The organism is Pseudomonas sp. (genome assembly GCF_036404235.1).
GTDB lineage: Bacteria > Pseudomonadota > Gammaproteobacteria > Pseudomonadales > Pseudomonadaceae > Aquipseudomonas.
Map to the genome: position 1 here is coordinate 1 of NZ_DASWOT010000064.1, position 56,149 is coordinate 56,149.

Sequence of the window (56,149 nt, forward strand, 5' to 3'; positions counted from 1 at the left end):
ATGCCATCAACAATGGCGTCTGGTGGCCGACCAACTGCGAGAGAAGTATCCAAAGATCGCCGTACTGATGGACGGCTGCGAGGATGAAGTACTGGCCCACATGGCCTTCCCCAAAGCCCATCGTCAGCAGCTACACAGCACCAACCCGCTTGAGCGGCTGAACGCGGAAATCAAACGACGAACCGATGTCGTGGGTATCTTTCCTAACGATCCGGCGATCACCAGGCTGGTCGGAGCGATGTTGCTGGAACAGAACGACGAATGGTGCCTGCAAAGGCGCTACATGCAGTTGGAGGCCTTCGAGGCGGTCAGCGATAATCCGCAGGCCAAGCTGTCGGCCGTGATCAACTAAACGGCAAACTCAGTGGCCAGAGCCGTGATGAGTTACACCACTTCCTGGGACACGATCGTCGCCTTTTTGCAGCTTGCCGATATCGATCAGTGCTCCATAGGCCGTTACGAACTGCATCCAGGTAACCTGTGCATCACGGGGCTGATAAAATGACGGGATGTTGGTGTTCAAGGACGGTTTGATGTCTCCCTTATCTCGCTGGATGCCCGCCCAATGCCTATCGTAGCCGCCGTATTCGACGCCTTCGGCACCATTGTTCAGATCGAACGCAAGCACCATCCGTTCCGCCAGCTTCTGCGCGACGGCATTGAGCAGGTGAGTAATTGCACGGACTTGACCACCCATTTGCATTCGACTTGACCAGTCGTTTGCATTGGATTTGACCAGTCCGCTGGCCGACCCTGACCGTCGGAAATCGGCCAGAAGCGGACGGGCACATTAAGAGGTGCTCGGGCGGGAGTATCCGACTGGACATAACCATGTCGGTTGTATGACCCCTTGCGACATTTCTAAAAGGAAACTGGCGGCCATTATGACTTCAACATCCCGCTGTTGACTTGCAAAAGCTCTTGGATGATAAGTTACTTTTTTACGCGGAGTGGCAAGCACGCATGCGATGAGCTTGGCCGGAGGCCGATGGCGACTAGGCGCAGTGGAGTACTGCAATGGAATCGTGTGACGCCAGCTAGCAACGCCCCTATAATCGCGTGATGCATACCTACCTTCGTACATCCCATCCCGTCCTGGTGCTCCACACTCAGAAGCCTGATGGTGCCAGTGCTTTCGTGGCGGGCCCAAAACAAGGGATATCGCCATTGAGCTCAAGCGGCCAAGGCCAGAATCAGAGAGTTCCAAGTGTCTGAGCTGCCCATAACCCGATACGCTAAAGGTGAACTTCGCAAGAAGGAGATTTTGGCAGCAACCGTGGATGTTATTTGTGATGAGGGAATCTCTGCCGTAACACACCGAGCCGTTGCACGCCGAGCGAACGTCGCCCTCTCTGCTCCTAGTTATTTCTTCCCGTCGATTGATGACCTGATCGTCCAAGCATTTGAGACGATCATGAAAAGTATGATAGGCGAGCTGGAAGCGCTATCCACCCGCATCCAGGACGAAGACATGGATCGCGAAACGGCCGTCGACGCTTACATCCAGCTGGTACGGGATGGCGCCGTGAAATACGACAAACTTCAGTACGAGGCTTATCTTTTTGCCGCCAATCGCCCGCAGCTGCGTCCTTCCGTAGAAGCGGCGATGACGTCGATCCACCGACAGGACAATACGCTGGTGGTCGCCTCTCGGCGGAGTGATCTTGGTTGGGCGTCGACGATCCTCACAGCACTTGTTGACGGCTCCGGCCTTTATCGTGTGGCTGCTCCTGAGAAAGCCAACTTTCAGGGGCTACGAGAAGGATTGCTTGCTCTCATGGAAGCTCTGCCCGGACGTCCCTCCGAAGATATAGGTTTCATAGGTTAACCTTTAACTCTCAGGCCATTGGTTCCAATCGCCTCAATGCCCCATGGTCGGCTCTGAGCCGATCACAAGGCATTTTTTTCCCTTGGGGTGCAAAAGGCGAAACCGCTACGCCAGCTCCTTGAGGGCCTCGTAACGTACTGGCGCCATGCGCTTGAGGGCGGTCGCGGCTAAACATCCAAAGCCGAACGCTGCAACGATAACGCCGCACATTGCCACCGCGACCATCTCTGCACCATCTCCTCCAACGAGGGTAGGCAGGTTGGCGATGGAGATTCCCAAGCACGACACCACACCTACCAATCCGCACAGTGGCGCAATCCGAGTGCGCCAAATATTGCTTGGTTGAGATGTGCTTGAGAAAAACGCGATGATCGAAACACAGGTTAGCGAAAGAATCAGCATATAGCCTATCGTCCCTGCGGTGCCGCCCCATGCAAATATTTGGCTGACCGGGTTCAAGCCTGAAATTACTATAACTACAAGTGCCACAATTGAAGTCAATGTTTGAACGATTGAAGAAACGTGTGGGGAGCCATGCTGGGGATGGACAACTCCAACCTTATGGCTCAAAACACCGTATTTGCCAAGAACATACTGATACCTCACCACGATGTTGTGGAGGGAAAGCACGCAGGCAAACAGGCTGGTGACCACTAGGATCTGGCTAATATCTTCGAATGCGGTACCAAGATAGTTGCGAATCAAAATCTGGTAGAGATCACCCGGATGAGCATTGGCCGCCGCAACAACATTTTCCACGCCGAACCCGACCACCTCGCACCACATCGAAACGATGTAAAACAATCCAATAGTGACGACCGCGACATAGGTAGCCAAGGGAATGGTTCGGTCAGGATCTTTGGCTTCTTCTCGAAAGATGACAGTCGCTTCGAAGCCGATGAAACTGAAGATCGCCCACATGACGCCCAGCCCTGGCGAACCCGATAATGCAGTCGATGGGGACATCGGACTCAACACCATACCGCTCAGACCATGCCTAAACAGGACGGCAGCGTCGACGGCCAGTACGACAGCAATCTCAAGCACCAGCGCCACCGTGAGGAATTTCGAGCTCAATGCGATATCACGGTAGCCGAAAAATCCGACCACCATAATGACTGCAAGGGAGAGAACCCACCACGGAAGGCTTATATCAAAGAAAGTAGATATCATAGTGCTGATGGCGTAACCAAGATAGGCTTCAAGTGCAACCAGAATGAATGAATATGACAGGAGCGCCGTAGTTGCGGAGCCCAATCCAACCGTTCGTCCTAGACCCTTCTGAATATATGAGTAAAAGGCCCCAGCATTTTTAATATACTTGGACATCGCCGTGAAACCAGCGGCAAATAGGAACATGATTATCATTGCAACCAACGCGTGAAAAGGCGCCGCTGCACTATTACCCATTGAGATCAGAAGTGGGGAGTTTGCCACCATCACCGACAAGGGCGCAGCCGTTGCCACTACGGAGAGCACAATCGACGTAACCCCCAGTGACCCTTTGAGGGTGCCCGCCGTGGAGGCAGCCTGATCTAAACTCATTGGTGCTGTCATTTCTCTCATGTCTTCCACCCTAGGGGCGCTGCATCAGGTGCAGCGCCATGCGAACCCGAATATTACTTCTGCGATGTATCGCCGAAGTGCAGATGAACGAAAATACGTCCACACAAAGTTGAAAACTGGGTTACGGGCGAGATTGTTTGGAGAAATTCTCCAAGTACCTCGCCCGGGCAGAAGCGGCTCAGGGAGCCAAATATATTCCGGCTGTCGTCAAGCATACAGTCGGCACGCGTCACTATGGAAGGCGCCATTGCCTGCTCCGTGTCTAGCACGTGGGCAATTGTTTAATAGTGTTGAAGCGTTACTGGAATCAGATCCGGCTAGCGAGATGCCGGAAAGCACAATCCGTCGCAGACAAAACAAAGTCGATATCTTCTTTCGTATGCGCGGTCGACAGAAACCAGTTATGCCAAGGGTGGACATAGGCGCCTCGTCGCAGAGCTTCCTCACACCAGATAAACGCGTGTTCCATCTCCTTGCCATCTTCGAAGCGAACAAATGGCATGGTCGGCGGGCCGCTGACGACTACATTGATTCCATAGCTGGCGGCTTGCTCGCGTATGCCTTTGACGAGCTGGTTACCCCTCTCGGTCATAGTCTGAATACCGTTGCTTTCTTCCAGGATACGCAGAGTGGTCAAGCCTGCTGCCATCGCTCCGGACGCATACCAGAACGAGCCCACGGCGTAGATTGAACTTGCAGCTTCGCGCAGCGAATCGATACCTGTGAGCGCTGAAAGCGCATGGCCATTGGCAATGCATTTCGAGAAGGTGCTCATGTCGGGACGAATACCGATGGGCGCCCAGCTTCCTGCCAATGAGGTACGAAAGCCGGCACGGACGTCGTCTAAAATGAGCACTGCTTTGCGCGCGTCACATACATGTCTGACATGCTGTGCAAATGCCAAATCAACAGGAATCTGATCAGTATAAGTGTCATGACGATGGGGGGTAATAATGATCCCAGCGAAATCGTCACCCGCTGCTACCACCGCCTGATTGAAGCTCTCTTTATCGTTGTATTCAAACTCGACAATATTCGCGCGATCTTCCGGAGTTATCCCAGACATGACCGGGGTAAACCAGGGTGTGGCACCATGGTACGACGGCCCCGCTTTGAGAATTATCTTCTTGCCAGTTGCCGCGCGAGCAATCGTCAGTGCGAGTGTCGTAGCGTCACCGCCATTTTTGCCAAAGATAGCCCAATCGGCGCCATCGTTCAGCTCCACAAAGCGTTCGGCCAACTCAACCACGCGGGGAGATGCTCCGTAGGCCAAGTCGCGGTTTTTGAGCTCCTGCTGGTAGGTGGCCTCTACCTCCTCGTTACCGTATCCAAGAATCATCGGCCCCCATGCACATAACATGTCGACGTATTCGTTGCCGTCCACGTCCCACACCCGGGCGCCTGCACTGCGTCCGAAGAACTGTGGGTAGTTTGCCGGCGTATGATGCGGCTGAATATGACCGTACATACCGTTGGGTAAAACCCGGCCAGCACGCAATCTCCAGTGCTCGTCTTGGATTCTGTTCACGTCGGTAGGCTTGGGGATAATGATCTCTGATGCTGACATAAAGCTACTCCATCGGGTGTTGCACGCAATGTTGGACAAGAATTACGGTGGGCATGACAAAATAGGACGACCGCCCTAGATTCCACGAAACAAATCTAGGGCAGTTGTCCTACTTTTGCAAGCGCGCTCGCTCAGTTGCGTTATCAACGGCAAGCAACTATCAAAACCCAGCGTTGCTTGCGGACGGAAACCTGCGCAGCAATGAGCAGAGCCAGCGGCGACGGCCCTCGCAATCCAGATGAACCTGAGGGCCGGTGATGGGCTCTCCCGGCGTCGAGGATAGCCACGGCACATTCCTGCGAACAAACGGCAATTGCCTAAGACACCGCTGCCACTCCCATGTACAACCTCGCAAACCGGTGGAGCCCGGCGAGAGGAATTGATCCTGCGGGTGATTAGACTAGAGAACCTGATCTCCGACCAACCGCTCTCAGCCCAGAGCTGCCCATCGCGACTGTCCGGTCAAGGACACGAAGTACGCTGGTCAAATCCAATGCAAACGGCTGGTCAGGTCGAATGCAAATGATTGGTCAGTGGCAATGCAAACGGGTGGTCAAGTGGACTGCAATTCTCCAAGCAGGGACGTAGACCAACCGCTGCTGACCTTCATACGTTGATGACGTCCAGTCTCTCGCTGGAGGAAGCTGCCGAGCATTTCGGCATTACCGTCAGTCCTAAGCGAATGAACTGGTTGCAGGATGCTCTGGACGATGAGTTGGCATCGATTACGGTCTATCCGGCCGCCATTGAAGCTATGCGTCTGCTCAGATCTGAAGGAATGGCGATCGGTATTTGTTCAAACTTGGCCCAGCCCTTTGGGCCAGTGCTCAGAGACCTTTTTCGGGAGGTGGACGGCTTTGCGCTGAGCTACGAGCTTGGGGTGATGAAGCCCCATGCTGGTATCTACCGCGAAATCTGTCACCTGTTGAGCGTACGGCCGAGCTGGGATATGAAGGCTTCAAGTGAGCAGGTCGTGATGATCGGTGACTCGTTGCGATGTGATCAAGATGGGCCCAGAACCATTGGGATTTTCGGGTATCACTTGGATAGAACAGGGGCAGGGCGGATCAGTAGCCTTACCCAGTTTGCTGAACTGCTGTTGGAGCAGCAGTGCAGGCTAAAGAGGGGCGAGTGAAATCATCCGGCATTCCTGGCCAACCTGTGAAGACAAGTGGGCTGGGAATCACCGAGCTGTTCAGTAAAGCGCGGGCTATAGGGATCAGCTTCTCCTGGCAGTCACACCGAATAAGGCGCCGCGCTATTGGCTGGAATCACCATAGCAGAAGATGCTGCTGCGCCATCAGGCTTGAGTATTTGGTTCGCAGATGCTGCGAAGATTGCTAAATGTCTGCAAGCGGAGCGTTGTCTGCTCGTCCTCAATCGCGGGCGTAGGGCCGATGTCAGCTATTCGCCTTTCAGAGCGATCTCATCGTCGACCAAAGCCACGAGAGACACTTCAGTGGTCACCCCGAGGAACTCGTAGATCGCCCGCACCTTGCTTACAAACGCCTCATCTGCGCTCAACAGGCAATTGGCATAGGAAGCAATCGAGGCATGGGCAGCATCGCTGATAGCTGCGATATGTCGATTTTCACGATCCAGCTTGCTGTCGGTCTTGTAGCCAATGACGTTGAGCACGTTGTAAATCGCCGTGACCTTTTCGTGGCGGTGCATTTCTCGGCGGTAAATAGGATTGGTAGCGATGCCCAGAAAATTCTCGATCGTGTACCCCTGATCTTTGTAACCATCAAGTTGCTGATAGGCCTGCCATATTTTCTCGATGACCCGGGGCGGCTTTAGGTTGTTGAGCTCCTTGGGCCCCATTCCCACAGAAGCCCGGTAGCTGTTCACTCCTGACCGCCCTGTCTCGCCGATGTGCTTTTTCATCTCGGCGGCAGCTATTGCAGAGATTTGCTCGTACTGGGACTGCAGGCTCTCCAGGTATTGCTCGATCGGCGCTCGTAAACCCGGGTGCGTCTGATCAAGCTGGTCAAGTGGAGCGGATAGGCTCTGGATGAGGCTATCAAATGCTTCTACCTGCTCTGAGGCTATGTCGGTAAAAGCAGAGTCGGCTCGCCCCCCGTAGAGCTTGAGCGTGATCTGATGAGCCGCCGCAAGCATGAGGTCGTAGACCGGCTCTGCCTGAAGATAATTGGCATAGGCGTGGGAGGAAGATAGGTCGTGAAGGATCATTTCGCCCGTAGGCTCAAAGCGCTCGTTAAACTGGTGCCTGAAGTGCATGGAATTCAGGGCATCGAGGGCCGCCAGGAATTTCTCAGGCTGGCCGCTGCGCTTTATCTCACGCAAAGTTTCGTCCGAGTAGATGATTTGGAGCTTGTCGGTTATCGATTTGAAAAACGCGGGGTCGTGGCCTTTGACAGCCATGTCCAGTACGTTTTGGTCGATGTACACGGTTGCACGGCCGGAGTACCGTTGTGGGCTAGGGGTATCAGTCATATTTATGGCCTGGGATGTTGCTCAGGATGGTGAGTCTCGCGCAGCATTTCAATCTCACCATAGACAGTCATTAGGTTAATCTGTTGACCTAGGTCTAGCTATCTGAAGCAGACGTTGCGAGGCATATCGTGAAAGTCCCCATGTATCCTGAAGATCTAATCTCCGACGGCCCGTTTAACCGTATGGCTCTCAAGCTTCAGCGGCGATTTTTCGGGCGGAGCACTAAGATCCAGTACGTCCGTAACGTTCTTGCTAAAGGCCTAGGCTACTGGGAATACGAGGATATGGTTTTGGCTTCAAAAAATTGCCGGTGGTGGGATGATGCTCCACCCCGGTCTGAAGTGAGAGCCAGCATCATGAGGGCCGTAAATGAGGCTATCTTCCATGACGATGGTGGAAGACAGGTTAATCAGTTTCGGCTGGAGATGTTCGTGGGTGAGCTCCCATTAGCGGACATGACTTCCCTCAAACGTCTGTCCTTCAGCGAGCCTCGCTGATGCCTTGTGCTGAGACCGGCGCCCTCTGGCTGGCTCCAGATACTCGACGGTTTGCTTCCATGGGCATAGGAGCGATGCACAGCGCTGCAAGCGCTCCTTTTCCTGGCGTGCCGGCGTGCGCAGCCTATATGGACTTCGTTAGCCGCCTTGCACGTTGTCAGGCTTGGTGCACCATAGTCATGGTGCGAACTCAATTGCCGGGCGGCGCGGCTGTCCGACCCATTGTGCTATCTCAAGCTCAATAGGACGCTCCTTCAGTTGCTCGTTCGCAGATTGATATTGCGCCCAGTTCCTGACTTCGTCAGCCCAATCAGGGGCAAGGAAGTCAGCGTTTGGCCAATAGTTCTGAATGTCATCGTAATTTAGGTTCGATGCCAAATCTCGCTCAGCGCCTCCGATGACACACCATGCGGCGTACATACGAATCTTCCAGTCTGGAGCGCAAAGTATATGCACAGGGGCATACTCGTCGTAGCCCAATTTATTAACGTCGAATCCGAACTGGATTACGACACTTGGCCCTAGAAAGTCGTCGTAAGCTACCGACGCATCTGCCTGCCGAAGCAAATACCCTAGATATTGAAATTTACTTATCAAACGACTTTCTGTCTTATCGATGCTGTGCGTGACTTTCAGAGTCTCTCGGCCACGAGATTTAACAGGGGTGAATGCAAAGGTAACTTCGGACATTACGGTCTCTCTTATTATTATGGGTGTTTCAATTATCATAATGATGAGCTTGTTTGGGCACAACACCGCTATCTAAAAAAATGGCATGCGACATGCTGAAATTTGGCGCCTACCTGACTGTGACTGCTGCTCGGAGGGTTGGTAGATGCTGGCTGGCCGGTTAGCATTGCATTTTTGCGTTCGTAGCCAACCACTGGATAAATGGCGCTGATGCTCCAACGTGGCTTAGTCAAAGGAAAGGGTATGCAGTCTGAGCAGCGGGCAATGGGGTCTGAGGAACAGGCCGGGCAGGAACATTATGACCCTCACGGGCAAGGCTTCGGGGGGCTGCCGACCAAGGCGGTGAAGCGCAAGGCCAAGCCCCGCACGATGCAGGGAGAGTCGATTCACTGCAAGCGATTTATTCGCGGTCTACAGACAGACAACGTTCTGACTGCACTGATGTTCGACATTGAGCGTGACACTCATGCAGATTATCTGGTCTGGGATCTTGCGTCCGAGGTCTATAGCCCCAATAAGCTCAAGCAGATTTTCGATGAGCTGGTTCAGTCCGGGCTCTACCCCTTAGGGATATTGGCTGAGGAGCTGATCGGGTCATTCAACAGGCTGCGAGATCCGGCCCCGGACATGGACTTTCCCTCAGTCGCGGCTGCGTGCGCGGCTGTGAAACAGGAAGCCAAGACACGCTTGGCCAAGGGCGATTATCTATGGGCAAGCCTTGATCCAGGCACAGGGCGATCGCCGGATCGCGACGGAAAAGGGTGGGCTGCAATGACTGATGCGTTGCTTGAGCACATGTTGAGTGATCGGATACCCAGAGCCTTGGATATGAGATTCGGGCGTGATTTAGGGCTTTAAGCCGAGAAAATTACCTAGTAACGACTTCGACTGGCGGTCGACGAGCGCCGCTCTCCCATATGTCTGCCCGGCAGTCTTGCCGAATCAGTGCTTGCATACGCTTCGTGTGTTGAGTGCCTGCAGGGTGTAGATGGTCTGGACAGCAATGCGCCTCTAGGCGGCACGACCACCCGGGAACGCCCATATACACCCTATGACTGAACGTATAGGGTGAAGCCTCAACTCCCGCCCATAGAGGAACGGCATGTATCAAGTCATAGGTATCACCAAGACCCTCGGGTACTTTGCTACCACATGCATGGTCGTTTTCCTTCTACTGCATTATCACGACATGTCGACGCTGTTGGCTGGGCCGTTGACGGATTTGCGTCGACCTGTGTCCTCAGCGGTCGGCATAGGCGCTGCGGCTTTTTACGCGTTGGGCCAGACCTTTTTCTTCGTATGGCTGTGCAAGCTGCCGTTTGTTTGCAAGCTTTTCCCGCCGATCGATGGGGAATGGGACATGAAGCTGCAATCCAATTGGGGAGTCATGCAGAAATGGCTTGGCCAAGGCGATGGGTCTTCACTCTACATTGTTGAAGGAAAGGTCAAGATCAAGGCCCGCCTGTTCAGCGTCAAAATGGAATTCGTTGGGGCTGACGGCTACTCGGAATCAAAGACCATCAGCGTGTCCGTTCGGCCCAGCGACCAGACTGGCTTGCTTGAGCTCAACTACATGTTCGTCAACTACACGCGGGTTCCTGTTGCCACTGACACGAACCAGCACACTGGGGCGGCGAGGGTGTTCGTCAAGGAGTCCCCCGATGGGCTTATCATGGAAGGTACCTATTTTACCGACCGCAAGTGGACAGAAGGGCTAAATACGGCTGGTCAGGTCACATTCACCAGGCCCAGAACTATGTAGTTACAACGTGCAATAACACTATATGTTGTGTTTTTATCTTATGCTTGATCTACATGTGGTATTGATGGCAGTATGTCATCTCACACGTGTCATCGAGCATGGTAGCTGACATACTGGAAAGAACTGCACCCTTTGGATTGCGTGGTTGGCGTAGGGTGGCAGTGACGAGATTCATGAGTGCAGACGCGCTCGGTAGTCTTGATGTGAAGGTCAGCAATTGCTGGAGGCACCGTTCATTCAGCGTTTGAGCGGAGGCTTCATGCCGAATTTCAGTCCCTTACTATTCACGACTACCGAGGACGCCTGCTTCCTTAATGAACTCAACTTGAAGCCCCAGGAGTTGGCCGAAATTGACGGGGCGCGTCAAGATATCCGAGCAGCCCTGAAAGCTGACCTGCCTCGCGTTCTCAGCGAGAAAGGCCTTGAGGGTGAAATTTGTCAGCCACGGTTTTACATCCAGGGGTCGCGTGCCTACAAAACCCTCAACAGCCCATGCACAACCCCCCCGCAGCAGTCCGATATCGACGATGGTGTCTACCTCCCGCTGAGTGTCATGCGCGAGGAGAACAGCCCGAAGCTCGCGATCAGTTTGTTCTTTGACGCGGTCATTGATGTGCTCGGGCCAATGTGTACCGAAAGAGGGTGGTATACCGAGAGTAAAGACACCTGTGTCCGGGTCACCATCTCAGCCTATGCTCACATCGACCTTCCCCTGTACGTCATTCCAGATACCCTGTTCAAACTTATCAAAGCCAGCATGGAAAGCCATGGCCACGCTGTGTTTGACAGTGCGATCAACTCTGAGCGCGATAGCTGGAAAACCCTGCCTTCCGACAAAATTCTGCTGGCCGATCGCAAGCAGGGTTGGCGTAAGTCTGACCCTATGGCTATGAAAAACTGGTTCAAGCGCGAATGCCAGGAAAAGGGTGATCAACTCATTCGGGTGGTGCGTTACCTCAAGGCTTTTCGTGACAAGAAATGGGAAGACAAAGGCCCCAGTTCGATCTTGCTGATGGCGGCAGCCTGTCCTCTGTTCGAGTACTTCGACAAGCGCGATGATCGCGCTCTGCTCAACGTGGTCAAGGGAATTCCGGATGCGCTTCGTAATGGCGTCCATAGTCCCATCGATCCCGAAGCATCGCTCACGGCTCACATGCCTAAGGAGGCGATTGCGGATGCTGTGGAGCTATTCCAGGAATTTGCGAAATACCTGCAAGGTGCCATCGATGCGGCGGATGCACATACCGCTCACAACTGGGTGCACAGCATGCTAGGCGACCGATTCCCCTACGCGCCTCACCGCATGAAGCCAAATCCCGAGAGCCTGCCAGCGTCCATGGCTGCGATAGCCCCTCTGGCAGGCCCCGCAGAGCCTGTGAAGCGTACCAAGGCAGGCTGACGCCATGGAAGCTATGCCTGAAGTGCTGCGCCACATGATCGGATGGGGGTTTACCAAGGTAGATCCCCAGCCGCACCCAAGTTGGCTGGTAATGGCCGGAGAATTGACTACGGCTACTCAGGGGACTGTCCAATGCGACGTTTGGATAGACCGCTCTTTTGAGCGCCCGCTTCAGCTCTGGCTGACCGGGGCGCCCAAGGCACTGCCCCTGCTGGTGCCCCACCTTAGCCCGGATGGCTACCTCTGCTACGCGGCTCCAGGCACCGAGGTCATAGACATCTACGATCCAGTAGGACAAACCCGAACGTCCCTGCTTCAGGCCACGGATGTGCTTGAGCAGATTCTGGCCGGGAGAATGAAGGAAGACCTGCAGGAAGAGTTCTTCGTTTATTGGAACGGCAAATACTGTTTTCATGACATCGAGCGTCGTTCTTCCGGCCCCCTAGAAGTCCTTCAGCTGTCCGACAACAAGTTTTATGTGCTGACGGACGATGTCGAGCGAAGCCGACTAAAGTTTGCCCGGACGGGCAGGACGATTATGGGGTTCCGTACGCGTGTGGAGATGATCACTTCCAGCGTGGCGCCCAGGCCGCTGCAAAAGAATTGGCCACCCGAGACGGTTGGCCACATTCTCGACTGGCAAGCTGAATTGGACGATGCGTGCAGGCGCAAAATTCGCGATAAGATCACTGCTGCCTACCGCGATGATCAGCCGAATGTGCTGATAGTCATCGAGTCTCAAAAGACCGGCTATAGCTACGGTTTTCTCGTGTACGACCTTCAGGCCAATCGGCCCAAGGATCAGCGTTCAACTGATCAGAGTCTGCCCATTTTTGGTTGCCCTGTTGAGCTTCTGAGTATGGTGCGCCTTGATGACAAATACTTGAGCGAACGCAACATCCCTGGGCAGACGACATTTTCAGGTAAGCGCATCGGGATGATTGGGTGCGGCACCATCGGCGGATTTCTTGCTGAAATGCTAGTCAAAGCCGGAGCTGGAACGGGCAGTGGTGAACTGCTGCTGATTGATAACGACACGCTGATGCCCCAGAACCTCGGGCGACATCGACTGGGCTTTAATCACCTGTTCCAAGACAAGGCAGTTGCACTGGCCAAGGAGCTCGGGAGTGCCATGCCGACGGTCAAGGCGACGCCCTTTTCCAGCAACGCCAAAGATGTGAATTTGGCCGACCTTGATTTGATCATCGATGCCACAGGGGAAGAGGCGTTCGGACACTGGCTCGCCAATGCTGCGTCCTGTCCAACCTTGCACGTTTGGATCGAAGGCGCGGGCGTCGCTGTGCGTACCCTGATCAAGCAACGTGCTGAACAAGGTTGCTATCGCTGTATCAGTGAGGCCAACCGCCGAGGCGACCTATTGCCGGTCATTGGGGGGGTGCCGCCAATATTTGCAGGGCAGGGATGTGAAGGGCTCTATGTGCCGTTTCCTGCATCTGTATCGATTCAGGCCGCTGCCTTGGCACTGGACACTGCTTTGGCTTGGGTTGCTGGCAAACCATGGCCTGCGCTTTCTACGCGGTTAACCGACTACCGCTATGAGTTGGCAACCCCGGATTGCTCACCACTGCCTTTTGCGGACTGTCCAGCATGCCGTTTGTAACGACCTGGGCAGTGCCCGGAACGGAGCAGTTGGTGTACCTAAATCAGCAGCCTCTGGAAGTCTTCAGTCGCTATATTCAGGAAGGCATCGACTCAAAGGAGGCCGGGGGAATTTTGCTCGGCCACGTTCGGGGTGAGCATCTGGAAATTACCGAAGCGACTGAACCCTCTTTCTGGGACAGGCGCTTCAGATTTCTCTTCGAGCGCATGCCTTATTTCCATCACCGGCTCGCCATGAAGCGGTGGAAAGAAAGCAATGGCCGGGTGCGGTATATCGGGGAATGGCACACCCATCCTCAGGATCATCCGACGCCGTCCTCGATAGATCTCCGGGAATGGCAGATTCTGGCGGCTGACCGAGTGGATGGCCGGCCATTGCTCGCGCTGATCGTTGGTTGCCAGGATTTACACGTCGAGTACATGTCTGGCACCGGCAAGAGGCATATGCTCAGGCACGCAGAGGGTATATAGCTGATGTGGCGAGGTCGATCAGGATGAGTGAGGCGCTCCTGCGTGAGACATCCCCATGCATCCCTTGCTACTCGTAAAGCTTGGTACTGTTATAGAATGGATGATCGTCGTCATGGAAGTTTGTATAGAAAGGTATACCGTCACAGCTTAGGCTGCCGCGTACGGTGAAGTACGTGGCATTAACCCGAAACTCGATGGCCAATGCCTGTGCAACCCTCTTGCAATAATGCTCCTCAAAACCTTCCGGAAACGAGTCGAAGTCGGCGATGTCCAGTAGATAGCGGCCCTCAGTACTGACAATTACCCTATCACTGGCCAGCATCGCTCTGACCAGCTCCGAGCCGTTGTCTGGAATCCATACCCAAGATTTTCCGAACCCGTCGTCTCCATTCGCTTCTAGGTGGCCTGCTGACGCAAAAATCGTCTCGATGATGGTATCGACCCCCGCGTTGATCTCGTTGGCGCGCCACTCGGAAATAGAGAAATACGGCGCCAAGTCGATTGAGTGCTCGTTGATCAGATCCGACACTCGATTCGGGTCTTGGATGTCTGCGTGCTGTTCGACAGCGCATAGCGGTATTACAAAACGGAACATCGACCTATGGATGATCTCGGCGTCTACCATCGTCAAAATGTCATGCACGATTCTCGGCACATCTTCGTAATCCTGTACCAATACGCCCATCCCGCTGATGGTTGTGTTTCCAAAGTTGAGTCCCGGTATTTCCTCTAGGGTTTCGACCAAGAAGTCATGGTTTTCTGGATCAAAGTGAGACTGGTTGCCTCGATAAGGCCAACGCCACTCGCGCTCATGCGTCCAGTCGATGGTTCGGTCGTCCGCGATGCTATAGGCCACGTAGCGATACTGTTCTGCTAAAGCGAGGTGGTCGGTTTCAATGATCCTGAACGGTGCGGTGTCTTGGCGTTCCCTGGCGTCCTGGCTCAAACCATAGATCACCGGACGAGCACCTAGGCCGAACATCGCAGACTTGGGAATCATAAAGGCGTATCGACCGACGTTTTCTCCGCGCGCTAGGCGTTCGTTGCTCGATTGAATAAAAGCGGCTAGCGGCATATCGGTGAAGCAGACTGCAGGGGAGCGGCCGTAAATCGTTGGGCGACCATTTCGGTACGACCAGGTTGCGAAGATCTTCTGGTGACGTAGTGCGCAGCGCATGAGGAACAAGGAATCCAGTACATCAGACTCGACAATGTTGTTAAATCGAGCGTGTTCTGGAAAAAGGATGCCTTCGGGGCTTGTTTGGTCGACGTCTCTGAAGAAATGGATAAGGTAGTCAGAAAGATCAAATCTGATGTTATTCAGCATGGTGCATCCTAAGGGCCTGCTTCGGTGAAACTAGCCTAGCAGAGCGGTTGGTCACTGCAGTAGATCCTTTGCCGGCTTCTGACTCCGACCAAAGTGCGGTGGCATCCGCCCACCACAACCACTCCTGCTTTCAAAGCTACCGTCAAAGTATGTAGACTATTCAGCGATTCCGAACGGCTGTATTTGACGAGGCTGTGCGGTCTTTTATCGCGCATGTGGGTTAGGCGGGGTGGAGAAACGGAATTTCGAAGGTCGTTTCAACGTTGGGGATTTCGGCAGCGTAGCGGAACGCTTGGCGGCGGATTAAGCGCTCATCGCTTCGCCATTCCGTCACTTCGGATCTTCACGGCATTGACGTAGTGACTTACCACGTTTACCATTGGTTTACGGTTTTCTGACCATCGCGATGGTTCAGAAAGGGCTACTGAGAGATCGAACACAGATGCCATGACGCATCTCAAACGCTTCTCAAGGGCTGTAGCAACGCCCAAGCGCTGATTGTGTATGTGGTTCTACCCTTCGGACGACGTTGCGAACAGTTTGGAACCAGGCAGCATTATGATGCATTCAAAGATACCCGCCACACTCTGTGGCGGGATATTTCTTTTCGCCTGGGATTTTCAATGGACGATCTGCAAATCACCTTGGAGCTCATTTGCGAGCTTCTCTCAAAGGTTTCTTTCGAGCTGAGTGCGCGCCTTAAGCAGCGACTCAACCTAGCCCTCATCCAGCGTGGGCTGGCACCCCTCGACGAGCGACGGTACAACTGTCGTAAATTTTCCGATTTTCTCCAGACCCAACTAGCAGACAAAATCATCTTGCAGAGGCCAGATTCGTCTGGAGACATCCGCGTGTCCATCAAACGCGAGACTACGCCGCCACGCACTTGGTCTTCCCCTGGCGAGCAGCGTTCGGAACAGGATCGGGCGATAATCTTTCGCAGCGATGTCTGGCAGGCTTTCATCAATCCTGACGGCACGAGGAAGCGTTACTTCAACCGCCTCACTCATCAGGTTCTGCATTTTGTGGAAGGGTGTGGCGACTCTTATCAGCAGAAGCTCGAAGATCGGCCGGGCGACTACCTAGGTATCGAGTGGGTTCCAGTAGCTACCCACAAGCAGTGGATGGCAGGGTTCCTTGACTTGATCCAGCTCTCGGACGCTGAGCGAGGGCCATTGCAGGTTCTGATTGATTCGGACTACTCCAGTAATCTAAACGCGGCCTTTACCAAGGCTTTGGGCGCTCGCGAACAAGAGTGGCGCAAAATGCGGACACTTAAAATCAACCAGTGGATTCAGGCCTGGACGGTCAAGAACAACGTAAGCATGGATGATCTGATCATGCGATCTTTTGATCGCGAGCAAGCCTCAACTCCGTCGATCCCAGCGACGCGAGAGCCGGATCAAGTGATGACCCCGCGAGATCAAGCTACACGCCTGTTGGGGCTCATGAGTGATGATGAGATCATCAAGATAGCGATTCCGGCATTGCTCGGTAGCGTCCTCAGCCGATCGCAGCTCTGACGTATGTAATAGGCGCCGATGATCCAGGTCTTCCTCTTAGGCTTGCCCAGAGCACTACGCAGGCGCATTGAAAGTGCACTCGAAGGTCGAGGAGTTGTGCCGTCCTCCGTCATCGCCGATATCGACAGTCGAGGCGGCAGGCTTCAACTTATGCCCAAGCCACATTTGGCGGTGAATGAGTTGCGGGCTTACTGCGAGGCGGTCGAAGGCGGCTACCAAAATGCTGAGATCTATGTGCTGCCCTATGCACCGATACCTGACGATGTGCAGGGGGAGTTGGACGCGCTGCGAGACATGGGGGCTCAAGTCATTGAGTTTGAAATGGAGTGCGATGATTGGCCGTACCTCCATGCTCCCCGGCCAAGGATTGAGCAGGCTTTTCTGGATAAGGTGTTTGAGCTTCTAATCCTGGAAATCGTGGGTGAGGATGAGGAGCAGGATCCGGTACCCCTGACCCCATCGCAGTACATTCTGCAGGCTGTGCAGGGCTGTCCAAACCTTGTCATCGTCGGTGATGCCATAGATCTGTGCGATCAAATCGCCAACCACCGCCACCCCTTCATTTTCAGCGCTATAGATGCATTCGTCGTTCTTATCGAGCGTCTCGGGGACGTAGGTGTCCTGCGGCAATATTTTCAGGATCGAGGGCTGAATCATGCCCAAACAGGCGGCATAGGTGTGGAGCTCGACATCAAGCTTAATGGTGCGACAGTCCGTCGGGAGACGCATCATACTCACTTGAAGAGCGGTGATGGCACGACTGTGCAAGCAGCCGTGAGGATTTACTACCAATGCCTGTTACGAGATGGCATATACCGGGTTTTCATCCTATATGTCGGCCCGCATCCTGACACCGATTTTTCCCGCACAATCGATCTCGCCAACTGCGGCTGAACTCAAGCTAAGCGCCGTTTGGCAGCATGCGACGCGTATCATAATTTTCTTGGTATACGTCTGCCTAGAAAAGCCCTCATCCATCGATTGGCGGGCAATGAGCGTTTTATTTGACCTCTCTAGGTGTGTGGGAGGCATGCACACTCAGGCTGCATGTCCCGAGTTATCAGCCATGGGGTTGAGCCTTTTTTCGCCGAACTACTTTCCCAGACGAGCATGCAGCCAATACCGTCTTAGAGTTGAGAGGGATTTCGGGTAGGATCTGTGCGCCGCCACGTGCCAGAGACAGGATCAGCACTCCACATGACTTCCATGGAAGAAAACACAACGTCCTCAACTTCTGATTTAGCCCCAAGCGTTGACGAAGCCCCAGTTACAGATGAAGCCTCAGGCGTGGATGAGGCCGGCTCCGGTGCACGTTCACTGGCGGGTTATGACTACCAGACTGACGTATCTATTTGGCTTGCGCTCGATGTCATGCTTAGCTCTGGCTTCACTACGATGATAGAGCTTGAGCCCGGGAGTGAGGAGGATATTGAAGCTCAATTGGCCGATGTTGACGGGCCTGACGGCGTTCCAACACTTGCCCGCGTGGGTGACTACACTCTTGTCGTTCAAGCAAAGCTGCGAGGCGGCGATGCCTGGACGGTGAAGGGGATCGAGCGTCTCCTAGAGCATGGCAGCTCATCTAGGCTTTCTGCTGCCACCAGACTAGCCAATCCAAAGATACGATACCTTCTAGTCACTAGCGCTGGTCTGAATGGACAGACCCGGGGGTTGGAAGTAAAGCACGCTGGAACTTGGCCAAAGAAGGAGAAGATGCCGGCATCAATGGTTCGCCAACTCCCCGAGCATTCAGCAGGTCGGGTGGCCGTCATTGGCAACTTGGACGAGCAGCGATTAACTCAAGAGATTGAGCGCTTGCTGGTAGTGCGGTTTGGCGTTCCGAATTCACGTTGGCTTGATTGTCTCAAGGCTCTTAGATCGGAAGCCAATTTACGAATCAGGAGAGCAGGGGAAGGGCTTTGGCGTCGTGAGGAGCTTGCCCACGTAATTAAAAAACATGACGGTTATCTGGCAGGCTCGCCCAAGCTTGATAGCTACGTGCTGCCCAAAAATTGGAATGCTATTCGCGATGCCGTAGCTACGCCGAGATATGGCGCCATCATCGTCGGTCAGTCCGGGACGGGTAAGACACTCGCCACTGAGAAGCTCTATGAGGATCTGCGTCGCGAAATCCCTGGGTTGGCGCGGGTTCGCATACGCAAGGGGCCTCATGAGTTTTGGGATGACCAGACTACCCCACCCGTGTTGTATGACATTGAGGATCCATGGGGGCGATACAATTTCGATGCTTCCAATCGACCTTGGAATGATGAGCTTTCCAGAGTACTCAGTTCTGCGCGTCCGGATCGGCTCATTATTGCTACCAGCCGCCGAGATGTGGCTATTGCTTCTGGCGGACTGAAGTCAGTCGAGCCGTGGGTTGTCCGGCTCGAAGCAGAGCATTACGGCAAAGCCGAGCGAAGCCAGCTTTATCGCGCGAGGGTAGAAAGCCTCCCTCGGAATGTGCAGTTGCCTGCAATTGACGCAGAAGGGCGAGTGCTTGAAAGCCTTGCGACGCCTCTCGAAATCGAGAAATTCTTCGATGCGCTGCGTATCGCAGTGCCCCCAAACTCTTACTCATGGCACTCCTTCATTTCGGCGGCCATTGCTCAAGCCCATGAGCAGTCAATTGAATCCACAGTCGTACAGCAAATTGAGGAGCGAAAGGAGGTAAGCGCCGCTGCGATCATTTGGGGATTTCTCAAGGCTACTGATCAGTTATCCCTGCAGGAGCTCAGGGAGTTAGATCTAGACCTAGCCTCCAGCTCGCCTGCTTTGGCGAGAGGTGTTACCCCGCTAGTGGATTTTTTTGTGGCGGCCCGCAACCTTCGATCTTCTTCCGGACAGGTGCGCTATTACCACCCCCGTGTAGAGGCAGGTATTGAGCAGGCGCTGAAGCGGGATTCCGTCCCTGCGCGGTTGGCGCTACGATCCCTGTTCGACCTCCTCAGCGATCTTGGTGCGCTAGGTGAAGAGCAGGGATGCGAGTTTGCCGCGCGCATCATGATGGCTTGTCACGCGATACCAGAATTGAAGCTTAAGCCAAGTCCTAAGGCTGCAAAAAAAATCGATGCCTGGATCAGCTCACGACTTGCAGATCATTCTTGCAGGCTGAGCGAGTATCTGGCCATCGCTGCCGCAGCGGGGTCACCTACATCTAATGTTGCCGAGTTCGCGCGCTACCTGCTCAACCGGCCTGAATCAGAATTAAGAGGGTTTGATATTTGGGAGGCTCCTGACCACCCGGAAACTTGGTACGCACAGCTCAAGAAAGATCCCACTGTGAGCGCGCTCGTCACCCGTTTTATCAAAGAGCTTCTCCCAACTGACAATAGTTACTACCACATTTCCTTAGTCGATGATTTGGATCGTTTGGCAACCAATCTCACCGGCGCCTATCTAAGCGCTGCAGCCAAGATGGTTGACCATGGAGTGTGCTCGTCGTGTGATGTGGTTGCTGCAGGTGCTCTGCGAGACCTTGAGGGCTTCGAAACAATTGTTGATGCCGGCGTTCAGGTGCTTATCCCCACTGAAGCGCAGCAGCAGGAAGCGTACGCAAATCGGTTGGCCATCATCAATGAGGTCTACAACAGCGATTATGCCGACTACCTTTCAGAGAGCGAAGATGGTTACACGGCCTGGGAGTTTCTCAAAAGATACGCGGATTGTGTTCGGACACAGAATGGATGGCAGTTTTTGGCAAGGCACCGCCATTTAGAGGCCCTTCTCCCGCACTGGCTGACGTCACTGAGTCACGACGCCAAATCAAACCCTCCTTCGGATGACGAGATCTCTGGCGCATTTTCAGGGGCTTGGGATACTGAGAGTGAGGCAACGGTGTGGGATGTTCTTCATATCCATTGGAGTGATGAATATCTTGGTAAGTTGACACGTCGGATTCTGAAGGGCTCAGGATCCAAAACGGTACGGCATGCGGCACTCGGCTGTCTCATCAAGCACATTCCTGACGCCCTTTCAGAGATTACCGATCTCCTTCGCAGAGATGAACGCCATGAACGCATTGTCGAGTTGATGATCGATCTTGCTGCAATCAGGGATGAGGAGGTGGGCGGTCAGGCTTTAGACGATGCGTGCAAAACCCTCGACGATCGCGACCCTGTATACGCTGAACTGCGCGAGGCTGCCGGTCATGGGACGAATGGGGCAACTGCGCCATTGGGACAGTCTGCTGTCAAATTTATAAACGTTTCATCCCTTACAAGCGTCAGCGTGCGTACCTTCCGAATCAGGCACTATCGAGATCTTCGGGATAGTGTTCGCCCGGATATCGAATGGGTGCTCGGACAATGGGATGACAGTGATCTGTGTGTCGAAGCAATTGATGCGGCCATAGAGCTTGGGATGACGGAGGTTGTCGATGCAGCCATTGACCATCGCTTTGCTCACGTCGTCGCAAGGGCGTTGAAGGCAATTGTTGAAAGAGCGGGCGCTCCGTTGCCTGAGAGCATCCTGGAATTCGCGAATGACAAAAGAAGCCCCGTGCTTAAAGCCTTGGCTTCTTCACTAGTCACCCATTCGCATATCAGCCACTTAAATGCCTTGTTCAGGCTAGTTGAGAATCAGTGGTCTTCATCGTCGCAACGCTATGGTAAGGACGATACGTTTCCGATTGCACGTATGGCCGTTGATGCGCTCGAAAACATCGAGCCGCTCGGAACAGAAGATGTCGGAAAATTGCTGATGGTTGCATTAGAAACCAGTGACTCGACAGTGAGCCAAGGCTTGCTAAGAATCATCGGTGAAAAGGGTGGAAAAGAGTTCCAAAACCGCATTTTTGAGCTAGCTGTCAATCCGGGAAGGTCATCCGTTAGGCGGTCATGTGCGTTTGCGCTTCTTGTTAATTGGGAGGTTCTGGATACAGCCGTGGTGGATGCCGTAACATTACATGTTATTCAAACAGCCCCCGCCGCGGTTGCTGCATTCTTTACCACTCTCGCGGCCCTTCGGAAAGCCGAGGATGAGCGCCTGGCGTTAGCTCGGGGATTAGCAACAAATCCAAAGCGACGAGCACTTCTACTGCTAATGCTTTGGCCCTATCTTGAAATTAATGATGAAGCGGTCGTAACAATCGCGAGTCTGTTGCCCGAAAATCACGCCTCGATTTCATGGGTGAGACAAGGCCCCGTTGCTAAAGCCGATGACGATTTGATAGCCGACTTAGGCGACGCGCGCATCTGTCGAGAGGTTCTCAATCTGTTGAATCATGGGCTGGTGGCTTAGATAAGTCTCAGACAGCTCAGTTGTCATGGGTGGTTAGAATCAGTCATCGGATCGATGTTGGAGAAATCGGTCAGATAGATGAGGCGGCTGGGGTAAGCGTCCTTGCTCACGGCAGGAGGAGTCAGAAACGGAAATCCAGCTTCTTCTGCACTGCGAATTCTTCCGGAGCCTTGCCCTGTTCAAAGGCAATCAGGTAAGTCATCTGGACAGTCATGGGTTTCGCATCTGGCTGACTGCCCGTTGCCTTCAGGTGAATTTCACGCGTTGCGCACTGAATACACACCTGCAGGGTGAGCAGGTCATCGATGAGCTCTTGCATCTCGTCATACACCGCAAATTTCGAGGTTTCCGAGTAATCGCTGGCGCAATCCCGATATTCGCGGAAATAGTCGACGAGGGCCGCAAAGACCTCATGAGCCTCACGCTTGATTTCAAAACCAGGCTGGCAGATATCGACCGTTGAGTCTTCGGCGAGTTTGGCGAGCTGGTGACCTGTCGCCAAGGGGAAAGCCGGCAGCGCAATGTGGTCGCGGTCAAAGCGGGCCTTTTCCTCTCTGAGATCTTCCTCAGTAGGAATGATGTAGGGCATATTGAACGCGTCGACGTCCTCGGTCTCGAATGCTCGTGCGAGTGCGCGACGGGTGTCGAGACTCGCCGACTTAGCGTTCTCGACGCGCTGCACAGTCCGCACGTTCAAACCCGCGAGCTCGGCTAGGGTCTCTTGTGACCACTGATATACCTCGCGCATTCTGCGGATGAGGGCAGCGAATTCCGCAAGGCTCAACAGGCGAGGTTGACCAGATGTGGTGCTGTTCATTGTTTCGCTCCATCAGAAGATTTGGTAGGGCCATGATGAAGAGGCTGCCGATGACGCAACACGACAGGAACCCGACAGGGCAACACTAGCCCCGTGCGTGATTGCCAAATTATCAATCTCGCGCCGAGATAATGATGGAAGGCGCCGTAGGTGCGTTGGCGTTTGGAGCGGGAGCACGTGAGGAGACGGATCTGCAATTAGTATGGTTTAGAAAGTATGCATACTAATGAGGGAGGCAGAGAATCCGGGAGTGAGAGTGAAAATAGTATGGGAAGTGAACCGACTGGAAAAAGTTTTTGAACGACTCGGACATCAGACGCCAGGTCGGTATCGAGACGATGGTCTTGTCGAAGTTCTGCACCTTCACGGTGTGCAGGGTGATGTCCACCACGTCGCCGTCGGCGCCGACTTGTGGCATCTCGATCCAATCACCGACGCGCAGCATGTCGTTGCTGGTGAGCTGCACGCTAGCGACGAATGACAGCAGCGTGTCTTTGTAGACCAGCAAAATCACCGCAGACATGGCGCCCAGACCAGACAGCAGCAGCAGCGGTGAACGGTCGATCAGCGTGGCAACGATGATGATCGACGCGAAGATATACAAAATCATCTTCGCCAGTTGCACGTAACCCTTGATTGAGCGGGTGCGGGCGTGATCGGTGCGGGCGTAGATGTCCAGCAGGGCATTGAGCAGCGCGCCAAGGGTCAGCATGAAAAACAGGATGGTAAAGGCGAGGGCAATGTTGCCCAGAACATGTTCGGTCGTCGCACTGAGGTTCGGCACAAGGTTCAGGCCGAACTGAATGACCAGCGAAGGCACTGTTTGCGCCAGGCGATGAAACACCTTGTTGTGCAGGAAATCATTGAGCCAGAACAGCGCGGGCTGACGGCCTAGTATTTTCACTGCGTGAATAATGCCAAAGCGCGCCATGCGGCCGAGCGTTAGTGCGGCGACCAACAATAGCGCCAAGCCAATGCTGGCTCGCAGCAAGGGTTGATGTTCGAGCAAGGCCCAGGATTCCTGGACGCGGAGCCAGAGCGATTGCGTGTCCATACGAGACAATTCTCCTGCTGAAATAAAGGGACGCGATTAGAACATTGTTGCTTAGGGTTGGCGTGTGGACGGTAAATCCGGTAACAAAATAGGCCGCTTGAGGTAAAGAAACTCGGCCTCGACGTCTGAAACCGGTACCCTATGCGACTGTTTTTTGTATTTCGCCGAGGTAACACCCGTGTTCTCCCAATTCGCCCTGCACGAACGCCTGCTCAAAGCCGTGGCCGAACTCAATTTCGTCGAGCCTACGCCTGTGCAAACAGCGGCTATTCCGCTGGCGCTGGAAGGGCGTGATCTGCGGGTGACGGCGCAAACCGGCAGCGGCAAGACTGCCGCGTTCGTATTACCGATGCTCAATCGCCTGATGGGTCCGTCCAGGGTTCGGACTGAGATTCGTGCCGTGATCCTGCTGCCGACCCGGGAGCTTGCACAACAGACGCTCAAAGAAGTCGAGCGTTTCTCCAAATTCACTTTCATCAAGGCCGGTCTGATCACAGGTGGTGAGGACTTCAAGGTCCAGGCGGCGATGTTGCGCAAGGTGCCGGACATCCTGATTGGCACGCCGGGCCGTTTGCTTGAGCAATTGAACGCCGGCAACCTGGACCTCAAGCAGGTTGAGTTGCTGGTCCTGGACGAAGCTGACCGCATGCTAGACATGGGCTTTGCCGAGGACGTCGAACGTCTGGCTGGGGAATGCGCCAATCGTCAGCAAACCATGCTGTTCTCGGCCACGACCGGTGGATCTGGCCTGCGCGAGATGATCGGCAAGGTGCTCAAGGATCCGCAGCACTTGCAGGTCAACAGCGTTAGCGAACTGGCGGCCGGTACGCGCCAGCAGATCGTGACTGCCGACCACAACGTCCACAAAGAGCAAATCCTCAATTGGTTGTTGGCTAACGAGAAATACCAGAAGGCAATCATCTTCACCAATACCCGTGCCATGGCCGACCGCCTTTATGGTCGTCTGGTTGCGCTTGAGTACAAGGCGTTTGTGCTGCACGGCGACAAAGATCAAAAAGACCGCAAGCTGGCGATCGATCGTTTGAAGCAGGGCGGCGTGAAGATTCTGGTCGCGACCGATGTCGCAGCCCGGGGCTTGGATGTCGATGGCCTGGATATGGTCATCAATTTCGACATGCCGCGCAGTGGCGACGATTACGTACACCGCATCGGCCGTACTGGCCGTGCGGGTGGCGAAGGTCTGGCGATTTCGCTGATTTGCCACGGCGACTGGAACTTGATGTCGAGTATCGAGCGCTACTTGAAGCAAAGCTTCGAGCGTCGAGTGATCAAGGAAGTAAAAGGCACGTACGGCGGCCCGAAAAAGGTCAAGGCCTCAGGTAAAGCTGTCGGTGTGAAGAAGAAAAAGACTGACGCCAAAGGCGACAAGAAGAAGGTGGCCGCCAAAGGACCGACCAAACGCAAGTCGGTGAATCGTCCCAAGCCTGATTCGCTGGTCAGCAGTGACGGCATGGCGCCCTTGAAGAAGCGCAAAACCGAAACGCCTGCGGCTGAGTAAATAAGCCGATCCCTTGCAGGAGCTGCCGAAGGCTGTGACAAGCCCAAGGCCGCTCCGCAAGGCGATAAATTTCTATCGGTTCACCACCGCATCGCTACCTTCGGCAGTTTCACGAAAGGCGGCAATCGGTAGATCACGTGTTAGCCCTCTGCTTTCTTCGCTGCTGCATCCATCTCTTTCAAGCGCTGATCAATCAACTGGCACTTATCCGGCATATCTTTGCTGGAAGTTTCTAGCTGCATATCCTTGATCTCTTGATTCAACTCCTTGGCTTTCGTCGGGTTCTGTTGCGTCAGCCTTTGTACCTCCTGGGCCAGCTGTTCACGTTTAGCCTCGGCTTCTTCGGGCGTACACGCCCAGACTGGCACTGCGACCATTAACGCCAGTGCTGCGGTCAAACTCATCAAGGTTTTCATGACTGCCTCTGCGTCCGTTACGGGCTTAATAAAATGGAGCCGAACGAGAGGCGGAAAGTTCAGGGGTGCCGCTCGGCGCTCATGCTGAACGGCAGACGCAACGCCCGGTCACACTCTAGAGTGACAGAGCCCGATGCCTGGACGTCACGGGCTATTTATCCCTGCTGGAGGTTGGAAAATGTCTAAGAAATACGACTGGGACCTTATCGAGCGCCTGTTGCATGAAGTACAAAACAGCGCCGATGACAGCTTTAAACCGCGTAAATATGCCGAAGAGTTCGCTGCTGAGAAGGCCGCAGCAGGCGAGGCCTCGGGCAATCTCGACACGCTGAAGATGGAAGCGGCGAACTACGAGGCGTTATTGTTCAAAAACGGATTTATCGAGTCCCGACCCGAGGATGAGGGTGGCAATGGCGAAAACTTTGTCCTCACTCCTCGGGGCGCGAGTTTGCTGGCCTTGATCGACAGCAGCATCCCAGGTGACGGCCATCCGCGTCAGGTGTTGGATGAACAGGAAGATGCACTTGAGCCAGCGACATTCGATGAGGTGTCTTCGCGAGCGCAGATAGCTGGCGGGTCGATTTGAATGCGCAGCGCATGGCAGATCTTTGCTCGCTCGGCGCTTGGTACAGCGCCGACGCTGTCATGCCTGTGTTGCACCTCTGATTGAGCCCATCAGTAAAACGGGCGCACGACCTTCAGCGTGACTGTACTTTCGCACTCAGTGTTGTGCCCGCTGTAGGCGCTGCAGTTGGCGCCGGAGAGATTTGATCCGCTGTAGATGAGGTTCATGTCTATGCCCAGCAACGGGCGCGACACGTTGAACGACCAATCGTTATACGCGCTGACCATGCCGCCACCTGTGATCACTGCGGGCGTGTCAAGTTGATGGTTGCCGTACTGCATGCGCAAGTCCAGGCCCAGGGCCGCGATGCCACCAAAATCGAGGAACAATGTGCTGTCTTGGCGTCCGGCGTCGTTGCTGAATGCGGTGCCGATGCGGCTATCGAAAATCCGGAAGCCGGCATACAGCTCATGGCTGTCGATCTGGTTGGTATTTGGGTAGCTGTAACGAATGACGCCAAGCTCGTATCCCAGGGTTTTGTCGAATGGCTTTTTAAAGCCCATGTACGTATCGACTTCCAGCGCGCTGCCCTGCGTAAGCCCAGCACTGGGTGACCACTGACCGAAGTAGAAGCCGCTCTCGTGAGCCAGATCCAGACCACCCTGAAAGGTTGAGTTGCCACCACTAGGCGTGACCAGGCCTTGGGCCATGGTACGGCTGGGTGTCGTCCCAAGCTTAAGGTTGAAATCACCGAGTTCTCGTTCTATGACCTGGGCGGCCGCGGTCTGGCAAACAAGCAATGTACTGGCGATCAGCGCGAAATAGCGAGCATAAGACATGCTTCACTCCTTGGGTTGCGCAGAGGAGTGGGGTCGATGGTGTCGAACCGATATGTCACAAAAATCGATAAGAACCGCGAGCTAGAGCCTCGCCAGCATACCGGCGAATGAAGGGATGAATCGACCGCTGGTCGATTCACTACAAAAAAATCGAACTTTGCGATCACTCACCCGCTGAAACCAGCCTGTTAACCACAATCAGCGCCTGGGGAAACGAAGGGTATCCGCTCTTGGCGACATCCAGTCCGTCATACTGCGCGCGGTACGCTCGGGCTTTTTCCTGATCGCGCATTGCGCTTAGCTGAGCCAGCAGTGCAATGGCCAGCGGGTAGTTATGAGCAGCGGAATCCTGCAGCAGTTCGGTCGTTTGAGACTCATTGCTGTGCTGGCGAATCATCAATACGGCTTGGTAAAACTCGGCTTCGCCGGATTTATCGTCTTTGGCCGCTCGCTGCAAAAGCGCGTTGGCCAATTCGTAGTTTTCCTGGCGCCGTTCGCCGATCAGCAGTTTGGCTTGAATCATGTCGTTTTGGTAAAGCAGGTGCTCTGCGCGGCAGGGGCTGCTTTGGACCGAGGTGTCACAGCCATGCGTTGCACAACCGCCCAGGCAGAGTAATGCGCCGAAAAATATCCATTTCTTCATGTCGGATTCCGCAGAGATATATGGTTTCAGGGCATTGTCTTGTCAATCGACACGACCAGTCAGTCATTACCGCCAGCCAGTGGCGTATGAAAAGGACAGTAAAGCAGGCTTTTTAAGCGAGGATCAATCGCCCTGGCGCCTTGCAATCAAAGCGCCTAGAGATCGACAGCTGGAGCGGGGAAAAATTACTTCTTGCCGAGCGAGATCTGCTTCGATGGGCCGAAGGTCTGGCCGCTGACGCCTTTCGCAATCTGCTGGATTTCGCCACCGGATTTAAGGAAAGCCGCAATTTGCGCGTTGATCGAATCGCTGGTTTCAACGGCTGGAGCTGGTTTGGCTTTCGAGTTGGATGCTTTTACACGCATGGCTGCTATTAACCTATATAAAATTAATACGGCCGGCCATTCTATCTGAACTGATCGGCAATTGCTTGGTAAATATGCTCCGGGATAAAGCGTCTGTTTAGCCATCAAAGCGCCGCTCATCGCTCGGTAAGAGAGGCTAAATCACTGTTTTAATTACCCGGCTTCAAATGGCGGGAGGGCTGAATATTTCAGAACTCAGCGAAATACGGGTGGGCTCATCTGACGAGTGGGCCGGGTGTGTCTATTTCAAGGCTGATCGCCATCAGAAGGGCCTTGATTTCTTGAGCGTCAATGCCTTAGGCAGCAGGCACCACCGACGGCCATCAACCTTCTACAAAACTCGGGTAGAATGTCGCCCACGTAACGAGGGTATTCGAACATGGCTCTAGTCGGGCGCTACAACAGTTTGCAAGTGGTTAAACATACTAACTTCGGTTTGTATCTGGATGGCGCGCAAGACGGCGAAATATTGCTGCCTAATCGCTATATTCCGAAAGATATTCCCAGCGAAGATGAAGATTGGCTTAACGTCTTTATTTACCTGGACAGCGATGACAAGTTAATTGCAACGACTGAAAAACCAAAAGTTCAGGTGGGTGAGTTCGCCAGTCTTAAAGTCGTTGAAGTCAACAGCATCGGTATTTTTCTCGATTGGGGTTTGCCAAAGGATTTGTTGTTGCCTTACTCCGAAGAACGGCAGCCGCTCAAGGCCGGTGATTACTGTGTGGTGCATGTCTACCTGGACAAGCACACCCGCCGCATCACGGCTACCAGCCGCTTGGACCGTTATCTGGACAAGGTTCCTGCCAGCTATAAACTCGGTCAGGAAGTCGATCTGCTGGTGGCCGAGGCCACCGATATGGGCTTCAAGGCGATCATCAATAACAAGCACTGGGGTTTGATTCACAAGAACGAAGTGTTCAAGTTCCTGCGTCCGGGTAAAGAAGAGAAAGGCTATATCAAGGAAATCCGTGCCGACGGGAACATCAGCCTTAGCCTGCAACCAGTCGGGGAGCAAGCGGCCAGCAGCCTGAACGCAAAGATCCTTGCCAAGTTACGCGACAACAACGGTGTGTTGCCGGTCAGCGACAAAAGCGATCCGCAAGTTATCAGCGGTTTGTTCGGCGTGAGCAAAGGCAATTTCAAGAAAGCCATCGGCGCGTTGTACAAGCAAGGCCACATCGTCATTCATGCCGATCGTATCGAACTGGTTTGAATCTCCCGACCCGATGAGGCTCTATCGTTGATAGTGGCCGGTCATTTTCGACCGGCCAACGCCTCGCTCAGGGATGTCTCAGTGAAAAAATTATTGACGGCTTATGTCGCAACATTGCTGGCGTTTCTGGTGTTGGACGGTATTTGGCTAGGGCTGCTGATGGGGCCGACGTATCGCTTCTGGCTCGGTGGATTGATGCTGCCGATCCCCGTGCTCGGGCCTGCGGTGGCGTTTTATTTGGTGTATGTCTTGGGGATTGTGTTTTTTGGCGTGCTGCCAGGGTTGCGACGCAATCGGCTCGGGCGGGCGGCAGGGCACAGCGCACTGCTGGGCGTCATGGCTTATGGCACCTACGACCTGACCAATTGGGCGACATTGCAGGGCTGGCCGGCGCAATTGTCGTTGGTGGACTGGGCATGGGGGGCGTTCGCATCGGGGGTGGCCGGCGCCGTGGGCTACCTGGCGGCGCGGCGGGCGAACTAAGCGCGCAATCGCGGGCAAGCGATCTCCTGCAGGTCCGTGCGTCTACTTTTGCAAGAACGTTGCAAAGCTCACATTTGCCCCGGCCGGGCGTACATCCTTCAAAAATGCATCCTTGTCAGCACTCAACTCCAGGCTGACGGTGGATTTGCGTTTGCCCTCGTTGCGTACCACCAGGCCTTCCATGTGCTCGCGCATGAAGGCCGTGGTTACTTTCAAATGCAGCAACTGGTCCGTGTCTGGCGTATGCAGCAGCAGGTGCAGCCATTCGTATTGCCCGACTTGCAAGCGCGTCACCGGAATGTCGAACCACCAAATGTTCTTGTTGGTGTTCAAGACCGCGAAATGAGTGTTGTTGGTGCCAAGCACGGCGCCACCCAGATCCTTATTCCTGCGTGCGATGGCCTGCGTTTTGTCGAGTTTCATAAGGTTCCCGTGGATATGCGTTTCAGGCGCGCATTCTCGGGGGTTGCCGGACAAACATAAAGTCAAAGTTGTCGGAACCGTTGAAAAGCGTCGGTTTTACTGCGTGATTCCAACGCCAGACCGTTTGGGAAAATAATTGAAACCTTCCCAGAAGCATGAGAGTCAACCTTTACGTCGAGGTTATGACACCTGATTCTTACCAGGAGACATCTCATGAGTAGCACCAGCGATAAAGTTAAAGGCGCAGCCAATGAAGCCGTTGGTAACGTCAAGCAAGGCGTCGGTAAAGTCACCAACAACGACAAGTTGCGCGCGGAAGGTAAAGCCCAGGAACTCAAAGGCGAGGTGCAGCAAGCTGTTGGCAAAGCCAAGGATGCCGTGAAAAAAGGCGTAGACAAGGCTTAATGGTCACAGCGCCGAATGTGTTGAAGCATGGCGTGAACGTTAAGAAATACCATAACGGCTGTCTTCGGATGGCCGTTATGCTGTCTGCACCGCTGACGTTCGAAACGTTTGTGCGGTCGCAACGGTGCTTTACTTAAGGTAAAAAGCCCGCCTACCGCGGCTGGCAACGGAATTTCACAGTGTTTGCCCGCTCGTATAGGTAATGTGCTTAGCGACGTTGCGAAAGGAGACGCCATGATTTTCCCGGATTTGCGCCAATTGCCATTCACAAAGGTAATGGTCAGGACGGTCAAAGAGTTTATCGACGACGAGATGTCGACCTATGCGTCGGCGCTTGCTTATCAAATGTTGTTTTCGTTATTCCCGTTCCTGTTGTTCCTGATTGCCTTGGTCGGTTTTCTGCACTTGCCGGATTTTTTCTCCTGGTTGCGCCTGCAGTCTGAACTCGTCCTTCCACCGCAGGCGCTGGAGCAGGTCAACCCGGTGATCGATCAATTGCAGCAGTCCAAAGGCGGGCTGTTGTCGATTGGTATCGTCATTGCGTTGTGGACCGCCTCGTCGGGGGTGCGGCTGATGATGAGCGCGATGAACGCGGCCTATGACGTGGTCGAGGCCCGACCCGTGTGGAAGCGCGTCCCGCTGTCAGTGCTCTATACCGTTGGTGTCGCCGGGATGCTACTGGCTGCTGCTGCCCTGATGGTGACCGGGCCGCAGGTCATGAACTGGCTGGCCGCGCAGATCGGCATGGAAGACTTCATCGTTACGCTGTGGACCATCCTTCGCTGGCCCTTGATCATCATTTTGCTGATGGTGGCTGTGGCGTTGATGTATTACGTGATGCCGGATGTCGAACAGAAATTTCGCTTCATCACCCCAGGTTCAGTGCTCGCGGTGGTGGTGTGGATCGTCGCCTCGCTGGGCTTTGCGTACTACGTCAAAACCTTCGCCGATTACAATGCCATGTACGGCAGCATCGGCGCGATCATCGTGTTGCTGTTGTACTTCTATATTTCAGCGGCGGTGTTACTGCTTGGCGCGGAGATGAATGCGGTCATCGAGCACATGTCCGCTGAAGGTAAAAACAAAGGCGAGAAGGTCGAAGGCGGCGGTGTCGATACCACGTACAAGCAACATGTTTCTGGCTTGGGGCGCGATCACAGTCACGATCATGACCCCGAGTTGCATCCAGCACTCAAGGTCGACAAATTCTGAAGACGTTTGTGGCAGGATGCGTTTTTGTTCGCCGTGGCGACACCGCCCAGCACATCCAGTCAACAGGTAAGGGCCACTATGATTCATGAAATTCTGAAGATGGGCGATGAGCGTCTGTTGCGTATCGCACCTGCTGTGCCTGAATCGATGTTCGGTTCCAGGGAGCTGAAAACGCTGATTGCCGACATGTTTGAAACCATGGAGAGCGTTGGTGGCGTTGGTCTAGCGGCGCCGCAGATCGGGGTCGATCTACAATTGGTGATCTTCGGTTTCGAGCGCAGCGAGCGCTATCCTGAAGCCGAAGCCGTGCCTCAGACCGTTTTGCTCAATCCGCTGATTACGCCGTTGGAACCCACCCTCGAAGAGGGCTGGGAAGGTTGCCTGTCGGTGCCCGGCCTGCGGGGTGTGGTCGAGCGCTATGAGCACATTCGCTACGAAGGTTTTGACCCTGACGGTAATCCTGTCCAGCGCATCGCCCGAGGCTTCCATGCGCGAGTGGTGCAGCACGAGTGCGATCATTTGATCGGTCGCCTGTACCCCTCGCGGATCACCGATTTCAGCCGTTTTGGCTACATCGACGTGCTGTTTCCGGGTATGGACCCTAACGCTGACGAGTAAGCCCGCCGGTCATTTTTTGGCCGGTTTGACGAATCGAAGGGTCATCCGGTCGGACTCGCCGATGGCTTGATACTTCGCCCGATCCTGATCGCCCAGCACATAGGAAGGGGGGAGCGTCCAGACGCCTTCGGGATAGTCCTTGGTGTCCTTGGGATTGGCGTTGACCTCGCTTTCGCCCACCAGTTTGAACCCCGCATCGGTCGCCAGCTTCACCACATAATCAGTCGGCAGATAGCCATTGTTCTGGTTGTCCTGGGCCGTCGTGCCAGCTTTGGCGCGGTGGTCGACCACGCCCAGCGTGCCACCCGGTTTCAGCACATCATAGACGGCCTTGAACGTTGCAACTTCGTTCTTGGAGTCGGTCCAGTTATGCACATTGCGAAAGGTCAGCACCACGTCTGCAGACGCCGGTTTGCCAAATGATGGCAGTTTCGGGTTGTACTCGATGATCTGCGCCTTGCCGTAATGCTCAGGGTCGGCCGCGAATTTCTGCTTCAGGCCATCGGCGCCACGTTTGGCGTAATCGTTGAGTGCTGGGTCTACCACGGCGGCGATGTAATGACCTTTGTCCTTGAGCAGCGGCGCGAGGATTTCGCTGTACCAGCCGTTGCCTGGCGTGATCTCGATCAGCGTCTGGTTGGCACGCAGGCCAAAAAATTGAAGCGTCGGTTCTGGGTGGCGGTATTGATCGCGGGCGCTATTTTGCGGCAATCGCCAGTCACCCGCCAAAACCTTGGCGAACTGCTCGTGGGTGATGTTAGAGGCGGGCGGTGTTTCAGCGGCCATGGCAAGTGTCGAGCCGAACAACGCGGTGAGAGAACAAGCGATAAGCGTCTTTTTCATGGGCGTCCCGTTGGTCTGGGTGAAGGCGATGGGCGAGGCTAGCACGCGGGTTTGCGGTTTGGATCAGGCTTTTGGTTTGGTCGTATGCAGATAAAGATCTAAGCACAGTTTTGAGATTGTCATCGTTCAAATCGGACCTCTTTTCGGGCAAGCCTTGCTCAAGCGGGTTCCCTATCGCAGGTTAGTCAACGATGCGTTTGATGTTCAATGAAGCTCAAACGTGTACGGCGAAGTGCCAGCGCGCTGCGCTATTAATCTTCACGGCACAACGCAATCAACGATTTGGTCCTGCTGTAACGCGCCAATCGCGCCGCCACCCCTTCAGGCAAAGCCACTACTGGCTTAAACCCTGATCGCCCATAAAACTCAGTCAGCTCAGGGTGGCAGAACAACCAGACTTTGCCCGTGACTTCAGCCAGGGCTGCCTCGATCAAATGCCGTGCAATCCCTTGCCCACGGCGTTCGGGCGCGACAAAAAGCCCGGTTAACCATTGCCCGCTGTCCACCGGTGTCAGGCACAACGCCCCAATAATCTCGGGATTTTTGACCACCCATACCTGCGCTTCACCCTTGCCGCGCATGGGCGATTGATGGGCGCGGTAGAATTTGTCGAGCAAGGGTCGGGAAACGTCGGGCAGTACACAGATTTGCATGGGCAACATCGGGCGCAGGTGGCTTTCGGGCTTTCGTTCTACCGCCATAACCAATCGGTCTACAAGATTTTCCTGCGTCAGGGCACAACCCGGTATCAGCCCGGATGCAGGAACCTGCGATGCCCCATTACCTCGACGACCGCCAACGCCAAGACATTCAGCGGCTGCGCGTAAGCTTTACCGGGCGCAGCGAATGGCCGACCTGGCTGTTGCTGGTGGGCGTGTATGGCGGGTGGTTCGGCTTGATGCTGTTGAGTCCGCGACTGGGCGTGTGGCCAACCACGTTGTTGATGATCCCGTTGCTGGTGCTGTGGATGTCACTGCAACATGAACTGTTACACGGCCATCCGACGCGCTTGTTATGGCTCAACAAGGCGCTGGGCTACGCGCCGTTTGCGGTCTGGTACCCGTACACGCTGTATCGCGACACCCACCTTGAGCATCATCGCGACGAAGACTTGACCGTGCCCGGTCGCGATCCGGAGAGTCGCTACCTGAGTCAAGCGCGCTGGCTGCATACTCAACGCCTGGCGCGGTTGTTGCGTTGGCTCGATAAAACCCTGCCGGGGCGCTTGCTGTTTGGTGCCCCGCTGGCGTTGAGCGGTTTGTTGGTCGGTGAGTCGAAACGCTTGCTTCTCGGCGAGCGCCAAGCCTGGTTGATGTGGTCGACCCACGGCGCATTCGCGGTGCTGATGTTCTGGTTCATCGAACGCCATAGCGCGCTGTCGACCCTGCATTACCTGCTGCTGATCGCGCTGCCTGCGCTGTCGGTGTCGATGGTGCGTTCATATTACGAACATCGCCCCAGCGAGCGCCCGGAACAGCGCACAGTGATTAACGAGGCGTCGTGGCCATGGAATTGGCTGTTTCTGCACCTCAATCTGCATCTGGTGCATCACGATTTGCCGGGGCTGGCGTGGTATTACTTGCCAGCGGTGTATCGCGCACATCGTGAACAGTGGCTGGCGCGCAGCGGCGGTTTTCTGGTGCAGGGTTATGGTGAACTGTTTCGCCTGCACAGCCTTAATCCTGTCGACAGTCCGCAACATCCTTTCGTCTGATCTGGAAATCGCCCCCATGTCTCAAGGCTTCGCTCAGTTGCCGATGTATGTTGCGCCGCTGCGGGTGCGTGAGGCCCAGGAAGCCTGGTTGGCGCGAACTCTTGAGCACTTGGCAGCCACGCGCATGAGCCTTGATACGCCGGACCTCAAACAGCTCTGGCTATCCCCCGATTTGTTACTGGCGCAGACCTGCGGCTATCCGCTGATGACCCTGTTGCGCGACCGGGTGCAAGTGATCGGGCGCCCGGTTTATCAGTTGCCCCACAGTCGCGACGGCAACCATTGCAGCCTGCTGGTGGCACGCGAAGGCGACTCGCGGCGGGAGTTGATTGATTTTTTTGGCAGCCATGGACTGATCAACAGCGAGGACTCCAACTCCGGGATGAACCTGTTCCGTCACACGCTGGCGCCGTTACAGCGGGACGGCCGATTCTTCAGCGAAGTGTCCTTGACCGGCGGCCACCGCGACAGCCTGCTCTGGCTGAGACAAGGGCGTGGCGATCTGGCGGCAATCGACAGCGTCACGTATGACTACCTGGCGCGAGACAACAGCGATGAAGTAAGAGGTTTGAAAATCGTCACCCAAACCGCGCCCAGCCCTTGTTTGCCTTACATCACCCGACTGGGGGCAGACGCCGGATCGATTCGCTTGGCGATGAATAAAGCGCTGCGAGCGTTACCCGACGTCGCAGCGGTGCTGGCGATCAGCGAGGTGATCACAGCCAGCGAAGACGATTACCAAGTGCTGTTGGCATATCAGCGGCAGGCCGAGGATTTCAACTATCCCGCCATCCTGTAGATACTCTGCTTGCGGCCAAGCTTGATTGATCAGCTGTAGAGGGAGAAGGCGATATTTTTATATTCAATATTGGAATATCAATTTATTAATTAACTATTTTTAATGCATAAAAAGCCTTGTTACGATGACCGCTACCGGGCTTCCGGGAGAATAAAAAATATCGTTTAAGGACTCCTCATGCCCGCCGCAGAACTGACGCATCGCGAATACATAAGCCAACTGTTTGGTAGTCACTACACTTGGCTGTGCGAGCGGCTGCGACGCCAACTCGACTCACGCGCTTGCGCCGAAGACATCGCCGCGCAAGCTTTTCTCCAACTGCTGGCGTCACCCAATGTCGTTCCGATTCGCCAGCCGCGTGCCTTGCTCACCACCATCGCCCAACGTCTGCTGTATCAGCGCTGGCGTCGGCGCGATCTGGAGCGCAGCTATCTGGATGAACTGAGCGTCACCGACGACAGTCACAATGCAACACCTGAGCAGTCAGTCCAGGCCATTGAGACCCTGAGCCGCATTGACCGCCGTTTGAACAGTCTGCCGACCAAGGTCAAAGCGACGTTCCTGCTGTCGCGCAACAACGGTCTGACCTACCCTGAAATCGCCATCGAACTGGGTATTTCCCAGCGTTCGGTCAGCTTTTACATGGACAAGGCTCAAACCTGCTGCCAGCGCGCTTGTCTGGAATGAAGCGGGTACGCAACAACCATTGAGCCTCCTCATATCTTCAGCCACGAGAGACGACCATGACATCGATCAAAAAACTGTTGGGCGGCTCGCTGCTGGCATTGGCCGTCCTTGCGCATTCGGCGCAGGGCGCGGACAAAACCACGCCGATCCTCTTTGGCGACATTACGTGGGAAAGCGGCAGCCTGATCACCGAGATCCTGCGCACCATTGTCGAGAAAGGCTACGGCTATCCAACCGACAAATTGCCTGGCAGTACAGTCAGCCTTGAGACCGCATTGGCAAAGAACGACATTCAGGTCATCGGCGAGGAGTGGGCGGGCCGCAGTCCTGCCTGGGTAAAGGCTGAATCCGAAGGCAAGGTCTACGGTCTGGGCGATATTGTAAAAGGCGCGACCGAGGGTTGGTGGGTACCCGAATTCGTGATCAAGGGCGATCCCGCACGGGGCATCAAGCCGCTGGCGCCCGACTTGAAGTCAGTGTCCGACTTGCCCCAATACAAGGACGTGTTCAAGGACCCTGAGTCGCCAAGCCAAGGCCGTTTTCTTAATAGTCCGTCTGGCTGGACCTCTGAAATCGTCAATACGCAGAAGCTCAAGGCCTACAAACTGACCGACAGCTACGTCAACTTCCGTACCGGTTCAGGCGCTGCACTGGACGCTGAAGTCAGCTCCTCGATTCGTCGCGGGCAGCCGGTGTTGTTCTACTATTGGTCGCCGACGCCGCTGCTCGGTCGCTTCAAACTGATCAAGCTGCAAGAGCCGCCTTTCAACGAGGCCGCCTGGAAGACCTTGTCTGATGCCAGTAACCCGAACCCGATCGGCAGTGCATCGCTGGCGGCCCATTTGGCGATCGGTGTGTCCGAACCTTTCCACAAGCAGTACCCGGAACTGGTGTCGTTCTTCGAGAAAGTCGACTTGCCCATCGACCAGTTGAACAAGACGTTGGGCCAAATGAGCGAAAAACGTCAGGATCCGCAGGTAGTCGCCAAGAGCTTCCTGAAAGAGCACCCGGAAGTCTGGAACGCCTGGGTGCCGGCTGATGTGGCGAAGAAGGTGACGCAAAGCTTGTAACGCTGCACCCAGGGCGATGCTCTTCTGTGTTCGCCCCGGTTTTTTCGCAAGCTTACTCGTGAAAGCCTGAGCCGATATGAGCGCCAGGTCATGGCCTGCTCAAATCCTGCTGGCAACCCCCATTCCCTTGGGCCATGATCAGGCCTGTCAATTGGACTGACGCCGAGGCGACCGCTATGAGCATCCATCATTCTGCGCTGCGCACAGACCGCCTGATCCTGCGCGAACTTACCGGCAACGACACACCAGCACTGGCCAGGATTCTTGGGGATAGCGATGTCATGCGGCATTCGGTGCGCGGGGTCATGTCTGAGCAGTCGACCGGCGAGTTCATCGAATGGTGTCGCCATTCCTACCGCCAACACGGTTTTGGCCCGATGGCCGTGGTGGATAAATCTTCTTCAACGTTGGTGGGCTTCTGCGGTCTCAATGTCGAGTGCGTGGACGGTGTCGATGAGGTCGAAATCGGTTATCGGTTGGCGACTGCCTGGTGGGGCAAGGGCCTGGGCACTGAAGCAGCACGCGCAACACTGGCCCATGCCTTCGGCAGGCTTGGTGTCGATTCGCTGATTGCTATCGTCGAGCCGACCAACATGGCGTCGGTCAAAGTGATCCAGAAACTGGGCTTCAGCGGCTTTGTCCACAGTCAATACCATCGGCGCGGCGTAAGGATTTATCGCATGACCGAGCAGCAATGGTCATCGGCGCGGATGCCCCAGAACTGACGTCGTCGCGCCCGAACGTCGGGTCGAATGGAAACCACCGCTCAACTGTTGTTTTCGGCAGACAGGCACAGGGTTGATCAACGATGAATGGCCGGGGAGAGAACATGGGGTATCGCAGATCAACTGCTTTGACGGTAATGGCCGTGACGTTGGCTGTATCGTGTTGCCTGATGTTCGGCATGCCGCCTCGTGTAATGGCTGAAGAGCAAGTGCCGGACCAGGCATTGGTGTTCGTGCAGGATCATCATTTGGGTGAAAGCCTGGGTTGGCTGGGCTATCAAGTCGCCTCGCGCACAGTCACCTTTGCCACCATTGTCCAAGCCGTTGGCAGAACCCAGGCACAAACTCTGGTGCAGGACCAATTGCAAAGTTTGCAGCCGCAGTATCAGTCTGAGTGGGATCGCAATCTGGCGGCTGCGTACGCACAGTCATTCAGCTCCGAAGAGTTGCAGCAACTCAATACTGGCGAGCCCGCGCAACCGCTGGCCAATAAATTTCGCACTAAACAACGCGATGTTGGCATGGACATGAAAGGCCGTTCGAGCGAATTGCTCAAGGTCTTCGTCTCGACCGCGCTGGACAGTGCATTGAAAAAAGCCAAACCTTGATCCGCAGAGCTGCGCTCATCAACGCGCAGACGACTTTTTTGATGTGACAGGGGAGCAAAGACATGGACCCATTCATGCAGGCGGCCATCGATGAGGCGCAAAAGGGACTGGCCGAGGGCGGTATTCCGATTGGATCGGTGATTGTCCACGACGGTCGGATCATTGGGCGCGGGCACAACCGTCGGGTACAGGAAGGCAGCGCGATCAAGCACGGCGAGATGGATGCCTTCGAGAATGCCGGACGTCAACCGGCCCGGGTTTATAAGGAAGCCACGCTGTACACCACCTTGTCACCCTGCGCGATGTGCAGCGGTGCGATTCTGTTGTATGGCATCCGCAAAATAATCGTGGGCGAAAACCAGACGTTTCTGGGCGAGGAAGAGCTGCTGCGCTCGCGCGGGGTTCAAGTGGACGTGGTGCATGACGCGACCTGCGTCGCGCTGATGACGCAGTTTATTGCCGACAAGCCCGAATTATGGAATGAGGATATTGGTGAGTGATGACGGGCCTGTAGATGCTCTGTTCCCGATCAAGCCTTCAGCAGGTGTTTTTTGCTGAAAGCTTGACCATATCAAAAGGGTCAAAACGCACTTTAGGAACGCGGCTTGTCCCGCGACCTGACGCGTAGCGGCAGTAAACCCGGTGTGCGCAGTCTGCCTGTCACACCCGGTGCGCAGGTTTTACGACGGGTTCCCCGCCGGTCGCGGGACAAGCCCGGCTCCCACCTTTGGGGCGCAGTTCAGTGCTTCTGCAAAAGCGACTCGATATCAGCTGTTCAATTGAGTTGCAACGTCGAATTGAACTGGCTGATGGCATCCACCACATGCCGTGCGCCCTGCTGGATCTCCAGAATCACTTCACCGGCCTCGTTGGCCAACTCGACTCCGGTGCCGGTTCGGCTCAGGCTCAATTGCATGCTCGACACCGCACTTTTCGCCAGTTCATTGTTTTGCCTGACGACATCGACAATTTCGATGGTTGCCTTGCTAGTCCTCGCCGCCAGGCCCCTGACTTCATCCGCTACCACGGCAAATCCGCGACCATGTTCGCCAGCCCTTGCTGCTTCAATCGCGGCGTTGAGTGCCAGCAGGTTGGTCTGATCGGCGATGCCACGAATGGTCTGCACGATGGTGGCGATGATTTCCGACTGTTTGTTCACCGCATCGATACTGCGCGCGGCCCCGTTCAAGTCATTGGAGATCTGCTCGATGACCGCAACCGTTTGCTGTACGACGCTGGAGCCTTTTTGCGCGCAGGCATCGGTGCGGATTGACGTGTCGTGGGCGGTGGTCGCCGCGTTGCGCTGTACCGTGACCTGTTCGGTGATGTCGCTGGCGAACTTCACCACTTTGTAGAGGCGGCCCTGGGCGTCGAACAGCGGGTTGTACGACGCTTCGAGGTAAATAGTCTGACCGTGTTTATTGACCCGCTCAAAGCGATGGGAGTGGTATTCGCCGCGATTGAGTGAAGCCCAGAACGCTTTGTACGCAGGTGAATCCACTTCTGCACGGGTGCAGAACAAGCTGTGGTGCTGGCCGACGACTTCGTTGAGCTGGTAATGCATGGTCTTCAGAAAGTTCTCATTGGCGGTGATGATTCGTCCATCGGGCGAAAATTCAATCGTCGCCATGGAGCGCCCAATTGCGTTGATCATGCTTTGGTTTTCATGATCCTTGTGCAGGCGCGTGGAGACATCGGAAGCGACCTTGATCACACTCTCAACGGTGCCGTCAGCACCGAGCACAGGCATGTAACTGGCCTCCAGCCATATCTCGCGGCCCGATTTATCCAGGCGCATAACGGGCCCGGAAATCGGCTCGCCACGCGCTAGATCGCGCCAAAGCTTGAGATAGGCGTCGCTGTGGCAGTACGACTTTTCGCAGAAAATCCGATGATGTTTGCCGATCAACTCGTTGGCCTGATAGCCCATGGTGCGGCAGAAGTTCTCATTGGCCTGGATGATGATGCCGTTGGGCGTGAACTCGATGATCGCCATGGATCGGCTGATGGCCGCCAACTTTGCTTGCGTTTGGCACAGGGTTGTCGCGGAAATTTGCAGCTCTGCTTCAATGGCCTTTCGGTGTGAATTGAACATCTGCACCCCCTGTTTCGATAATTCGAATGCGGTCAGGACGACCGTCTTCCCTGATTGGCTTGATTGAGCATCGACTGATTGTCTGCGGGCTTGGGTCATGGCGGGATGAGGTCAGGTGTTCCTATCGAGGAGACAGCCAACTCGAACGGCGCGGTATATATCCGTTTGGATAGTTTTTGGAGGGGCGCGCTCAATCGTCTGATGATGATCAAAACGACCGATGGGTGCGCAAATAGGGGGTCAGCCTGATGTTCCATATCGGCTCCTGCACGTTCCTTCGAGTGTAAGCTACTTTAATATCTATTCATTTGAATGGTATCGGGCGGTTCTTTAGAGCTTAGCCAAAGAATAAAGTGATGCAATGAATAGTGGCACTTTAATGTCTAAAGTGCCAAGCAGTCATCAGTACGGGCGACAAGATGTTGATGAGGCGTTATTGCCGATGAGCTGCGCCAAACAGCCGGACCTGCACCAATTGCCCGGCCTGTTCACGCAAGTCCAGCGGCGCCGTGCCGCCTGGCATCACGACTTCCACTCGCCCTGCATCCACCCATCCGCAGAACCATGCGGCCGATGCGACAGCGCTGGCGCTGGTGCCAGAAGAGGCGGTCGGGCCTTCACCGCGCTCGAAGACCCGGGCCATGATTCGGTTGCTCGAAATTCTCGCGGCCCATTGCAGATTGACGCCGGGAGGACATGGATCGCCGCTGCCCAGTTCGCCCGCAGCAAAGGCGATGGCAGTCAGTGCTTCATTGAGCGGTGATTCATGCAGTTGCTCGAAGCTTGGCAGCGCATCGATAGAGGGCACCAGCGTCACGCAATGTGGGTTGCCCACGCGCACGAACACGCTGTGATTCCAGTCAGGACGCAGCTCAGCCAGACGCCCAATCCTATGGATTTGCTTACTATTAAAAGCCACCGGCGTCACACCGGGGCCTGTTGCGCCGACCGCCGTTGGGCCAAACCTGGGCCTGCCGATGTCCAGCCAGAAACCCGATACGCCCTCAACGGTCGCAGGATCGAGCGTTGTGGCGACGGGCGTCGGCAAATCAAGATGATCGTGATGCACGCGCAGTTCGAAGCCGAGGTGCGGCGTAACAAGGCCGTGGTCGGTCAAAGACTGGGCAAAGATGGTCAAGCCATTGCCGCTGCGCTCAGCCAGGGTGCCGTCGGTATTGACGATCAACACGTCGAAGGGCGCGGCATCCTGAAACGGGCCGATCAGTAAACCGTCACAGCGATGGGCCTTGGCGCCTTGCGGGCGCTGGCCGGCTGGCCAATCACAGATTGCCGCAATCGCCTGGGTTGCCCAATTCTGGCGCAACCGTGCTGCGTCGGCGGCAAGCGCTGGTAGCGCAACGCCCAACTGGCAAAGCGCTTGTGGGGCAATAACTGCATAAATGTTGCCACGTGCATCGTAGAACTGGGCCATTGAGTGTCGGTCGCTACAGGCTTTAAAGGTGGGACGATGCTACTGGCGTTGCAGGTGTTTTGCATGTGTTGATGGCGCAGGGTTAACCCGCCGAGTGTCTGATTCAGAACGCCGTCCGTTCACACCACCAACGTCAACCACGTCGACAACAGCAACAACACTGCCATCACCTGATTGAAGCGCTTCATGCTGATGGCTGAACGACAGAACCTGGCAGCGCTGACACCCAGATACGCCCAAACGGTCATGCACGGAATCGAGATCAGGAAAAACGCCAGCGATAGCCACATGACCTTCATCATCCGGTCTATATCGGTGCCCGCAAAGACACTCACCACTGCCAGGGCCATCATCCATGTCTTGGGATTGACAAGTTGCAGGCCAGCGGCCCCAAACGGCCCAAGCCTTGGGCCTTTGGGCGGTTGATCCGGGTTGATGGCCTCGGCTGGCGCGCTGAAAATTTGCCATGCCAACCAGGTCAGCCAAGCAATCCCGGCCCATGCCATGAGCGTCTGAATCTGCCCATGGCGTGCCAACACATCGCCCAGTCCTGTGCCCACCAACAGCACCAACAACGCCGCGCCGCCACAGGCGCTAAGGACGATTGGCAACGTTGCGATCAAGCCATACCGCGAGCTGTGGGCCAGCACCAGAATATTGGTCGGGCCGGGGGTGATGGAGGCTACAAAGGCAAACAGTATGAAGGGCAGGAACGGCTGCATGAAACGACTCGACAGTGATTGATCGTGTGTCGATCTTCGCTGCCGTGTGCGGCCTCAGTCTGGAAGATTTGAGCAGCGCCTGCGGTAATCAGCCGGGGTCATACGGTAGGCGCGTTGGAACCAGCGGCCCAGATGACTTTGATCGGCGAAACCCAATGCAGCTGCGACCGACACCGGCAACTCGCCTTGGGCTAGCAGTCGGCGTGCCTTGGCCAGACGCAACTGAATCAAATACGCATGAGGCGCTACACCGAACGCCGCCTTGAATGCGCGGGTCAAGCGAAAGCGATCGACACCGGTTTCCCGGGCCAGGTCGTCCAGGCCGATGTCTTGAGTCATGTGGCTGTGCAGATAATCGCGCGCCCGTTGCGCGACCAGTGGCAAGCGTGGGTCGGGTGTGATCAGCGTGCGCCAATGCAAATGGCTGGTCAGGCTCGATAGCAGGCCGTCAAGCGCAGTCTGCCGCACGATGCGAATTTCCTCACCGTGCAGCGTCCGAAAGGCGTTGGCAGTTGCCATTGCCAAGCGTGCATCGTCCGCCAGGGTTGCGGCGAAGCTCAGTTGCGCGTTGTCCGGCGTTTGCTCGAACAGCGAACGCAACTCGCGCTCCAGCCAATGCGAATCCAGGTACAGCGTGCAATAGGTAAAGCCGCCTGTTTCGGGTGCTTCGCCGTCATGGATGTCGCCAGGCTCTAGCAGAAACACCTTGCCCGGTGTGCTTCGGTGTTTTTGTCGTCGGCAGTTGAATTGCTGCACGCCCTGCTCGGTTACACCCACCAGATAACTGTCGTGCCAATGCGGATCGTAGGCATGCCCCTCGAAATGCGCGCGCATGGTCTCGATGCCAGACAACGCGTCTTGTTTGAGATCGATCCAGTTTCGGGTAGGCATGGGGTTCCTCGATTTTCTGATCACCATCGCCGTGCCAGGCTTGCCCGCAAAGACTTCAGCGCGCCGATAAATGGCTAACCCTCGCGGGCAAGACTCGCTTCAGAAAAAGGCTTATGGCGTACTCATCGCGTGCAGCTTTATGTATCAAGTAAAACACTGTGTATTCACTGGGATATCAACGTATGGCACAGCTTAGAGCTAAGTCTGGAAGATTTGTGCACCAGTCGATTGAGGCGGTTTATTCGGCCAGATCGAATCCGCTGCGCCCCAGGCATTGACCATTGATCAACACATCCACCTCATGCCGACCCGCGTAATGCACGCGGGTGGTGAAATTACGGATCTGTTGTTCACGAGTGATGGTTACCGACTCGCCTGCCGCCAGTTCCAGGGTCTTGAGCTTGAACACCTTGGCTGATGTGCCACCGGACTTCTTCACATAATGAATCGCGTAATCGATGATCAGCCGTTGGTGAGTGCTGGCCGTTGAGGTCAACGTAATCGACAGGCTGATTCGATCACCCAGCCGGATGGTGCTGGGTGTGACGTTCAGTGCATCGATTCGCACCTGCGCCTTTTCTCCGGCGCCCATGATCGTCAACGCCCGGCCATCGCCTTTTTTGATCAGCGAGCGCAAGGCGTGCCGAGCGATCCAGGCAGTGTTTGGGTTGTCCAGCGGCCAGGCTTCGATCTGATCAAGCACCCATTGTGGGTTGTCTTTAGTGATGTCATTTAGGTGGTTGGCCACCGATTTACGTACATAAAGGCTGTCGTCGGCCTTGAGGTTGTCGAGAATCTCAAGTGTTGGCGAAGGATCGGCGACCAGGCTTTCCAGGCGAAATGACCATGGCAGGCGAGGGCGACTGCCTTCACTGGCCAACCGCCGCACGTGCGGGTCGTCGTCCAGTGACCAGTCGTACATCAACGCCAGTGCCTGCTTTAAATCGTTGCGCAGAAAATGGCGCACGGCGAACTCGGACGAGCCAAACGCCGTGAAAAACCTCAGCGCGTGCATAGAGCGCTGGAAGTCGTGCTGGCCGTAAAGGGCAACGTATTCGGGAAGGATGAGGGTCACAAAACCGCTGTTCAGACGCGGCGCGAGCTGAAACAAAATCTCCAGGGCGGCGGGGTAGTCGTCCGGCAGACCGGCATGCAGACATTGACTGACGCGGTTCAGACGTTGCATCAACGACAGGTCGTCGAGGTCTTTCGATGCACGGGCCATGAAGGCTTTGCTGTCGAACGCCCGATAGATCGAGGCCGTTTGCTCGGCGATATGACGCAGGCGCTCACGATTGAAAATTTCCTTCAGTGCGGGGGCAGTCTGAGTGGCGTCGGACATCGAATGCAGTTCCAAAAATGTAGGCGATAGGCAGATTACACGACATACGCTCCAACAGATTCGCGCGTCGGCAGACTATCCTTGTTACAAACTGAATTGTCCGGCAGTTGCTCATCCACCTGCACCGCGCGAACCTAGCTGCCCAATCGCTATCAAAGACCCGAGTCGTTACTGAATCTATCCGAGGTAAGTGATGAACAGTGTTTTACGAAGTCTTGCCGCGCTTGCGCTCGGTAGCGTGCTGAGTATTGGTCTGGGCCATGCCAACTCAAATTCCAGCGACCGCCAACCCTCAAGCGGCAGTCCCGGACAACAGCCGTTATCGCTCGCTGCCGCCACTTATCCCGATGGCACGACCCGCAACAATGTGCCCGACAACGGCGCCATCCGCCGCGCCAATCCCAACAGCCGTCAAGGCACTCAATCCATCAGCCCACCCGTACGTGGCCCGGCCACCGGGGTCACTCCGCGCGCGCCCACCCTGGAAAACGGCGGCATCGGCAACGGTTATCCAACCCGCCAGCAAACACCCGCGCCGGCGCACGGCCCCGAGCAGCGCAGTACCCACTGAGTGTTCAGCACGAAAAACTTTCTTCTCTCGATAAGGAATCGTCCATGTCGCGTAAAACTATTTTTCGCCACAGCCTGATCGCAACCTTTTGTGCCAGTGTGTTGCTGGTTCTGCCCTTGAGCGCTTCTGCCGCCACCTACAAGAGCGAGGAAGGTACGTTGACGGTCGATGAGGTCGCCACAGGTCTGCAACATCCGTGGGCGCTGGCGTTTCTGCCAGACAACAAAGGCATATTGGTGATCGAGCGTGCGGGCAATCTGCGTATTGTTTCGCCAGGCGGCAAGCTGTCTCAACCGCTCGCTGGCGTGCCGAAAGTCTGGGCGCAGGGCCAAGGTGGGCTGCTTGATGTGGTGCTGTCCCCAGATTTCAATAACGACCGGATGGTTTACCTGACTTACGCCGAAGACAGCGGCGACGGCAAGACGGGCGGCACTGCCGCAGGTCGCGGTCGGCTGTCCGATGACATGACTCGGCTGGAAAACTTCACGCGGATCTTCCAGCAACAGCCCAAGCTGTCGGTGGGCAACCACTTTGGTTCGCGCATGGTGTTCGACCGGGACGGTTATTTGTTCATCGCCCTGGGTGAAAACAACAACCGCCCGACTGCCCAGGACCTCGACAAGCTGCAAGGCAAAATCGTGCGGCTTTACCCGGATGGCAGCATTCCCAAGGACAACCCCTTCGTCGGTCAAAAAAACGTACGCCCGGAAATATGGAGCTTCGGCCACCGCAACCAGCAGGGTGCTGCACTCAACCCCTGGACCGGCACGTTGTGGACCAACGAACACGGTCCCATGGGCGGCGACGAAATCAATATCATCGAGCGCGGCGGCAACTACGGTTGGCCGATTGCGACGTTTGGTATCGACTACAGCGGGCAGCCCATCTCTGAAGCCAAGGGCAAAGTGGTTGAAGGCATGAAAACGCCCTTCCATGTGTGGGAGAAGTCGCCCGCCATCAGTGGCATGGCGTTCTATGATTCCGACACATTCAAGCAGTGGGATCACGACATATTCATCGGCGCCCTATCAGCTCAGGTGTTGATTCGTCTTGAGCTCAAAGACGACAAAGTGGTGCATGAAGAGCGCTTGCTCGGTGATCTCAATGCCCGTATCCGCGACGTGCGCCAAGGGCCAGATGGCTACTTGTATGTGCTGACCGATGAAGACGACGGCAAGTTGTTGAAAGTCGGTTTGGCGCAGTAACCCGGTTTTCTGTAGGGGCGAACTTGTTGGCGAAGGGGCTGCTGCGGTGTATCAGGTACGTCGCTTCGCGAACACGTTCGCTCCTACCGGGGCTTGGGGACTTGCAGGAGTCCTCGCCGATTCCGGCACGCCAAACACACCATCAAATCCCCACTGAAACACCAACGCGTAGAAGAAGAAAAACACAAACAGGCCGAGATTGGTTGCCAACGCCGCCGCCCACGAAATCTGCAGCCACCAGGCAATCAGCGGCAGCAGTAAAATCGTCAGGCCGCCCTCGAAACCCAGCGAATGAAGCAGCCGCCGCAGCAACGTCCGGCTGTGCTGCGGCTGGCGCGCCTCCCACCACTCGAAACCCACGTTGTAAATCATGTTCCATAGCAATGCGCTGGCCGACAACATCATTGAGAGCGCACCGGAATACGCCAGGCTTTCGTCATACAGCTGTGCCAGCAGCGGTGACAAAAAACAAATTCCGATGGCCTCATACAGAATTGCCTGAACCACTTTGCGTGCGGGGCCTTGCATGTCGTGTCTCCAATACCAATGACCCTTGGGATTGGCGTCCACGCTACCGACTGCTCGGCGTCGGGGAAAATGAGATAAATTGAGCCCCGATCAATTCAATTCACCTGGAGCCGCCTGTGTTTTCCAACCTACCGCTGACGGCACTGCGCACCTTCGAGGCCTCGGGCAGGCTGGGCAGTTTCAAGGCCGCCGCCGATGAGTTGTCGGTGACTCCGGCGGCGATTTCGCATCAGGTCAAAACCCTTGAAGCCTGGCTTGGCGCGCTGTTGTTCGATCGCTCCGGACCAAGCGTGAAGCTGACCGAAGAGGGCGAAAGGTTGTATCGCCAGACTCACCGTTCGCTGCTGGACATCAGCCGAAGCCTGGAAAGTTTTTGCCCTGAATCGGCTTCGCACACCTTGACCTTGTCGACCACGCCAGGCTTTGCGGCTTCATGGCTGATCCCTCGGCTGGGCAGCTTTCATCGCGGCTGGCCGCAGTTCAACGTACGCATCGATACGCGCAATGAAATCGTCGATTTGCTGCGTGATGCCAGTGTTGATCTGGCAATTCGCACCACCCATCGTCACGACCCGAATCTTGTGCATCTGGAGCTAATGCAGGAACACTTTGCCGTTTATGCCGCGCCGGGAATGGGGCAAGTCGATGAGTCGAATATCGAGCTGATCGACCTTGCCTGGCAGATTCCTGGCACTGAAGTTGTGAACTGGAAAAGCTGGTGCGAGGCGGCTGGACAACAACACTGGCTGGCCAATGCGCGTTTTCGCGAGTACGACGACGAGCACTATGCGCTGAGCGCGGCGATTGCCGGTCATGGTCTGGCGCTGGCGAGTAACGTGCTGGTGGCGGACAGCGTGGCGAAAGGTTTGTTGCAGGCATACCGGCCCGACATCACGCTGCCAGGCCCACGTTATGTCGCGGTCTGTACGCCGGGGCGTGAGCGACAATCGCCGGTGAAGGAGTTTCTGGCGTGGCTTGAGCAAGAGGCGGCCACCACTCCCGTGACTTGACTGGCGACTTAACCACTAAGGACGACGCGGCAACAGGCCCGGCACCGCGTGCATCAGCGCATTGATCGCAAAACCGATGAACATCACGCCGCAGATGCGGGTGATGGTCAGTTCGTGGCGTTGATACAGCGTGCGCACATGACGCGCACCCACCACGGTAACGATGATCGAGTAAGCGACAATCCCGCCCAGCGTGCTGATCAGAATCAACAGCGGCAGCATCGACCAGTTGAGCAATTCGGCGCGGCTTGAAAGCAGCGCGGTAAAGGTCGCGACCGCCACCGGATAAGCTTTTGGATTGGTCAGCCCAAACATGATGCCGTGCCAGAACGGGTTGCGCGCCGAGACGTTCTGATCGTCGCCATTGCTGCGCTTGGCGCTGATCGCACGAAAGCCCAACCAGAACAGAAACAACCCGCTCATCACGCCGAGGATATTGAACGCGGTGCTGCCAAACACCTTGGCGCCAATGATCGCCGCCAGCGCCACGCTGCACCAGATCACATCTCCCAGCATATGCCCGCAAAGGAACAACGCCCCGGCCCGCCGACCCCGCGCCGCGCCGATGCCAAACACCGCCAGCACACCGGGCCCTGGCGATATTCCGTAAATAAAGCCGGAGGCGAGCACGGCCATGAGCAGCGAGAGCGTCATTGGTTGATTCCTTGTGGGCAGGTCTGGATCGGCGCGGTACGCGTTTGAAGCCGCGCGCTTGGAGTCTAAATCACTGCGTTGCTGACGTTCGAGCGAGATTTTGTGTGCACGTCGAGGTTGTAGGAAAACACAACGAACTCAGGCTTAGCATTGCTTTCCCCAACACTGGCGCGCTAACGTCGACCTGCCACCCAACAGGGAAATCGGGCCATGTCAGGACAGTATCCTCTGCAACGACGCATTCACGATGGCCGACCTTTACTGGTCCAGACCGGCTCCTTGAGCCACAACACCGAAGACAGCTTGCGCGCCCATCGCGAAGGCCAGCTCTGGGCCGTTGAGCAAGGTGTGATGAGTGCCGAACTGGACACCGGCAGTTGGGTGGTCCCGGCAAGGCGCATTGGTTGGATTCCGCCCGGCGTCGCCCACGCGGCACGGGTGCATGAAGCGACTACGGGCTGGATGATTTATCTGCGTCCCGATCAAAGCCCGCTGTTTCCAACCGTGCCGACTGTGTTCGAAATGACTCACCTGTCCAAGGCTTTACTAGAGCGAATCGGTGCGTGGAACACCGAGCGATCCGAGCTCACCCCGGAGCAAGATCGCTTGCTTGAGGTGCTGTTCGACGAACTCAAGAACTCCAAGGCGACACCGTTATTTCTGCCGATGCCCAGCAGCCCGCATCTGGTGGGCATGACCCTGACCATTGTCGCGGACCCTTCGAACAAGTTGACGCTGGACGATTGGGCGCGGCGCGTGGGTATGTCCAAACGCGGTTTGACTCGACATTTTCGTCTGGAAACCGGCATGTCTCTGGTGCAGTGGCGCATTGTCGCCCGCATGAAGCGTGCGTTGGAGTTATTGGCACAAGGCGATAACGTCGGCCGGGTCGCACTGACCTTGGGCTACGACAGCGTCAGCACTTTTATTTCAGCGTTCAGCGCCCAGTTCGGTGAAACTCCCGGCGCATACACCCTGTGATCCGGCTATCTACCATTGACCTCCCGGCCCGGTCGTCTTCTTGGCCGCTTCCTGAGCGCAGCTTTGCTATCCTTCGCGCCCTGCGGTCCTAGGGTCGCACCTAACTGCCGATATTCTTGTGACTTGGGATCTTGCATGACAGCCATTGTTCGACCGCGTTCTCAGCCAATTACTCGCGCTGACTACAAGACCCTGGGCCTTGCGGCACTGGGCGGCGCGCTGGAAATCTATGACTTCATCATTTTTGTATTTTTCGCGCTGACCCTCAGCCAATTGTTCTTTCCACCCGAAATGCCGGAATGGCTGCGCCTGTTGCAAAGTTTCGGCATTTTCGTCACCGGCTATCTGGCGCGCCCATTGGGCGGGATTTTGATGGCGCACTTTGCCGACAAGCTGGGCCGCAAGCGGGTGTTCAGTTTGAGCATTCTGATGATGGCGCTGCCGTGCCTGTTGATCGGGGTGATGCCGACTTACGCCGACATTGGCTATTGGGCGCCGTTGATCTTGCTGGCGCTGCGCATTTTGCAGGGCGCGGCAGTAGGGGGCGAAGTACCGAGCGCGTGGGTATTCGTTGCTGAACACGCGCCAAAGGGCCATCGCGGTTACGCTTTGGGTGTGCTGCAAGCAGGGCTGACGTTCGGCTACCTGATTGGTGCGTTGACCGCAACGTGGTTGGCGAACGTCTTCAATCACGACGAAATTCTTGATTTCGCCTGGCGTATCCCATTTCTGTTGGGCGGTGTGTTTGGCGTGATGGGTGTCTGGCTGCGTCGCTGGTTGAGCGAAACGCCGGTGTTCATGGCCCTGCACGCACAGCGCGAACACATGACCGAACTGCCGTTGCGCACCGTATTGCGTGAACACCGCCAGTCCTTGCTGCCGGCTGTGCTGTTGACCTGCGTGCTGACCTCCGCCGTGGTGGTGCTGGTGGTGATCACGCCCACCGTGATGCAACGGCAGTTCGGCATGAGCCCTAGCGACACCTTCGCCCTGAGCAGCGTTGGCATCGTGTTCCTCAACATCGGCTGCGTTCTGGCGGGCATGCTGGTGGATCGCATCGGTGCCTGGCGTGGGGTGGCGTTGTACAGCCTGCTGTTGCCGGTAGGCGTGGCGCTGTTGTACGCCAGCCTGGTCATCCAGTGGTTGCCGTCTGGCCTTGCGTATGCCATCGCGGGCTTGGCCTGTGGGATTGTCGGGGTGGTGCCCTCGGTCATGGTCGGACTGTTTCCGGCGAATATTCGTGTATCGGGGATCTCGTTTACCTACAACATCAGCTATGCACTGTGGGCCAGCACCACGCCGCTGATCCTGATTGCCTTGATGCCCTGGAGCCCATGGGTATGCGTCGGCTACAGCGTGATCATGGGGACCGTCGGTTTGCTAACGGCAATGTTTTTTGGCATGCGTCGCGGCATGCAAGTGGACGACGCCAGCCCAGCGCCGGTCTGCCGCTGACTGTCGAGGCGTCGTAGAGCTGCGCCTGATCAAGGGACTACGCTTTCTCTAATTGCCAGCCGCACGGCCCCGCAGGATGTGCTACCCGCGCCGAAGTCAGGCCGGTGCGTCAACCCAACCTGTCCTATGCTGAACCCATGAGTCAAAAGAAGGCAAAAGCCTCGGGAGCACTGTCATGAAAACCTCCACCCATGCAGCATATTGCAATACCGCCCAAGGGCAGATCCGCGCCCTGCTGGAGCGTTGGTCAGTCGCCGTTCGGGAGAAGGACATCGACGGCATCATGGCGTACTACGCGCCAGACATCGTCGCATACGACGCTATCTTGCAACTGCAATTCAAGGGCGCGGATGCCTACCGCAAGCACTGGGAATTCTGCCTGGGCCTGTGCGAAGGCGGCATGTTGTTCGAACAGCACCAAGTAACGGTGCATGCCGATGATCAATTAGCCTTCGCTCATTGGCTGTGTCGTTGCGGTGGTATCGATGACAAGGGCGAGGAGAAATCATCGTGGATGCGCGGCAGCGCTGGCTACCTCAATACCGATGATGGTTGGAAGGCTGTTCATGAGCATTTTTCGGCGCCATTCGACATGACCAATGGCAAGGCCTTGTTCTACCTGAAACCCTGACAATGCACGGTGATCAGGTCTAAAAATCCAAAAAAGGATCTCTGCCGGCTCTGGAGATGTTCAGCCAGGCGGCCTGAGCTGTGCGAGCGCCTGGATAACCAGCCAACCTGCAAATGATCAGTGTGTAGGTCGCTTTTTTAGGCATATGACATAAAAAATTATTATCTCAGTGATTATTTGTAACAACTGATTGTAATTCGTATTCATCACGTTTATCTTGCCTGTCTATACAACTGGTGTTTTCAAACTAAGAGTGCTCAGGATTTTATAGTCTGTGGCGCTTTTGTGCGTGCGGGCTGATCAGTGTTGTTATTCTAACGAGCTACAGAATTTTCCTTTTTTCATGTAGGAACTTTTACATCTTGTGTGAGGATAATCAGAGTTCGGCGTAGTCGATTTTGTAATCGTTGATCAGCAAAAAAAGAAATCAATAAATAGATGTTCAGGCCGATTCATATGTTGAGATCGATAATGACAACTATAAAAAGGGATTTGGACGTTCATGTCGGAAGGACAAGGCGAAAGGCAGCGTGCGGCAAGGCTCACCCAGCGAGAACTTGAAGTGCTGCAGTTGGTCATGCAGGGCTGTACCAACAAAGATATAGCCCAGCGGCTGGGCATCAGCGACTACACGGCGCGGGACCATGTCTCCGCGCTGCTCAGAAAAACCGGGGTAAAAAATCGGTCGCAGCTCATGGCCTCTTATCTGCCTGCACCACGTAAAAAAAAGAGCCTTTGACCCCCTACATATGACGGATTGTGTTGTCAGGAAAGTCGTCGATAATAGAGTTTTTCATATCGCCTGATATGTACACCTGTCGATAGATACACTGTACTGCTTGTGTCTTGGCAACGCCGGGTTTGCAATTTTATTGCGTCATGGATGAGCAAGAGTAATGAAAAAAATAACAAACGATAGACTGTCCGAGCTGATTGTCATGCGCAGTGTTTGTCAGCGCTACAGCAAAGGTGATCAGAGTATTAACGCGCTCGTCGATGTGGACTTTACTTTGTGTCGCGGCAGCACCTGCGCAATTGTTGGCGCATCGGGTTCGGGTAAAAGTACGCTGCTTAATATTCTCGGGCTGTTGGAGCGTCCTGCTTGTGGAGATATCGAGTTTGCGGGGCGTGACGTCATGAATGCTTCCTCGGACGAGCTGGCGCAATTGCGCAACCGTGAGATCGGTTTTGTGTTTCAGGCGTTCAACCTGCTGCCCAGGCTAAGCGCCGTCGATAACGTGGCGTTGCCGATGACGTATCGGGGTGTTGATCGTCAGTCGGCGCGTGCGATGGCCCTGTCTCAATTGCAACGGGTCGGACTGTCAAACCGCGCACTTCACAGGCCCGCTGACCTTTCCGGTGGACAGCGGCAACGGGTAGCAATAGCGCGTGCTTTGGTGGGGGAACCGGCGTTGATTCTCGCCGATGAGCCGACGGGCAATCTCGACCAGGCGTGCGCGACTGAGGTGATGGATCTACTGCTGGCGCTCAATCGCCAGCACAACGTCACGCTGGTGATGGTCACCCACGACACGGTGCTGGCGGAGCGCTTTGAGCGTCGAATTGAAGTTAGCGAAGGGCAATTGCTCGACAGGTCCGATCATGCCGCTGCTTGAATGCCGTTCGTTTCTGCAGCGTCTTGCCGAGTCTGTCGAGAGCTTGTGCTCCATGGGGCAGCGCTCGTTGCTGGCGCTGATCGGAATCATGGTTGGCAGTGCCTCCATCGTCGCGTTGCTCAACATCGGACGCAGCGCCTCAGACGACGCGCTGCGCACGTTCAAAGGGCTCGGAACAGATACGTTGGTGGCGAGTTTTCCACGCCACAGCACAGCCTCTTCAGCGTTGCCTATACACCTGGACGCGAAACAATTAATACGCATGATTCCGGCGCTCACTCACGTGGCCGCGGTAACGCAATATTCGACGCGTGTCAGCCGCACAGGCCTACATACCGAAGCCACCATTATCGGCACCACAGCCTCGCTGCGTAATGTTATGGGACTCAAGCTGGCGTCCGGGCGTTTCCTCTCCCGGCATGACCGCAACGCTGCCTTTGTGGTAGTCGGAGCGGCGATTGTGCAAGCGTTACAAGGCACGGGTCCGCTTCTACAGGTGGGCGATTGGTTGCAGCTAGGCAGTTATCAATTTCAGGTCATCGGCCTGGTTGTCGAACAGCCATACAACCCGCTGATCCCCGTGTCGGTCAACGATTCAGTATTCATACCCGCTACGAGCATGGGCCGGCTAACGTCTTCGGCTCAAGTGGGCAATGTCATTGCCCGGGTCGTACCGCATGCTGATCTGGTCGTCGCTGCCCTGGCATTCCAGTCGCAGTTGAGTAACACGCTCGGCGGTCGCGAAGTCGATGTGCAGGTGCCGCAGCAATTACTCGATGGCCTGAAGCGCCAGGCAAACACCTTCACCTGGCTGTTGGCAGGGCTGGGGGCCATTTCTCTGATAGTCGCTGGCGTCGGCGTGATGAACGTCATGCTGATGAGCGTGAACGAGCGTCGCCGCGAGATTGGCGTACGCCTGGCCCTTGGTGCCCGCCGACGCGACATCCAGCAGATGTTTCTTCTTGAGGCGACTCATCTCTCGGTAGTCGGCGCTTTGCTCGGCGCCTTATTGGGAGCCGCCGTGGCTTATTTCTTTACTCATGCATGTGGCTGGCCGTTGAGCCTGTCACTGGACTCGCTGTTGCTGGGTGTCGGTAGCTCAATTCTGATTGGGCTGTTCTTCGGCTGTTACCCGGCGACCGTTGCCTCGCGTTTGTCGCCAGTTGTGGCGCTCAGAGACGACTGACGTCCTGCCAAATCCGCCAGTAGTTTTCCACGCAACCTAAATAAAAAGGACTCCTCATGACCACTTGCACAAGCCGCACTGAATATTCATTGCGCCTGCTCAACTCTCTTGCTGCGCACGCTGTCGATGCAGACATTCAGTTCAAATTCCTTCGTTTGGCCGAACAGCAGGCAATGCTTTCCAATGATCGGCTGTGTGCACAGCAAAATGAGATGTTTGGCCCTGAAGGACTGTTCGCTCAGTTTTCAGCGCAGGTGACGTGTGAAGGGCGGCAGGCGGCTGTGTTCGATGACGTCTCGGACATCCAGGACACACAACGTTTGGCACACGCCGAGCAGGCGGTGGATTTCGCATTATCCCGACACCATCGGCGTAATGCGGTGGTCAATCCGTTTGGGCATCAGTCCAGAGAGCCCTTGTGTTGCGTGGTCTACGACGAATCCGCAGCGTTCACGCTGGTGGAGCGTTACGCCGCGTATGAGGCGATCCGTCAACTGGACAGCGATTTCTTCATCAAGTTGATTGCCACCACGCGCGGAGTGGTTGAGCGGCGTATCGTTTTTCTCGGGCTGCTTGAGCATTTCGACCGTCTGCTACCCATAGAACAAAGCATTTATCCCGGCAACTATCGCGATGCTCAGCAAAGTCATCTGGACCGTGAGGAAGCGATTTATGGACCACTGGAACTGAACAAGCCGCTCAGCGAACTGCTTGGGGATATCTCACCCTCATTGTTGCTGGAGAAGGTTCAGGGCCTTGCGAGTCTGACCGACTAATGTCAACGACGAGTATCGTCGGCTGCCAGCGTCGAGTCACCCCCGTCAGCAAGGGCTATCGGCCACGGCTGATGGGCTGCGCGGC

57 protein-coding genes and 3 pseudogenes (1 of these 60 cut by a window edge) are annotated in these 56,149 nt (G+C 55.5%); 38 read left to right on the forward strand and 22 right to left on the reverse strand.

Annotated features, from left to right (window positions below; all coding sequences use genetic code 11):
* From VGC62_RS07945 to VGC62_RS07960, 4 genes and pseudogenes are all read left to right on the forward strand, one after another.
* Window positions 1-352 (forward strand): transposase (locus VGC62_RS07945; RefSeq protein ID WP_331186523.1); only part of this gene is annotated, 352 nt, incomplete at its 5' end.
* 27 nt (window positions 353-379) lie between these two features.
* Entirely contained in the window at window positions 380-505 is a 126-nt protein-coding gene (locus VGC62_RS07950; protein WP_331186524.1) for a hypothetical protein, read from the forward strand.
* A 60-nt stretch (window positions 506-565) separates the two neighbouring features.
* A pseudogene (locus tag VGC62_RS07955) lies at window positions 566-667 on the forward strand (haloacid dehalogenase); the annotation flags it as partial.
* Between the two features lie 540 nt (window positions 668-1,207).
* Complete coding sequence (locus VGC62_RS07960) at window positions 1,208-1,828, forward strand: TetR/AcrR family transcriptional regulator (protein ID WP_331186525.1); 621 nt, start codon at window positions 1,208-1,210, stop codon at window positions 1,826-1,828.
* A 105-nt stretch (window positions 1,829-1,933) separates the two neighbouring features.
* Here VGC62_RS07960 and VGC62_RS07965 read toward each other — a convergent pair whose 3' ends face one another.
* Both VGC62_RS07965 and VGC62_RS07970 read right to left on the reverse strand, forming a co-directional pair.
* Complete coding sequence (locus VGC62_RS07965) at window positions 1,934-3,394, reverse strand: APC family permease (RefSeq protein ID WP_331186526.1); 1,461 nt, start codon at window positions 3,392-3,394, stop codon at window positions 1,934-1,936.
* A 307-nt stretch (window positions 3,395-3,701) separates the two neighbouring features.
* Window positions 3,702-4,961, reverse strand: a complete 1,260-nt coding sequence (locus tag VGC62_RS07970) for an aminotransferase class III-fold pyridoxal phosphate-dependent enzyme (protein ID WP_331186527.1) — start codon at window positions 4,959-4,961, stop codon at window positions 3,702-3,704.
* 616 nt (window positions 4,962-5,577) lie between these two features.
* Between VGC62_RS07970 and VGC62_RS07975 the strand changes: the two genes are divergently transcribed.
* A complete protein-coding gene (locus VGC62_RS07975; protein ID WP_331186528.1) occupies window positions 5,578-6,096 on the forward strand; it encodes an HAD family hydrolase in 519 nt (172 codons plus the stop codon).
* Window positions 6,097-6,365: 269 nt separating this feature from the next.
* Here VGC62_RS07975 and VGC62_RS07980 read toward each other — a convergent pair whose 3' ends face one another.
* Entirely contained in the window at window positions 6,366-7,418 is a 1,053-nt protein-coding gene (locus VGC62_RS07980; RefSeq protein WP_331186529.1) for a hypothetical protein, read from the reverse strand.
* Between the two features lie 674 nt (window positions 7,419-8,092).
* Window positions 8,093-8,605 (reverse strand): hypothetical protein, encoded by a 513-nt coding sequence (locus VGC62_RS07985; RefSeq protein WP_331186530.1) that lies wholly within the window; start codon window positions 8,603-8,605, stop codon window positions 8,093-8,095.
* Between the two features lie 201 nt (window positions 8,606-8,806).
* Between VGC62_RS07985 and VGC62_RS07990 the strand changes: the two genes are divergently transcribed.
* The 5 genes from VGC62_RS07990 to VGC62_RS08010 all read left to right on the forward strand — a co-directional run bounded on the left by VGC62_RS07990 (window position 8,807) and on the right by VGC62_RS08010 (window position 13,857).
* A complete protein-coding gene (locus VGC62_RS07990; RefSeq protein ID WP_331186531.1) occupies window positions 8,807-9,463 on the forward strand; it encodes a hypothetical protein in 657 nt (218 codons plus the stop codon).
* Between the two features lie 244 nt (window positions 9,464-9,707).
* Window positions 9,708-10,367, forward strand: coding sequence for a hypothetical protein (locus tag VGC62_RS07995; protein ID WP_331186532.1), 660 nt, complete (start codon window positions 9,708-9,710; stop codon window positions 10,365-10,367).
* 259 nt (window positions 10,368-10,626) lie between these two features.
* A complete protein-coding gene (locus VGC62_RS08000; RefSeq protein WP_331186533.1) occupies window positions 10,627-11,766 on the forward strand; it encodes a CBASS cGAMP synthase in 1,140 nt (379 codons plus the stop codon).
* A gap of 4 nt (window positions 11,767-11,770) precedes the next feature.
* Entirely contained in the window at window positions 11,771-13,387 is a 1,617-nt protein-coding gene (locus VGC62_RS08005) for a ThiF family adenylyltransferase (protein WP_331186534.1), read from the forward strand.
* Complete coding sequence (locus tag VGC62_RS08010; protein ID WP_331186535.1) at window positions 13,375-13,857, forward strand: Mov34/MPN/PAD-1 family protein; 483 nt, start codon at window positions 13,375-13,377, stop codon at window positions 13,855-13,857. Before VGC62_RS08005 ends, VGC62_RS08010 begins: the two co-directional genes overlap by 13 nt.
* Window positions 13,858-13,924: 67 nt before the next feature.
* Here the strand turns inward: VGC62_RS08010 and VGC62_RS08015 are convergent, their stop codons facing one another.
* Window positions 13,925-15,184 carry a DUF4427 domain-containing protein gene (locus VGC62_RS08015; RefSeq protein ID WP_331186536.1) on the reverse strand — a complete coding sequence of 420 codons (1,260 nt, stop codon included), beginning with the start codon at window positions 15,182-15,184 and terminating at the stop codon, window positions 13,925-13,927.
* A 623-nt stretch (window positions 15,185-15,807) separates the two neighbouring features.
* Between VGC62_RS08015 and VGC62_RS08020 the strand changes: the two genes are divergently transcribed.
* The 3 genes from VGC62_RS08020 to VGC62_RS08030 all read left to right on the forward strand — a co-directional run bounded on the left by VGC62_RS08020 (window position 15,808) and on the right by VGC62_RS08030 (window position 21,948).
* Window positions 15,808-16,707 (forward strand): hypothetical protein, encoded by a 900-nt coding sequence (locus VGC62_RS08020; protein WP_331186537.1) that lies wholly within the window; start codon window positions 15,808-15,810, stop codon window positions 16,705-16,707.
* Window positions 16,708-16,857: 150 nt separating this feature from the next.
* Window positions 16,858-17,601, forward strand: coding sequence for a hypothetical protein (locus tag VGC62_RS08025; protein ID WP_331186538.1), 744 nt, complete (start codon window positions 16,858-16,860; stop codon window positions 17,599-17,601).
* 303 nt (window positions 17,602-17,904) lie between these two features.
* Window positions 17,905-21,948: a hypothetical protein gene (locus tag VGC62_RS08030; RefSeq protein ID WP_331186539.1), complete on the forward strand. Its 4,044-nt coding sequence runs from the start codon at window positions 17,905-17,907 to the stop codon at window positions 21,946-21,948.
* A 121-nt stretch (window positions 21,949-22,069) separates the two neighbouring features.
* Here the strand turns inward: VGC62_RS08030 and VGC62_RS08035 are convergent, their stop codons facing one another.
* Window positions 22,070-22,765, reverse strand: a complete 696-nt coding sequence (locus tag VGC62_RS08035; protein WP_331186540.1) for a helix-turn-helix transcriptional regulator — start codon at window positions 22,763-22,765, stop codon at window positions 22,070-22,072.
* 289 nt (window positions 22,766-23,054) lie between these two features.
* Window positions 23,055-23,819: pseudogene (locus tag VGC62_RS08040) on the reverse strand (mechanosensitive ion channel family protein); the annotation flags it as partial.
* Between the two features lie 178 nt (window positions 23,820-23,997).
* Here VGC62_RS08040 and VGC62_RS08045 point away from each other — a divergent pair.
* Window positions 23,998-25,338, forward strand: a complete 1,341-nt coding sequence (locus VGC62_RS08045; RefSeq protein ID WP_331186541.1) for a DEAD/DEAH box helicase — start codon at window positions 23,998-24,000, stop codon at window positions 25,336-25,338.
* A 140-nt stretch (window positions 25,339-25,478) separates the two neighbouring features.
* On the opposite strand, the gene VGC62_RS08050 is transcribed toward VGC62_RS08045, so the two are convergent.
* Window positions 25,479-25,754, reverse strand: coding sequence for a hypothetical protein (locus VGC62_RS08050; protein ID WP_331186542.1), 276 nt, complete (start codon window positions 25,752-25,754; stop codon window positions 25,479-25,481).
* A 178-nt stretch (window positions 25,755-25,932) separates the two neighbouring features.
* Here VGC62_RS08050 and VGC62_RS08055 point away from each other — a divergent pair, with 178 nt between their 5' ends.
* The gene (locus VGC62_RS08055) at window positions 25,933-26,340 is read left to right on the forward strand and encodes a transcriptional regulator (RefSeq protein ID WP_331186543.1); all 408 of its coding nucleotides are present in this window, start codon (window positions 25,933-25,935) and stop codon (window positions 26,338-26,340) included.
* Between the two features lie 89 nt (window positions 26,341-26,429).
* Here VGC62_RS08055 and VGC62_RS08060 read toward each other — a convergent pair whose 3' ends face one another.
* The 3 genes from VGC62_RS08060 to VGC62_RS08070 all read right to left on the reverse strand — a co-directional run bounded on the left by VGC62_RS08060 (window position 26,430) and on the right by VGC62_RS08070 (window position 28,166).
* Window positions 26,430-27,158: a TorF family putative porin gene (locus VGC62_RS08060; RefSeq protein WP_331186544.1), complete on the reverse strand. Its 729-nt coding sequence runs from the start codon at window positions 27,156-27,158 to the stop codon at window positions 26,430-26,432.
* A gap of 163 nt (window positions 27,159-27,321) precedes the next feature.
* Entirely contained in the window at window positions 27,322-27,801 is a 480-nt protein-coding gene (locus VGC62_RS08065) for a hypothetical protein (protein ID WP_331186545.1), read from the reverse strand.
* A 185-nt stretch (window positions 27,802-27,986) separates the two neighbouring features.
* Window positions 27,987-28,166, reverse strand: coding sequence for a hypothetical protein (locus VGC62_RS08070; RefSeq protein WP_037012170.1), 180 nt, complete (start codon window positions 28,164-28,166; stop codon window positions 27,987-27,989).
* A 379-nt stretch (window positions 28,167-28,545) separates the two neighbouring features.
* On the opposite strand from VGC62_RS08070, the gene VGC62_RS08075 reads away from it, so the two are divergent.
* Window positions 28,546-29,382, forward strand: a complete 837-nt coding sequence (locus VGC62_RS08075) for a CvfB family protein (RefSeq protein ID WP_331186546.1) — start codon at window positions 28,546-28,548, stop codon at window positions 29,380-29,382.
* A gap of 81 nt (window positions 29,383-29,463) precedes the next feature.
* Window positions 29,464-29,865 carry a DUF2177 family protein gene (locus VGC62_RS08080; RefSeq protein ID WP_331186547.1) on the forward strand — a complete coding sequence of 134 codons (402 nt, stop codon included), beginning with the start codon at window positions 29,464-29,466 and terminating at the stop codon, window positions 29,863-29,865.
* Window positions 29,866-29,907: 42 nt separating this feature from the next.
* Here VGC62_RS08080 and VGC62_RS08085 read toward each other — a convergent pair whose 3' ends face one another.
* Window positions 29,908-30,288, reverse strand: a complete 381-nt coding sequence (locus tag VGC62_RS08085) for a hypothetical protein (RefSeq protein WP_331186548.1) — start codon at window positions 30,286-30,288, stop codon at window positions 29,908-29,910.
* Window positions 30,289-30,501: 213 nt separating this feature from the next.
* Here VGC62_RS08085 and VGC62_RS08090 point away from each other — a divergent pair, with 213 nt between their 5' ends.
* The 3 genes from VGC62_RS08090 to def all read left to right on the forward strand — a co-directional run bounded on the left by VGC62_RS08090 (window position 30,502) and on the right by def (window position 32,523).
* Entirely contained in the window at window positions 30,502-30,693 is a 192-nt protein-coding gene (locus VGC62_RS08090) for a CsbD family protein (protein WP_331186549.1), read from the forward strand.
* A gap of 234 nt (window positions 30,694-30,927) precedes the next feature.
* Window positions 30,928-31,905 carry a YihY/virulence factor BrkB family protein gene (locus VGC62_RS08095; protein ID WP_331186550.1) on the forward strand — a complete coding sequence of 326 codons (978 nt, stop codon included), beginning with the start codon at window positions 30,928-30,930 and terminating at the stop codon, window positions 31,903-31,905.
* A gap of 78 nt (window positions 31,906-31,983) precedes the next feature.
* Entirely contained in the window at window positions 31,984-32,523 is a 540-nt protein-coding gene (gene def, locus VGC62_RS08100; protein WP_331186551.1) for a peptide deformylase, read from the forward strand.
* A 9-nt stretch (window positions 32,524-32,532) separates the two neighbouring features.
* Here the strand turns inward: def and VGC62_RS08105 are convergent, their stop codons facing one another.
* Window positions 32,533-33,366, reverse strand: coding sequence for a methyltransferase (locus VGC62_RS08105; protein WP_331186552.1), 834 nt, complete (start codon window positions 33,364-33,366; stop codon window positions 32,533-32,535).
* Between the two features lie 251 nt (window positions 33,367-33,617).
* The gene (locus VGC62_RS08110) at window positions 33,618-34,028 is read right to left on the reverse strand and encodes a GNAT family N-acetyltransferase (RefSeq protein ID WP_331186605.1); all 411 of its coding nucleotides are present in this window, start codon (window positions 34,026-34,028) and stop codon (window positions 33,618-33,620) included.
* Between the two features lie 110 nt (window positions 34,029-34,138).
* Between VGC62_RS08110 and VGC62_RS08115 the strand changes: the two genes are divergently transcribed.
* The 7 genes from VGC62_RS08115 to VGC62_RS08145 all read left to right on the forward strand — a co-directional run bounded on the left by VGC62_RS08115 (window position 34,139) and on the right by VGC62_RS08145 (window position 39,469).
* Entirely contained in the window at window positions 34,139-35,080 is a 942-nt protein-coding gene (locus VGC62_RS08115; protein WP_331186553.1) for a fatty acid desaturase, read from the forward strand.
* Window positions 35,081-35,096: 16 nt separating this feature from the next.
* Window positions 35,097-35,879 carry a phosphate/phosphite/phosphonate ABC transporter substrate-binding protein gene (locus tag VGC62_RS08120; RefSeq protein WP_331186554.1) on the forward strand — a complete coding sequence of 261 codons (783 nt, stop codon included), beginning with the start codon at window positions 35,097-35,099 and terminating at the stop codon, window positions 35,877-35,879.
* A gap of 177 nt (window positions 35,880-36,056) precedes the next feature.
* Complete coding sequence (locus VGC62_RS08125; protein ID WP_331186555.1) at window positions 36,057-36,566, forward strand: sigma-70 family RNA polymerase sigma factor; 510 nt, start codon at window positions 36,057-36,059, stop codon at window positions 36,564-36,566.
* Window positions 36,567-36,622: 56 nt separating this feature from the next.
* The gene (locus VGC62_RS08130) at window positions 36,623-37,636 is read left to right on the forward strand and encodes an ABC transporter substrate-binding protein (protein ID WP_331186556.1); all 1,014 of its coding nucleotides are present in this window, start codon (window positions 36,623-36,625) and stop codon (window positions 37,634-37,636) included.
* A gap of 176 nt (window positions 37,637-37,812) precedes the next feature.
* Window positions 37,813-38,361 carry a GNAT family N-acetyltransferase gene (locus VGC62_RS08135; protein ID WP_331186557.1) on the forward strand — a complete coding sequence of 183 codons (549 nt, stop codon included), beginning with the start codon at window positions 37,813-37,815 and terminating at the stop codon, window positions 38,359-38,361.
* Between the two features lie 104 nt (window positions 38,362-38,465).
* Window positions 38,466-38,969: a hypothetical protein gene (locus VGC62_RS08140; RefSeq protein WP_414705763.1), complete on the forward strand. Its 504-nt coding sequence runs from the start codon at window positions 38,466-38,468 to the stop codon at window positions 38,967-38,969.
* A gap of 62 nt (window positions 38,970-39,031) precedes the next feature.
* Complete coding sequence (locus VGC62_RS08145; protein WP_331186559.1) at window positions 39,032-39,469, forward strand: nucleoside deaminase; 438 nt, start codon at window positions 39,032-39,034, stop codon at window positions 39,467-39,469.
* Between the two features lie 275 nt (window positions 39,470-39,744).
* Here VGC62_RS08145 and VGC62_RS27655 read toward each other — a convergent pair whose 3' ends face one another.
* From VGC62_RS27655 to VGC62_RS08170, 6 genes and pseudogenes are all read right to left on the reverse strand, one after another.
* On the reverse strand, window positions 39,745-40,296 hold the full coding sequence (locus VGC62_RS27655) for a methyl-accepting chemotaxis protein (RefSeq protein ID WP_414705766.1): 552 nt from the start codon (window positions 40,294-40,296) through the stop codon (window positions 39,745-39,747).
* A pseudogene (locus VGC62_RS27660) lies at window positions 40,279-41,163 on the reverse strand (PAS domain-containing protein); the annotation flags it as partial. The gene VGC62_RS27655 and the pseudogene VGC62_RS27660, both read right to left, overlap by 18 nt.
* Before the next feature lie 334 nt (window positions 41,164-41,497).
* Window positions 41,498-42,496 carry a diaminopimelate epimerase gene (locus tag VGC62_RS08155; RefSeq protein ID WP_331186561.1) on the reverse strand — a complete coding sequence of 333 codons (999 nt, stop codon included), beginning with the start codon at window positions 42,494-42,496 and terminating at the stop codon, window positions 41,498-41,500.
* 119 nt (window positions 42,497-42,615) lie between these two features.
* Entirely contained in the window at window positions 42,616-43,218 is a 603-nt protein-coding gene (locus VGC62_RS08160; protein WP_331186562.1) for a LysE family translocator, read from the reverse strand.
* A 54-nt stretch (window positions 43,219-43,272) separates the two neighbouring features.
* A complete protein-coding gene (locus tag VGC62_RS08165; protein ID WP_331186563.1) occupies window positions 43,273-44,109 on the reverse strand; it encodes an AraC family transcriptional regulator in 837 nt (278 codons plus the stop codon).
* Window positions 44,110-44,347: 238 nt separating this feature from the next.
* Window positions 44,348-45,451 (reverse strand): DNA alkylation repair protein, encoded by a 1,104-nt coding sequence (locus VGC62_RS08170; protein WP_331186564.1) that lies wholly within the window; start codon window positions 45,449-45,451, stop codon window positions 44,348-44,350.
* Window positions 45,452-45,644: 193 nt separating this feature from the next.
* Between VGC62_RS08170 and VGC62_RS08175 the strand changes: the two genes are divergently transcribed.
* Both VGC62_RS08175 and VGC62_RS08180 read left to right on the forward strand, forming a co-directional pair.
* Entirely contained in the window at window positions 45,645-46,022 is a 378-nt protein-coding gene (locus VGC62_RS08175; RefSeq protein ID WP_331186565.1) for a hypothetical protein, read from the forward strand.
* 44 nt (window positions 46,023-46,066) lie between these two features.
* Entirely contained in the window at window positions 46,067-47,227 is a 1,161-nt protein-coding gene (locus VGC62_RS08180) for a PQQ-dependent sugar dehydrogenase (RefSeq protein ID WP_414705764.1), read from the forward strand.
* A 51-nt stretch (window positions 47,228-47,278) separates the two neighbouring features.
* On the opposite strand, the gene VGC62_RS08185 is transcribed toward VGC62_RS08180, so the two are convergent.
* Window positions 47,279-47,755: a PACE efflux transporter gene (locus tag VGC62_RS08185; RefSeq protein WP_331186607.1), complete on the reverse strand. Its 477-nt coding sequence runs from the start codon at window positions 47,753-47,755 to the stop codon at window positions 47,279-47,281.
* A gap of 116 nt (window positions 47,756-47,871) precedes the next feature.
* Between VGC62_RS08185 and VGC62_RS08190 the strand changes: the two genes are divergently transcribed.
* A complete protein-coding gene (locus VGC62_RS08190) occupies window positions 47,872-48,765 on the forward strand; it encodes a LysR substrate-binding domain-containing protein (RefSeq protein WP_331186566.1) in 894 nt (297 codons plus the stop codon).
* 15 nt (window positions 48,766-48,780) lie between these two features.
* On the opposite strand, the gene VGC62_RS08195 is transcribed toward VGC62_RS08190, so the two are convergent.
* Entirely contained in the window at window positions 48,781-49,419 is a 639-nt protein-coding gene (locus VGC62_RS08195; RefSeq protein ID WP_331186567.1) for a LysE family translocator, read from the reverse strand.
* A gap of 210 nt (window positions 49,420-49,629) precedes the next feature.
* On the opposite strand from VGC62_RS08195, the gene VGC62_RS08200 reads away from it, so the two are divergent.
* The 8 genes from VGC62_RS08200 to VGC62_RS08235 form a co-directional block, all read left to right on the forward strand.
* The gene (locus tag VGC62_RS08200; RefSeq protein WP_331186568.1) at window positions 49,630-50,400 is read left to right on the forward strand and encodes a helix-turn-helix transcriptional regulator; all 771 of its coding nucleotides are present in this window, start codon (window positions 49,630-49,632) and stop codon (window positions 50,398-50,400) included.
* A gap of 135 nt (window positions 50,401-50,535) precedes the next feature.
* Window positions 50,536-51,855 (forward strand): MFS transporter, encoded by a 1,320-nt coding sequence (locus tag VGC62_RS08205; RefSeq protein WP_331186569.1) that lies wholly within the window; start codon window positions 50,536-50,538, stop codon window positions 51,853-51,855.
* 175 nt (window positions 51,856-52,030) lie between these two features.
* Complete coding sequence (locus VGC62_RS08210; protein ID WP_331186570.1) at window positions 52,031-52,486, forward strand: YybH family protein; 456 nt, start codon at window positions 52,031-52,033, stop codon at window positions 52,484-52,486.
* 502 nt (window positions 52,487-52,988) lie between these two features.
* On the forward strand, window positions 52,989-53,225 hold the full coding sequence (locus tag VGC62_RS08215) for a helix-turn-helix domain-containing protein (protein WP_331186571.1): 237 nt from the start codon (window positions 52,989-52,991) through the stop codon (window positions 53,223-53,225).
* A gap of 157 nt (window positions 53,226-53,382) precedes the next feature.
* Window positions 53,383-54,102: an ABC transporter ATP-binding protein gene (locus VGC62_RS08220; RefSeq protein ID WP_331186572.1), complete on the forward strand. Its 720-nt coding sequence runs from the start codon at window positions 53,383-53,385 to the stop codon at window positions 54,100-54,102.
* Window positions 54,089-55,288 carry an ABC transporter permease gene (locus VGC62_RS08225; protein WP_331186573.1) on the forward strand — a complete coding sequence of 400 codons (1,200 nt, stop codon included), beginning with the start codon at window positions 54,089-54,091 and terminating at the stop codon, window positions 55,286-55,288. The genes VGC62_RS08220 and VGC62_RS08225 overlap by 14 nt, the downstream gene beginning before the upstream one ends.
* Before the next feature lie 56 nt (window positions 55,289-55,344).
* Complete coding sequence (locus tag VGC62_RS08230) at window positions 55,345-56,064, forward strand: hypothetical protein (protein WP_331186574.1); 720 nt, start codon at window positions 55,345-55,347, stop codon at window positions 56,062-56,064.
* Between the two features lie 71 nt (window positions 56,065-56,135).
* Window positions 56,136-56,149 carry the start of a TolC family protein gene (locus VGC62_RS08235; protein ID WP_414705767.1) on the forward strand. Its footprint extends 1,468 nt past the window's final position, so only the first 14 of its 1,482 coding nucleotides appear in the window; it begins with the start codon at window positions 56,136-56,138; its stop codon lies off the right edge, out of view.

Bases quoted from the DNA above. Each gene is read 5' to 3' on its own strand.
- VGC62_RS08160 (WP_331186562.1), bottom strand. From the start codon at position 43,218: ATGCAGCCGTTCCTGCCCTTCATACTGTTTGCCTTTGTAGCCTCCATC.
- VGC62_RS07985 (WP_331186530.1), bottom strand. From the start codon at position 8,605: ATGTCCGAAGTTACCTTTGCATTCACCCCTGTTAAATCTCGTGGCCGA.
- VGC62_RS08210 (WP_331186570.1), top strand. From the start codon at position 52,031: ATGAAAACCTCCACCCATGCAGCATATTGCAATACCGCCCAAGGGCAG.
- def (WP_331186551.1), top strand. From the start codon at position 31,984: ATGATTCATGAAATTCTGAAGATGGGCGATGAGCGTCTGTTGCGTATC.
- VGC62_RS08055 (WP_331186543.1), top strand. From the start codon at position 25,933: ATGTCTAAGAAATACGACTGGGACCTTATCGAGCGCCTGTTGCATGAA.
- VGC62_RS07975 (WP_331186528.1), top strand. From the start codon at position 5,578: ATGACGTCCAGTCTCTCGCTGGAGGAAGCTGCCGAGCATTTCGGCATT.
- VGC62_RS08095 (WP_331186550.1), top strand. From the start codon at position 30,928: ATGATTTTCCCGGATTTGCGCCAATTGCCATTCACAAAGGTAATGGTC.
- VGC62_RS08225 (WP_331186573.1), top strand. From the start codon at position 54,089: ATGCCGCTGCTTGAATGCCGTTCGTTTCTGCAGCGTCTTGCCGAGTCT.
- VGC62_RS08060 (WP_331186544.1), bottom strand. From the start codon at position 27,158: ATGTCTTATGCTCGCTATTTCGCGCTGATCGCCAGTACATTGCTTGTT.
- VGC62_RS07970 (WP_331186527.1), bottom strand. From the start codon at position 4,961: ATGTCAGCATCAGAGATCATTATCCCCAAGCCTACCGACGTGAACAGA.
- VGC62_RS08130 (WP_331186556.1), top strand. From the start codon at position 36,623: ATGACATCGATCAAAAAACTGTTGGGCGGCTCGCTGCTGGCATTGGCC.
- VGC62_RS08155 (WP_331186561.1), bottom strand. From the start codon at position 42,496: ATGGCCCAGTTCTACGATGCACGTGGCAACATTTATGCAGTTATTGCC.
- VGC62_RS08020 (WP_331186537.1), top strand. From the start codon at position 15,808: ATGGACGATCTGCAAATCACCTTGGAGCTCATTTGCGAGCTTCTCTCA.
- VGC62_RS08215 (WP_331186571.1), top strand. From the start codon at position 52,989: ATGTCGGAAGGACAAGGCGAAAGGCAGCGTGCGGCAAGGCTCACCCAG.
- VGC62_RS08165 (WP_331186563.1), bottom strand. From the start codon at position 44,109: ATGCCTACCCGAAACTGGATCGATCTCAAACAAGACGCGTTGTCTGGC.
- VGC62_RS07965 (WP_331186526.1), bottom strand. From the start codon at position 3,394: ATGAGAGAAATGACAGCACCAATGAGTTTAGATCAGGCTGCCTCCACG.
- VGC62_RS08105 (WP_331186552.1), bottom strand. From the start codon at position 33,366: ATGAAAAAGACGCTTATCGCTTGTTCTCTCACCGCGTTGTTCGGCTCG.
- VGC62_RS08075 (WP_331186546.1), top strand. From the start codon at position 28,546: ATGGCTCTAGTCGGGCGCTACAACAGTTTGCAAGTGGTTAAACATACT.
- VGC62_RS08180 (WP_414705764.1), top strand. From the start codon at position 46,067: ATGTCGCGTAAAACTATTTTTCGCCACAGCCTGATCGCAACCTTTTGT.
- VGC62_RS08170 (WP_331186564.1), bottom strand. From the start codon at position 45,451: ATGTCCGACGCCACTCAGACTGCCCCCGCACTGAAGGAAATTTTCAAT.
- VGC62_RS08125 (WP_331186555.1), top strand. From the start codon at position 36,057: ATGCCCGCCGCAGAACTGACGCATCGCGAATACATAAGCCAACTGTTT.
- VGC62_RS08085 (WP_331186548.1), bottom strand. From the start codon at position 30,288: ATGAAACTCGACAAAACGCAGGCCATCGCACGCAGGAATAAGGATCTG.
- VGC62_RS08035 (WP_331186540.1), bottom strand. From the start codon at position 22,765: ATGAACAGCACCACATCTGGTCAACCTCGCCTGTTGAGCCTTGCGGAA.
- VGC62_RS07980 (WP_331186529.1), bottom strand. From the start codon at position 7,418: ATGACTGATACCCCTAGCCCACAACGGTACTCCGGCCGTGCAACCGTG.
- VGC62_RS07995 (WP_331186532.1), top strand. From the start codon at position 9,708: ATGTATCAAGTCATAGGTATCACCAAGACCCTCGGGTACTTTGCTACC.
- VGC62_RS08145 (WP_331186559.1), top strand. From the start codon at position 39,032: ATGGACCCATTCATGCAGGCGGCCATCGATGAGGCGCAAAAGGGACTG.
- VGC62_RS08000 (WP_331186533.1), top strand. From the start codon at position 10,627: ATGCCGAATTTCAGTCCCTTACTATTCACGACTACCGAGGACGCCTGC.
- VGC62_RS08230 (WP_331186574.1), top strand. From the start codon at position 55,345: ATGACCACTTGCACAAGCCGCACTGAATATTCATTGCGCCTGCTCAAC.
- VGC62_RS08015 (WP_331186536.1), bottom strand. From the start codon at position 15,184: ATGCTGAATAACATCAGATTTGATCTTTCTGACTACCTTATCCATTTC.
- VGC62_RS08175 (WP_331186565.1), top strand. From the start codon at position 45,645: ATGAACAGTGTTTTACGAAGTCTTGCCGCGCTTGCGCTCGGTAGCGTG.
- VGC62_RS07950 (WP_331186524.1), top strand. From the start codon at position 380: ATGAGTTACACCACTTCCTGGGACACGATCGTCGCCTTTTTGCAGCTT.
- VGC62_RS08070 (WP_037012170.1), bottom strand. From the start codon at position 28,166: ATGCGTGTAAAAGCATCCAACTCGAAAGCCAAACCAGCTCCAGCCGTT.
- VGC62_RS08120 (WP_331186554.1), top strand. From the start codon at position 35,097: ATGTCTCAAGGCTTCGCTCAGTTGCCGATGTATGTTGCGCCGCTGCGG.
- VGC62_RS08025 (WP_331186538.1), top strand. From the start codon at position 16,858: ATGCCCAAGCCACATTTGGCGGTGAATGAGTTGCGGGCTTACTGCGAG.
- VGC62_RS08135 (WP_331186557.1), top strand. From the start codon at position 37,813: ATGAGCATCCATCATTCTGCGCTGCGCACAGACCGCCTGATCCTGCGC.
- VGC62_RS08140 (WP_414705763.1), top strand. From the start codon at position 38,466: ATGGGGTATCGCAGATCAACTGCTTTGACGGTAATGGCCGTGACGTTG.
- VGC62_RS08010 (WP_331186535.1), top strand. From the start codon at position 13,375: ATGCCGTTTGTAACGACCTGGGCAGTGCCCGGAACGGAGCAGTTGGTG.
- VGC62_RS07990 (WP_331186531.1), top strand. From the start codon at position 8,807: ATGGCGCTGATGCTCCAACGTGGCTTAGTCAAAGGAAAGGGTATGCAG.
- VGC62_RS08050 (WP_331186542.1), bottom strand. From the start codon at position 25,754: ATGAAAACCTTGATGAGTTTGACCGCAGCACTGGCGTTAATGGTCGCA.
- VGC62_RS08115 (WP_331186553.1), top strand. From the start codon at position 34,139: ATGCCCCATTACCTCGACGACCGCCAACGCCAAGACATTCAGCGGCTG.
- VGC62_RS08065 (WP_331186545.1), bottom strand. From the start codon at position 27,801: ATGAAGAAATGGATATTTTTCGGCGCATTACTCTGCCTGGGCGGTTGT.
- VGC62_RS08030 (WP_331186539.1), top strand. From the start codon at position 17,905: ATGACTTCCATGGAAGAAAACACAACGTCCTCAACTTCTGATTTAGCC.
- VGC62_RS08220 (WP_331186572.1), top strand. From the start codon at position 53,383: ATGAAAAAAATAACAAACGATAGACTGTCCGAGCTGATTGTCATGCGC.
- VGC62_RS08200 (WP_331186568.1), top strand. From the start codon at position 49,630: ATGTCAGGACAGTATCCTCTGCAACGACGCATTCACGATGGCCGACCT.
- VGC62_RS08110 (WP_331186605.1), bottom strand. From the start codon at position 34,028: ATGTTGCCCATGCAAATCTGTGTACTGCCCGACGTTTCCCGACCCTTG.
- VGC62_RS08205 (WP_331186569.1), top strand. From the start codon at position 50,536: ATGACAGCCATTGTTCGACCGCGTTCTCAGCCAATTACTCGCGCTGAC.
- VGC62_RS08195 (WP_331186567.1), bottom strand. From the start codon at position 49,419: ATGACGCTCTCGCTGCTCATGGCCGTGCTCGCCTCCGGCTTTATTTAC.
- VGC62_RS08090 (WP_331186549.1), top strand. From the start codon at position 30,502: ATGAGTAGCACCAGCGATAAAGTTAAAGGCGCAGCCAATGAAGCCGTT.
- VGC62_RS08185 (WP_331186607.1), bottom strand. From the start codon at position 47,755: ATGCAAGGCCCCGCACGCAAAGTGGTTCAGGCAATTCTGTATGAGGCC.
- VGC62_RS08005 (WP_331186534.1), top strand. From the start codon at position 11,771: ATGGAAGCTATGCCTGAAGTGCTGCGCCACATGATCGGATGGGGGTTT.